General features: G+C 71.7%; 51 protein-coding genes and 1 pseudogene (1 of these 52 running past the window's edge). 25 read left to right on the forward strand and 27 right to left on the reverse strand.

Annotated elements, in window-relative coordinates:
* Positions 1 to 208 precede the first annotated feature (208 nt).
* Together tatA and ACIRVH_RS38645 are read left to right on the forward strand one after the other, a co-directional pair.
* A complete protein-coding gene (tatA, locus tag ACIRVH_RS38640; protein WP_403963836.1) occupies positions 209 to 487 on the forward strand; it encodes a Sec-independent protein translocase subunit TatA in 279 nt (92 codons plus the stop codon).
* 106 nt (positions 488 to 593) lie between these two features.
* Positions 594 to 920, forward strand: a complete 327-nt coding sequence (locus ACIRVH_RS38645; protein ID WP_403963838.1) for an SCO4225 family membrane protein — start codon at positions 594 to 596, stop codon at positions 918 to 920.
* Between the two features lie 30 nt (positions 921 to 950).
* Here ACIRVH_RS38645 and ACIRVH_RS38650 read toward each other — a convergent pair whose 3' ends face one another.
* The 4 genes from ACIRVH_RS38650 to ACIRVH_RS38665 all read right to left on the reverse strand — a co-directional run bounded on the left by ACIRVH_RS38650 (position 951) and on the right by ACIRVH_RS38665 (position 6,518).
* Complete coding sequence (locus ACIRVH_RS38650) at positions 951 to 1,721, reverse strand: CAP domain-containing protein (protein ID WP_403963841.1); 771 nt, start codon at positions 1,719 to 1,721, stop codon at positions 951 to 953.
* A gap of 294 nt (positions 1,722 to 2,015) precedes the next feature.
* A complete protein-coding gene (locus tag ACIRVH_RS38655; protein WP_403963844.1) occupies positions 2,016 to 4,496 on the reverse strand; it encodes an ATP-binding protein in 2,481 nt (826 codons plus the stop codon).
* A 42-nt stretch (positions 4,497 to 4,538) separates the two neighbouring features.
* On the reverse strand, positions 4,539 to 5,342 hold the full coding sequence (locus tag ACIRVH_RS38660; RefSeq protein ID WP_403963847.1) for an intradiol ring-cleavage dioxygenase: 804 nt from the start codon (positions 5,340 to 5,342) through the stop codon (positions 4,539 to 4,541).
* 96 nt (positions 5,343 to 5,438) lie between these two features.
* Complete coding sequence (locus tag ACIRVH_RS38665; protein WP_403963850.1) at positions 5,439 to 6,518, reverse strand: NAD(+)/NADH kinase; 1,080 nt, start codon at positions 6,516 to 6,518, stop codon at positions 5,439 to 5,441.
* A 254-nt stretch (positions 6,519 to 6,772) separates the two neighbouring features.
* On the opposite strand from ACIRVH_RS38665, the gene ACIRVH_RS38670 reads away from it, so the two are divergent.
* Positions 6,773 to 7,477, forward strand: a complete 705-nt coding sequence (locus ACIRVH_RS38670) for a DUF4232 domain-containing protein (protein WP_403963852.1) — start codon at positions 6,773 to 6,775, stop codon at positions 7,475 to 7,477.
* Positions 7,478 to 7,499: 22 nt separating this feature from the next.
* On the opposite strand, the gene ACIRVH_RS38675 is transcribed toward ACIRVH_RS38670, so the two are convergent.
* Complete coding sequence (locus ACIRVH_RS38675; RefSeq protein ID WP_403963855.1) at positions 7,500 to 8,387, reverse strand: serine hydrolase; 888 nt, start codon at positions 8,385 to 8,387, stop codon at positions 7,500 to 7,502.
* A gap of 246 nt (positions 8,388 to 8,633) precedes the next feature.
* Here ACIRVH_RS38675 and ACIRVH_RS38680 point away from each other — a divergent pair, with 246 nt between their 5' ends.
* Positions 8,634 to 10,085: a purine-cytosine permease family protein gene (locus tag ACIRVH_RS38680; protein WP_403963858.1), complete on the forward strand. Its 1,452-nt coding sequence runs from the start codon at positions 8,634 to 8,636 to the stop codon at positions 10,083 to 10,085.
* A gap of 164 nt (positions 10,086 to 10,249) precedes the next feature.
* Here the strand turns inward: ACIRVH_RS38680 and ACIRVH_RS38685 are convergent, their stop codons facing one another.
* The gene (locus tag ACIRVH_RS38685; RefSeq protein ID WP_403963861.1) at positions 10,250 to 11,137 is read right to left on the reverse strand and encodes an SDR family NAD(P)-dependent oxidoreductase; all 888 of its coding nucleotides are present in this window, start codon (positions 11,135 to 11,137) and stop codon (positions 10,250 to 10,252) included.
* A 71-nt stretch (positions 11,138 to 11,208) separates the two neighbouring features.
* On the opposite strand from ACIRVH_RS38685, the gene ACIRVH_RS38690 reads away from it, so the two are divergent.
* On the forward strand, positions 11,209 to 12,150 hold the full coding sequence (locus ACIRVH_RS38690) for a LysR family transcriptional regulator (RefSeq protein WP_403963864.1): 942 nt from the start codon (positions 11,209 to 11,211) through the stop codon (positions 12,148 to 12,150).
* Between the two features lie 17 nt (positions 12,151 to 12,167).
* Here the strand turns inward: ACIRVH_RS38690 and ACIRVH_RS38695 are convergent, their stop codons facing one another.
* The gene (locus ACIRVH_RS38695) at positions 12,168 to 13,472 is read right to left on the reverse strand and encodes an MFS transporter (protein ID WP_403963866.1); all 1,305 of its coding nucleotides are present in this window, start codon (positions 13,470 to 13,472) and stop codon (positions 12,168 to 12,170) included.
* Between the two features lie 57 nt (positions 13,473 to 13,529).
* Between ACIRVH_RS38695 and ACIRVH_RS38700 the strand changes: the two genes are divergently transcribed.
* Entirely contained in the window at positions 13,530 to 14,513 is a 984-nt protein-coding gene (locus ACIRVH_RS38700) for a helix-turn-helix domain-containing protein (RefSeq protein WP_403963869.1), read from the forward strand.
* Between the two features lie 29 nt (positions 14,514 to 14,542).
* Here ACIRVH_RS38700 and ACIRVH_RS38705 read toward each other — a convergent pair.
* Positions 14,543 to 14,965: pseudogene (locus ACIRVH_RS38705) on the reverse strand (enoyl-CoA hydratase/isomerase family protein); the annotation flags it as partial.
* 29 nt (positions 14,966 to 14,994) lie between these two features.
* Here ACIRVH_RS38705 and ACIRVH_RS38710 point away from each other — a divergent pair.
* Positions 14,995 to 15,354: an inositol monophosphatase family protein gene (locus ACIRVH_RS38710; RefSeq protein ID WP_403963871.1), complete on the forward strand. Its 360-nt coding sequence runs from the start codon at positions 14,995 to 14,997 to the stop codon at positions 15,352 to 15,354.
* Positions 15,355 to 15,360: 6 nt separating this feature from the next.
* Here the strand turns inward: ACIRVH_RS38710 and ACIRVH_RS38715 are convergent, their stop codons facing one another.
* Positions 15,361 to 16,212: a helix-turn-helix transcriptional regulator gene (locus ACIRVH_RS38715; protein ID WP_403963874.1), complete on the reverse strand. Its 852-nt coding sequence runs from the start codon at positions 16,210 to 16,212 to the stop codon at positions 15,361 to 15,363.
* An 87-nt stretch (positions 16,213 to 16,299) separates the two neighbouring features.
* Here ACIRVH_RS38715 and ACIRVH_RS38720 point away from each other — a divergent pair, with 87 nt between their 5' ends.
* The 5 genes from ACIRVH_RS38720 (at position 16,300) to ACIRVH_RS38740 (ending at position 20,340) form a co-directional block, all read left to right on the forward strand.
* The gene (locus ACIRVH_RS38720) at positions 16,300 to 17,085 is read left to right on the forward strand and encodes an SDR family NAD(P)-dependent oxidoreductase (RefSeq protein WP_403963877.1); all 786 of its coding nucleotides are present in this window, start codon (positions 16,300 to 16,302) and stop codon (positions 17,083 to 17,085) included.
* Positions 17,086 to 17,259: 174 nt separating this feature from the next.
* Entirely contained in the window at positions 17,260 to 18,891 is a 1,632-nt protein-coding gene (locus tag ACIRVH_RS38725) for a sigma-70 family RNA polymerase sigma factor (protein WP_403963880.1), read from the forward strand.
* A gap of 160 nt (positions 18,892 to 19,051) precedes the next feature.
* On the forward strand, positions 19,052 to 19,360 hold the full coding sequence (locus tag ACIRVH_RS38730) for a DUF1905 domain-containing protein (protein WP_403963883.1): 309 nt from the start codon (positions 19,052 to 19,054) through the stop codon (positions 19,358 to 19,360).
* Positions 19,361 to 19,474: 114 nt separating this feature from the next.
* On the forward strand, positions 19,475 to 19,939 hold the full coding sequence (locus ACIRVH_RS38735) for a MarR family winged helix-turn-helix transcriptional regulator (protein ID WP_403963885.1): 465 nt from the start codon (positions 19,475 to 19,477) through the stop codon (positions 19,937 to 19,939).
* Positions 19,936 to 20,340, forward strand: coding sequence for an SRPBCC family protein (locus ACIRVH_RS38740; protein ID WP_403963887.1), 405 nt, complete (start codon positions 19,936 to 19,938; stop codon positions 20,338 to 20,340). The genes ACIRVH_RS38735 and ACIRVH_RS38740 overlap by 4 nt, the downstream gene beginning before the upstream one ends.
* A 31-nt stretch (positions 20,341 to 20,371) precedes the next feature.
* Here ACIRVH_RS38740 and ACIRVH_RS38745 read toward each other — a convergent pair whose 3' ends face one another.
* Together ACIRVH_RS38745 and ACIRVH_RS38750 are read right to left on the reverse strand one after the other, a co-directional pair.
* A complete protein-coding gene (locus ACIRVH_RS38745) occupies positions 20,372 to 20,527 on the reverse strand; it encodes a DUF6131 family protein (RefSeq protein WP_389180873.1) in 156 nt (51 codons plus the stop codon).
* A 132-nt stretch (positions 20,528 to 20,659) separates the two neighbouring features.
* The gene (locus ACIRVH_RS38750) at positions 20,660 to 21,844 is read right to left on the reverse strand and encodes a PucR family transcriptional regulator (protein ID WP_403963890.1); all 1,185 of its coding nucleotides are present in this window, start codon (positions 21,842 to 21,844) and stop codon (positions 20,660 to 20,662) included.
* 149 nt (positions 21,845 to 21,993) lie between these two features.
* Between ACIRVH_RS38750 and ACIRVH_RS38755 the strand changes: the two genes are divergently transcribed.
* On the forward strand, positions 21,994 to 23,487 hold the full coding sequence (locus ACIRVH_RS38755; protein WP_403963892.1) for a long-chain fatty acid--CoA ligase: 1,494 nt from the start codon (positions 21,994 to 21,996) through the stop codon (positions 23,485 to 23,487).
* 62 nt (positions 23,488 to 23,549) lie between these two features.
* On the opposite strand, the gene ACIRVH_RS38760 is transcribed toward ACIRVH_RS38755, so the two are convergent.
* The 3 genes from ACIRVH_RS38760 to ACIRVH_RS38770 form a co-directional block, all read right to left on the reverse strand.
* Positions 23,550 to 24,497 (reverse strand): RimK family alpha-L-glutamate ligase, encoded by a 948-nt coding sequence (locus ACIRVH_RS38760; protein WP_403963894.1) that lies wholly within the window; start codon positions 24,495 to 24,497, stop codon positions 23,550 to 23,552.
* A gap of 124 nt (positions 24,498 to 24,621) precedes the next feature.
* Complete coding sequence (locus ACIRVH_RS38765; RefSeq protein WP_403963897.1) at positions 24,622 to 25,308, reverse strand: aquaporin; 687 nt, start codon at positions 25,306 to 25,308, stop codon at positions 24,622 to 24,624.
* A 138-nt stretch (positions 25,309 to 25,446) separates the two neighbouring features.
* Positions 25,447 to 27,237, reverse strand: coding sequence for an FUSC family protein (locus ACIRVH_RS38770; protein ID WP_403963900.1), 1,791 nt, complete (start codon positions 27,235 to 27,237; stop codon positions 25,447 to 25,449).
* A 126-nt stretch (positions 27,238 to 27,363) separates the two neighbouring features.
* On the opposite strand from ACIRVH_RS38770, the gene ACIRVH_RS38775 reads away from it, so the two are divergent.
* Positions 27,364 to 27,996 (forward strand): DUF1345 domain-containing protein, encoded by a 633-nt coding sequence (locus tag ACIRVH_RS38775; protein ID WP_403963902.1) that lies wholly within the window; start codon positions 27,364 to 27,366, stop codon positions 27,994 to 27,996.
* A gap of 32 nt (positions 27,997 to 28,028) precedes the next feature.
* Positions 28,029 to 28,997 carry a Dyp-type peroxidase gene (locus tag ACIRVH_RS38780; RefSeq protein WP_403963905.1) on the forward strand — a complete coding sequence of 323 codons (969 nt, stop codon included), beginning with the start codon at positions 28,029 to 28,031 and terminating at the stop codon, positions 28,995 to 28,997.
* A 17-nt stretch (positions 28,998 to 29,014) separates the two neighbouring features.
* On the opposite strand, the gene ACIRVH_RS38785 is transcribed toward ACIRVH_RS38780, so the two are convergent.
* Complete coding sequence (locus tag ACIRVH_RS38785) at positions 29,015 to 29,485, reverse strand: GreA/GreB family elongation factor (RefSeq protein WP_403963907.1); 471 nt, start codon at positions 29,483 to 29,485, stop codon at positions 29,015 to 29,017.
* Between the two features lie 80 nt (positions 29,486 to 29,565).
* On the opposite strand from ACIRVH_RS38785, the gene ACIRVH_RS38790 reads away from it, so the two are divergent.
* Positions 29,566 to 31,947, forward strand: coding sequence for an FdhF/YdeP family oxidoreductase (locus ACIRVH_RS38790; RefSeq protein ID WP_403963910.1), 2,382 nt, complete (start codon positions 29,566 to 29,568; stop codon positions 31,945 to 31,947).
* 21 nt (positions 31,948 to 31,968) lie between these two features.
* On the opposite strand, the gene ACIRVH_RS38795 is transcribed toward ACIRVH_RS38790, so the two are convergent.
* Entirely contained in the window at positions 31,969 to 32,760 is a 792-nt protein-coding gene (locus ACIRVH_RS38795) for an SDR family NAD(P)-dependent oxidoreductase (protein WP_403963913.1), read from the reverse strand.
* A gap of 88 nt (positions 32,761 to 32,848) precedes the next feature.
* On the opposite strand from ACIRVH_RS38795, the gene ACIRVH_RS38800 reads away from it, so the two are divergent.
* Positions 32,849 to 33,427, forward strand: coding sequence for a TetR/AcrR family transcriptional regulator (locus ACIRVH_RS38800; protein ID WP_403963916.1), 579 nt, complete (start codon positions 32,849 to 32,851; stop codon positions 33,425 to 33,427).
* On the opposite strand, the gene ACIRVH_RS38805 is transcribed toward ACIRVH_RS38800, so the two are convergent.
* Positions 33,421 to 34,143, reverse strand: a complete 723-nt coding sequence (locus ACIRVH_RS38805; protein WP_403963919.1) for an FAD binding domain-containing protein — start codon at positions 34,141 to 34,143, stop codon at positions 33,421 to 33,423. The two genes, ACIRVH_RS38800 and ACIRVH_RS38805, sit on opposite strands and share 7 nt — an antisense overlap.
* A 211-nt stretch (positions 34,144 to 34,354) precedes the next feature.
* On the opposite strand from ACIRVH_RS38805, the gene ACIRVH_RS38810 reads away from it, so the two are divergent.
* From ACIRVH_RS38810 to ACIRVH_RS38825, 4 genes are all read left to right on the forward strand, one after another.
* Entirely contained in the window at positions 34,355 to 36,070 is a 1,716-nt protein-coding gene (locus tag ACIRVH_RS38810) for a protein kinase (RefSeq protein WP_403963922.1), read from the forward strand.
* Between the two features lie 116 nt (positions 36,071 to 36,186).
* On the forward strand, positions 36,187 to 36,834 hold the full coding sequence (locus tag ACIRVH_RS38815) for an RNA polymerase sigma factor (RefSeq protein ID WP_403963925.1): 648 nt from the start codon (positions 36,187 to 36,189) through the stop codon (positions 36,832 to 36,834).
* Entirely contained in the window at positions 36,827 to 37,771 is a 945-nt protein-coding gene (locus ACIRVH_RS38820; RefSeq protein ID WP_403963927.1) for a CU044_5270 family protein, read from the forward strand. Before ACIRVH_RS38815 ends, ACIRVH_RS38820 begins: the two co-directional genes overlap by 8 nt.
* Before the next feature lie 35 nt (positions 37,772 to 37,806).
* Complete coding sequence (locus ACIRVH_RS38825) at positions 37,807 to 38,391, forward strand: DUF6434 domain-containing protein (protein WP_403963930.1); 585 nt, start codon at positions 37,807 to 37,809, stop codon at positions 38,389 to 38,391.
* A 119-nt stretch (positions 38,392 to 38,510) separates the two neighbouring features.
* Here the strand turns inward: ACIRVH_RS38825 and ACIRVH_RS38830 are convergent, their stop codons facing one another.
* The 10 genes from ACIRVH_RS38830 to ACIRVH_RS38875 all read right to left on the reverse strand — a co-directional run bounded on the left by ACIRVH_RS38830 (position 38,511) and on the right by ACIRVH_RS38875 (position 51,027).
* On the reverse strand, positions 38,511 to 39,452 hold the full coding sequence (locus ACIRVH_RS38830; RefSeq protein WP_403964198.1) for an Ig-like domain-containing protein: 942 nt from the start codon (positions 39,450 to 39,452) through the stop codon (positions 38,511 to 38,513).
* A 216-nt stretch (positions 39,453 to 39,668) separates the two neighbouring features.
* Positions 39,669 to 42,491, reverse strand: a complete 2,823-nt coding sequence (locus ACIRVH_RS38835) for a type 2 lanthipeptide synthetase LanM family protein (RefSeq protein ID WP_403963933.1) — start codon at positions 42,489 to 42,491, stop codon at positions 39,669 to 39,671.
* A 97-nt stretch (positions 42,492 to 42,588) separates the two neighbouring features.
* Entirely contained in the window at positions 42,589 to 42,789 is a 201-nt protein-coding gene (locus ACIRVH_RS38840; protein ID WP_145884020.1) for a DUF6229 family protein, read from the reverse strand.
* Between the two features lie 156 nt (positions 42,790 to 42,945).
* Positions 42,946 to 44,367, reverse strand: a complete 1,422-nt coding sequence (locus ACIRVH_RS38845; protein ID WP_403963936.1) for an aminobutyraldehyde dehydrogenase — start codon at positions 44,365 to 44,367, stop codon at positions 42,946 to 42,948.
* Positions 44,360 to 45,673 carry a flavin monoamine oxidase family protein gene (locus tag ACIRVH_RS38850; RefSeq protein WP_403963939.1) on the reverse strand — a complete coding sequence of 438 codons (1,314 nt, stop codon included), beginning with the start codon at positions 45,671 to 45,673 and terminating at the stop codon, positions 44,360 to 44,362. Before ACIRVH_RS38850 ends, ACIRVH_RS38845 begins: the two co-directional genes overlap by 8 nt.
* Positions 45,674 to 45,706: 33 nt before the next feature.
* Positions 45,707 to 46,777, reverse strand: a complete 1,071-nt coding sequence (locus tag ACIRVH_RS38855) for an ABC transporter ATP-binding protein (RefSeq protein WP_403963942.1) — start codon at positions 46,775 to 46,777, stop codon at positions 45,707 to 45,709.
* A gap of 3 nt (positions 46,778 to 46,780) precedes the next feature.
* A complete protein-coding gene (locus tag ACIRVH_RS38860; RefSeq protein ID WP_403963944.1) occupies positions 46,781 to 47,662 on the reverse strand; it encodes an ABC transporter permease in 882 nt (293 codons plus the stop codon).
* Positions 47,659 to 48,552: an ABC transporter permease gene (locus tag ACIRVH_RS38865; RefSeq protein ID WP_403963947.1), complete on the reverse strand. Its 894-nt coding sequence runs from the start codon at positions 48,550 to 48,552 to the stop codon at positions 47,659 to 47,661. Before ACIRVH_RS38865 ends, ACIRVH_RS38860 begins: the two co-directional genes overlap by 4 nt.
* A gap of 3 nt (positions 48,553 to 48,555) precedes the next feature.
* Positions 48,556 to 49,680, reverse strand: a complete 1,125-nt coding sequence (locus tag ACIRVH_RS38870; protein ID WP_403963950.1) for a spermidine/putrescine ABC transporter substrate-binding protein — start codon at positions 49,678 to 49,680, stop codon at positions 48,556 to 48,558.
* 168 nt (positions 49,681 to 49,848) lie between these two features.
* Entirely contained in the window at positions 49,849 to 51,027 is a 1,179-nt protein-coding gene (locus ACIRVH_RS38875; RefSeq protein ID WP_403963953.1) for an aromatic ring-hydroxylating dioxygenase subunit alpha, read from the reverse strand.
* A gap of 394 nt (positions 51,028 to 51,421) precedes the next feature.
* Between ACIRVH_RS38875 and ACIRVH_RS38880 the strand changes: the two genes are divergently transcribed.
* The 4 genes from ACIRVH_RS38880 to ACIRVH_RS38895 form a co-directional block, all read left to right on the forward strand.
* Positions 51,422 to 51,850, forward strand: a complete 429-nt coding sequence (locus ACIRVH_RS38880) for a hypothetical protein (protein ID WP_403963957.1) — start codon at positions 51,422 to 51,424, stop codon at positions 51,848 to 51,850.
* A complete protein-coding gene (locus tag ACIRVH_RS38885; RefSeq protein ID WP_403963960.1) occupies positions 51,847 to 53,100 on the forward strand; it encodes an NADH-ubiquinone oxidoreductase-F iron-sulfur binding region domain-containing protein in 1,254 nt (417 codons plus the stop codon). The genes ACIRVH_RS38880 and ACIRVH_RS38885 overlap by 4 nt, the downstream gene beginning before the upstream one ends.
* A gap of 191 nt (positions 53,101 to 53,291) precedes the next feature.
* A complete protein-coding gene (locus ACIRVH_RS38890) occupies positions 53,292 to 53,483 on the forward strand; it encodes a ferredoxin (protein ID WP_403963963.1) in 192 nt (63 codons plus the stop codon).
* Position 53,484: 1 nt separating this feature from the next.
* On the forward strand, positions 53,485 to 55,100 hold the 5' portion of the coding sequence (locus ACIRVH_RS38895) for an acetate--CoA ligase family protein (protein ID WP_403963966.1). It continues 439 nt past the right edge of the window; the window shows 1,616 of its 2,055 coding nt (coding positions 1-1,616); the start codon lies at positions 53,485 to 53,487; its stop codon lies off the right edge, out of view.

The following is a 55,100-nucleotide window of genomic DNA, read 5'->3' on the forward strand; positions in this document are numbered from 1 at the left end:
AGCCCCTACAAGACGGTCGAACTGGGCGGCGTCCCCATGACACCGGCCCAGGCCTACACGGCGGCACGCACCAAGCCCGACTCCGACGACTGACCTGAAGATCCGGTACGGATATAGCCGTTGTACAGTTGCGCAATGTAGCAATCATGGCAACAGGTGCGGCCGTCCGGCACGCACCGCTGCCCGGCGTGGAGATGGGGTGGGTGGGATGCTGCGCAACGGACTGGAACCCTGGCACCTGCTGATCGTGGCGATCGTCGTCATCGTGCTGTTCGGCTCGAAGAAGCTGCCGGAGGCGGCTCGCGGGCTCGGCAAGTCGATGCGCATCCTCAAGAGCGAGGCCAAGGCCATGAAGGACGACGGCGTCGCGCAGTCCGCGGCCCCCGCCGACGGCGCGCCCGAGCAGCAGGCCGCCAAGGGCGTCCAGACCGCCCCGGGCGAGGCGGCCGCAGCTCGCACGGTCGCCGAGGAGACCGCCGCTCGCTGACATCCTGGGTAGCTGCGCGTGCGAACGTGAGTACGGCTACTCAGGCTTGTGCCGCCGTCCTCCGGGATCGTTGAAAGCCGGAAACGATCTCGGGAGGTTCTTCGACATGGACGGTTCGCCGCGTTCCCTCACCGCGAAGGTGCGCCACTGTCTGCTCAACCCGGCGGCACTGGGCTATCTGGCGATGGTGGTCGGCGTCCTGGCCTATGTCGAGGTGGACGCGCACTTCGTCGAGCACCAGGACGCGAGCTTCGCCGGTCTGTTGCTGTTCCTGGTCACGGCGCCCACGTCCTGGCTGTTCCTGATGCTGCCCGAGCCCCTGCCGGTGACCGGGATCGTCGTGGGCGCCCTGTTCCAGGCCGTGGTGCTCGGTGTCGGGTACCGAAAGCTCTCCGGCCGCCCCCGGCACCGCACCCGCCCGAGCGGTGCGTGAGGGGGCGGCCGAAGGCCTGTCGTCCGCCGGCTAGCGGGCGGTCCCGAAGTCCTGGGTCCAGTAGCTGTTGGGCTGCGCCAGGCCGACGCCTATCTCCTTGAACGAGCAGTTGAGGATGTTGGCCCGGTGGCCGGGGCTGGACATCCAGCCCGCCATCACCTGCTCGGGAGTGGAGTAGCCGTAGGCGACGTTCTCGCCGTAGGTGCTCCAGGTGTAGCCGGCCCTCGTGATCCGGTCGCCGGGGGAGGATCCGTCGGACCCGGTGTGCGACATGTTCTGGTGCGCCGCCATGTCCTGGCTGTGGGCCTGCGCCACCTTCGTCAGGGTCGAGTTCAGGGTCAGGGCCGAGCAACCGACCTTGCTGCGCTCGGCGTTGACGAGCGCCACGATGCGAGCGACGACCCCGGAGGCCGTGGCGGTCGGCTTCGGGGTGCTCGGCGGGGTGGGAGCCGCGGAGTGGGTCGGCGTGGGCGCGCTGTGCGTCGCGGTGGGCTTGGGCTTCGGCTTGACGGTCTTGTGGGGGATCGCGGAAGCGGTCGGAGTCTTCGACGGCACCGCGGGGGGCGTGCTGCTCTCGCCGCCCTGCCAGTGGTGATTCCAGTGGCTCTTGCGGTGGTGAGCGTGGTGCGCGTGGTAGTGCCAGGTCTGGGCCGAGTGGTTCCCGGCGCCGGCGGCCTGGGGCCCGCCCTCGTTCCCCCAGTCGCTGCAGGCCATGGCGACGGACGGTACGCCCACCGCACTCAGGGCGACAGCCCCGATGACCATCCGCCGGTAGTGCTGCTTCTTACGATGCTTCGCCATGCGTGACCTCACCGGTAACTTCCTGCGGGCCGTCATTCTTAGAAAGGCCTCACAGGGAGCGCAAAGAGCCTTCGTACTACCTCGCTTCGTAGATACGGAAGGCCCTTGCCAAGTGCAGGGGAGCGTGCTGGTCGCGCGTTTGCAGTTTGCACGGAGTCCTGTTGCCCCGTCAGAAACCCAGTCTGTTTCAGAGAACGGGCGAGAACGCCGAGCCGGTGCAATGCCGTCCCGCCTGACCCGGTACGCCCCCACGCCAAGCCGGACAAATCCCATATGTCGCCAGAACGGTATCTACTATTCGGCACCCCTAGCTCTCGGGGTGGCGTGATGGATGTCACGGAACCAAAGCTTCCGGTTCTCGTCGGCCGCCCACAGGGCGATCTGTGTGCGCGAGCGAAGGCCCAACTTGTCGCGCACCTTGTCCAGGTGCGTGGCGACCGTATGCACGGAAAGTCTGAGTTGTTCGGCTATCTGCCGGTTGGTCAACCCTTCCGTCACCAGCTCGACCACCATGAACTCCCGCGCGGTCAGCCGAGACCGCTCGTCCGCACCGTTCCTCGTCCGCAGGGCGTACGCGACGAGCCGCTCCCCGTGCAGCCCCCGTGCGCCGGCGACGGCGGCCTCCCGCGCCGCCCGCGACAGGAGTTTCCCGGCCCGGTCCGCCGCCTGCTCCATCGTGCGTCGCCAGGGTGCCTCGGGCTCGGTGTCCAGCCGGCGCCGTGCCTGTGTGCTCGCCTCGTACAACCGCAGGGCGCGCTGCGGGTCCCCGCGCTCGGCGGCCACGAGGGCCAGGCCTTCGACGGGATACAGCGAGTGGAAGCTCGTCCCGGGGGTGATCCGCAGGACTTCGGTGAACAGTCGCTCGGCGCTTCCCAGCTGCCCGAGGGCCAGGCGTACGGCCCCCGCGGTGTGCAGCGCGGCCGCGGTCCGGGGCCAGGGCGCGTGCTCCCTGAGCACCGGCAGGCATCGCGCCATGAGGGCGTCCGCCTCGTGCGCCAGGCCCGCCTGGAGCAGCGCCCAGGCAAGGTGATGGGTGCACCACGCGATCTCCTCGGGTGTGCCGAGCGAGGCGAGGACGCCCCGGCACTCGCGCAGGTCAGCGACGGCCTCGGTGAACTCTTCGCGGCACAGCCGTGCCGCAGCCCGGGCGTCCAGGGCGTTGGCCAGTCCGGCGGGGTCCTGGCGCATCCGCTCCCTGGTCACGGCCTGCTCGCCCCGGCGCAGCGCTTCGTCCAGGTCGGCCTGCTGGCACGCCACCCGCGCGGCGAGCGCGGGCGCCTCTCCGCCCGGCGCCGGGCCGTCGGCTTCGCGCAGCGGTCCGGCCAGCAGCGCGCGGGCGGCCGACGGCTGCTCCTGCTGGTAGTGCACGCGGGCCAGCTCCAGCGTGAGCCGCGCCTGTGCCGCCCCGTCGTGGCCGGTGGCGCAGGCCAGTACCGAGGCGAGATTGTCCCGCTCCGCCGCCAGCGGGCTGCTCGCCTGGTCGGCGAACACGTCCCCGCGGCCCCGGTCGGCCAGCCCGGTCAGCCAGGCGAGGGCTCGTCGCAGGGTGCCCGGCAGCTCGCCGGACGCGCGCAGCCGCTGCAGGGCATAGGCACGGATGGCGCCGAGCTGCCTGAAGCGGGTCGGTGCCGAGTCTCCCGGCAGACGTACGACCAGGGACTTTGCCTCCAAGGCACACAGAATGCGGAAGACCTGCCCCGGTCCGATGCCGTCGCCCACGCACACCGACTGCGCCGCGCCCACGTCGAAGCCGCCGACCAGGACCGCAAGACGCCGGAAGACGACCTGCTCCGCCGGGTCCAGCAGCCGATGGCTCCAGTCGACGGCGGCAGCGAGCCCGCTGTGGCGCCGGGGCCCGGTTCGGCTTCCGTCGGCCAGGAGGTCCAGCTGGCACAGCTGGTCGTCCAGCCCGGCCAGGATGTCGCTCGGCGTGAGGGCGCCGACGTGCCCGGCCGCGAGTTCGACGGCCAGGGTCAGGCCGTCCAGCCGCCGGCAGATCTCGGCGACCGGGCGGCCGTTGCCCCGGTCGAGGGAGAAGCCGGGCGAGCGGCCGGCCGCACGCTCGACGAACAGCCGCACGGCATCGGCCCGAAGCAGGGCCGCCACGTCGTCCCCGGCGTCGGCCGGGGGCAGGGACAGCTCGCCGACCCGGAACACCGTCTCCCCGGGCACCCGTAAGGCCTCTCGGCTGGTGGCCAGGATCCGCAGCCGAGGGCAGCGGCCGAGCAGGGTCGCGACCAGCCGGGCGCACGGCTCGACCAGATGCTCACAGTTGTCCAGGACCAGCAGCCGGGAGGCGTCGCCGAGCGCACGGGCCAGAGCGTCGGCGCCGCTCCTGCCCGCTCGTTCGCCCACGCCCAGCGCGGCCGCCACGGACTGCGTCAGCACAGAGCCGTCCTGCAGCGAGTCCAGCTCCACGAGGTCCACCCGGGCGAAGCGGTTCGGCAACGCCCGGGCGAACTCCAGCGCCAGCCGTGTCTTGCCCACCCCGCCCGCACCGGTCAGCGTCAGCAGACGTGTGCTTCTCAGGAGGGCGCGCAGGCGGGACATCTCCTGCTGCCGGCCGACGAAGGAGTCGAGCGCCGACAGCAGGACGGGGCCGTGCTCGTGGGTGGCAGGGGTCGACGGTTCGGACGGCGAGGCCCGCCGTGCTGCCAGTCGGCGCCGGAGCGCCCGTTGCCGGCAGGCGTTGGAACAGTACCGGGCCGGCCGGCCGCCGTGCGGTCTCGTGATCAGTGCTGCGCCGCATGCCTCACACGTTCGACTCCGGGTCATCCCCGATTCCTGGCCGCCCGCTCCGGGGAGGAAACCATTGCGTCAGGGCGTGGCGGCAGGGTCTATCCCGAGTACGACGGTTCCGGTCACTCCCTTGCCGAGGTCGCTGCCCGCCTGGGTGAGGGTGAGCAGGGTCGAGGACCCGCCGTTGCGGTAGATGCCGTCCCTGGCGTTGAGCGTGCGGGTCGCCGTGTTGTTCCGGTAGGGGGACAGGGCGGCGACCCTGGTGTTGTAGGTCTCCGGGAAGTAGAGCTGGCCCGTGTGGGACACATGGCCTCCGTGGTACGTCCCGTTGGACACCGTGCCGCCCACATGCGTCTTGACGTGGATGTGCAGGGCTCGGCCGACGTACCAGCCCGGGTAGACGGTGGTGAACTCCGCGACGCCGGCGGCGTCGGTCAGCTGCACACCGCGCAGGAAGGTCGTGTCGGGGGTGGAACCGCCGGCCACGTAACCCGAGTAGATCCCGACCGCGTCGCAGTGCCAGATGTCGACCGCTGTGTTGGGCAGCGGGGCGCAGGTGGTGCTGTCCGTCACCGTGACGCGCAGGGTGAGCGGAACGCCGGCCTTGCCCTCGGTGATGTTCTTGCGGACCGTCTCCAGGTCCAGGTAGTAGGGCCCTTCGGTCTGCTCGGGCGTGAGGACGCACGCGGCGGCGAGGCGGGCCGGGGTGCGGGGAGCCGCGGCGGCCGCCGGCTGCGTGCCGGCGAGGCCCAGTGCGGCCACGCCGAGGGTGGCACCGCCCAGGGTGGCGATGACCGATCTGCGGGTGGCGCCGGCCGGGGCGTCGCCCGGCTCGGGGGCGCGCTGCGGTTCCGCGGTGTTGTGGTGGGGGGTGTCAGTCATGCTGTGACGATGGCGCGTGCGCCGGCGCCTGGGATCGTACGGACGACCGATGAAATCGGGGGCGTTACGAAACCCTCGAGACCCGTGCGGCAGACCTCAGGGGAGCGGCTGCCGCTCCGTCTCGTCGGGAGCCGGGGGCAGTGCCAGGTGCGCGAGGTCGCCCGGCGGGGGCGTCGTCACCGGCCACAGCGGAGCGGCGACCCCGTCGGCGAGTGCGGCCGGCGCGTCGGTGAGGTTCATGCGCTCGCGCAGCCGGCCGTAGAAGTCCATGGGGCCGAGCCGCACCGCCTTGAGCCGGCGCGGAGCGGCGTACACGCCGATCCAGTCCCCGGGGTTCAGCACCCCGCGCACCTGGCCGTCGATGCTGACGGCGGCCTGGCCCGACCGCTCCAGGACACGCAGCGCGATGGGCTCGTCCGGAGCGGCCACGACCGACCGGTTGAACGTCATGTGCGGGGCCACCGGCGTGAAGATGAGGCCCTCCGCGCGGGGCGAGACGACCGGACCACCGGCGGCGAAGCTGTACGCGGTCGAGCCCGTGGGCGTGGCCACCAGCAGTGCGTCGGCGGAGTACGACGCGAGGAGCCGCCCGGCGAGATAGACGCCGACCGACACCTGCCGGTCCCTGGCCAGCTTCTCCAGGACGACGTCGTTCAGCGCGGTGACGTTCAGGGCGACGCCCCAGTCGTCACCGGTCTCGCACTCCATGCGCACCGGCGGCGGAGGCAGCATCGGTCCGCGGGCGTAGTGCACCAGCGCCTCCACCTGATCGGGCACCTCCAGCCGGCAGGACGCCCGCAGGGTGAGCAGCATCCGGCTCTCGACGGTGATCCGGTCCTCCCGTACGGCGTCCAGCGCCGCGCGCACGGCCGTGGCGGGGACCTCCGTCAGGAAGCCCACCCGTCCGAGATCCACGCCGAGAACCAGAGCGTCGTTCTCGGCCGCCAGCCGGGCACCGCGCAGGAAGGTTCCGTCGCCGCCCAGGGTGACGATGAGATCCGGATCGCCCGCGGTGTCGAGCTCCTCTCGGGCGCTGTGCCGCGCGCCCTCCTGCCACACGTCGATGTCGGCACACTCCACGGAGTGCTCGGCGCTCCACTCACGCACGGCGTTCGCGGCGGCCACGGCCTCCGCCCGTCCGCCGTGCACGACCAGGCCGATACGGTTCACGGTCATACCCGCCTCCAAACCGGTGTAGCCAGGGCTCTACCCACCACGATCCCCGGCCCGCACCTGACACGCCACGCCGCTGCCGGGGCCGGGGCCTGCCCCGCCCTACCCTGTGCTTACGTGCCGATCCGGCCGGATTTCTGTCACCGCCATGTCACAGCTGATCCACAGCGGAACCCCTGGTCAGATTGGTCTGTCTCTGTCCGTGACCACCGGCACCGAGCCGGACGACCTGTTTACTTCCGAAATCGGGGGACCCCATGCAGCACCGAAACACCATCCGCGTCACCGCGTCGGCGATGGTCACGATCGCGGCCGCCCTGTCGCTGACCGCGTGCCAGTCGGGCGGTGGCGAACCCTCGGCCGAGAAGTCGTCCCAGGCGCCGTCCGGTGCGGCAGCTTCCCCCAAGGCCTCGTCTCCCACCAGCCCGGCCACCGCTGCCTCGAAGCCCTCCGGCGGCGGCACCTCCACCCCTTCGGGTGCGACTGTCACGCCGGCGTCCGACCCGTCGGGCGGCACCGCGTCGACGTGTCCCCTCACCGCCCTGGACGTGACGGCCTACCAGGCTGCCAACCGCCCGAGCGGCACCGGCACCGGAGCGGCGATCGTCGAGTTCACCAACGTCTCCGGAAAGACGTGTGTCCTGCAGGGCCACCCGACGGTGGCGGGGGCGGGCAACGGCTCGCCCGACCACAACGCTCCGCTGAAGGTCACCCCCACCGGTACCGCGTCGAGCGTGAAGGTCGCGCCGCACGGCAAGGCATGGGTGAAGCTGACCTTCGTCCAGGTGCAGGGCGAGGCCGACGGCTACTGCGTGTCCGGCGCGAAGCCCACCGTGTACCCGACGCTGGTGGTCGGCCTGCCCGGGTCGGGTGCCCACCAGGTCGCCCTGTCGGACGGTGAGATCGCCGAGTGCGACAACAAGGTCACCGCGACCGCCGTGTCGGCGGTGAAGCCTTCCTGACCTCGTCCGGAGCCGGGCGGCGTCAGTGGGCCGTCGTCGAGGAGACGGCGGCCCGGGCCGCCCGTTCCACGAGTGCGACGCCGTCCTTCATCGAGGTGTTCCCGTCCGACAGGACCGCGACGAGGTAGTGGTGTCCGCCGGTCGTGATGCGGCCGACGCTGTTCACGTCCCACAGCCCGGTCGTGTTGCGCTGCAGCCAGCCGTTCTTCAGGGCCCACCCGGAGCCGGCGGCCGCCGAGACGCCCCAGGACTGCTCGGGGGCGATGCGGCCCATCAGCGTACGGATGTAGCCGCGGGACGTGTCACTGAGTGCGGGCGCGGAGCCCGCCTTCGGGGCGGGCCCGGTGTCGAAGACCGCGCGCATCAGCCGTATCTGGTCGCTCGCCGTGGTCCGGGTGAGCCCCCACCGGACGCCGGGGCCGCCCTGGGTCGAGGTCAGTCCCAGCCGCTTGTTCGCCTCCTGAAGTCCCGGGGCGAGGCCGATGCGCCGCCACAGGGCGTTCGCCGCCGTGTTGTCGCTGTGCTCGATCATCGCCTCCGCCTGGGCGCGCTCCTTCGCGGTCAGGGCGTGCCCGGAGTCCTGCCCCTGGAGCAGCATCGTGGCGATGATGTCGACCTTGATGATGCTCGCCGTGTCGTAGGCGCTGTCGTCGCCGTACACCCTGGGCGTCCGGCCGGCGCCGTCCAGGTCGAGCACCGCGGCCGTCACCCGCGCCTTGCCCTTGGCCTTCACCGACGTGGAGAAGTCGGCCGGGGCGGAGCCGGACCCCGTCGACATGGTGGCCGCGGCCACCGGTGCCGGGGCGAGCGCGGCGGCCGCGACCAGTGTCGACGCCGCGACCGCGAGCGTGCCGCCGATCGCCGCGCGGGGGCCTCGGAGGTGCGACGAGAAGCGGAATCGGTACGCCATGGAGAGGGCCTCGGCAGTTCGGGGGGACAGGGACACAGGACTGCGAACGTAAACAAAACGCCCGCTTCGCGAAGTGACCGCTGCCACGACAGGCCCCTTTGGGCCTGAATTGTGAGCAGAGCAACAACCGGAACACGTGAACCGAACGCGACCACTGCTCACACTGCGTGAACGCCGGAACGGCTTGCCCTCCTCACCCGCGGGGAAGAAAGTGACCAGAGAGGCACACCGGGCCCGGGAGGCGTCATGAGCACATCAGCTGAGCCGAGAGTGTCGGGCCTGGAGATCCGGTCGATCGACTACGTCCCCCTGGACGAGCGGCACGGCAAGCTGTGGCATCTGGGCCCCCTGTGGTTCATGTCCAACGCCCAGATCGCCACCCTCGCGGTGGGGCTGATCAGCATCACCGGGGGCGGGAACCTCATCTGGTCGCTGCTGGCCATCGTCGCCGGTACCTTGATCGGCACCTTCTTCATGGCCTTCCACTCCGCCCAGGGCCCCCAGCTGGGCCTGCCCCAGATGATCCAGTCGCGGCCCCAGTTCGGCTACGTCGGCGCCCTCCTGGTGTGGCTCTTCGCCTACATCCAGTACGCGGGATTCAACGTCTTCAACAGCATCCTCGCCGCCGACGCCCTGCACACCACGGTGCACGCCGGCGTGAAGCTGTGGGTGGTCGTGGTCACCGTGGTCGCGCTCGTCATCGCGCTCGTGGGCTACGACGTCATCCACAAGGCCGAGCGGTTCCTGACCTACACCTTCCTCCTCATCTTCGGGATCTTCACCGTCGGCGTCCTGGTCACCCTGCACTATCCGGCGGGCTCCTTCGACCTCGGCGCCTTCAAGTGGACGCCGTTCCTGGCCCAGTTCGGCGTGGTCGCCGGCTACCAGATCAGCTGGGCGATCTACGTCTCGGACTACTCGCGCTACCTCCCGCCGGACGTGACGGTCCGCAAGACCTTCTACTGGACGTACTTCGGCTCCGCCCTGGGCGGTATCTGGCTGATGGTGCTCGGATCGCTGCTGGCCGCCTGGGCCGGCAAGGACTTCGAGACGATCGCCTCGATCAACGCCGCAGGCGACGAGGTGTTCAGCGGATTCGGCGCGATCGTGCTGCTCTTCTCCGCCCTGGGCCTGGTGTCCGTGACCGCGCTGAACATGTACGGCGGTTCACTGACCCTCATCAGCGCCATCGACTCGTTCAAGCGGGTGCAGCCCACGCTCGGCGTGCGTCTGCTGACCCTCGGCCTGACCGCGGCGCTCTCCCTGGTCGGTGCGCTCGCCGCGACCTCCAACTTCCTCACGAACTTCAACAACTTCCTGCTGCTGGTGCTCTACCTGTTCATCCCGTGGACCGCGGTGAACCTCATGGACTACTACGTCGTACGCCGCGGGCACTACGCCATCGCCGAGATCTTCAACCCGAACGGCATCTACGGGCGTTGGGGCTGGCACGGCATCATCGCGTACCTGGTCGGCTTCGCCGTCATGATCCCGTTCTTCTCCGTCGGAACCCTGTTCGTCGGCCCCGCCGCCGAAGCGCTCGGCGGAGCCGACATCTCCCTGTTCATCGGCCTGCCGGTCTCCGCAGCGCTGTACTGGTGGCTGACCCGCTCGATCGACGTGGAGGCCGAGACACGCGTGGCGGAGGCGGAGGCTGCGGCACTGGAACGGGCGGCACACGAGCACCGCGAACCCTGACGCACGGACGCCGACGCGCCCTGTGCGCCAGGCGGTACGGGCCGGCAGCTCCTCCGACAGGGCCCACGGGCGGCGTGCGTCGTCCTCACCGACCGGCGTGCGGTGGTCACCGACGCCTCCTGAACTCCCTGCCGTGTGACGAAACGCGCGAAGCGGCCCCGCCGTCAGGGCCTGAGCATGCGGTCCTGCTCCACCAGGGGCGCGCCGTCGTGCCAGGGCAAGGGCTTGCCGAAGCGGACCAGTTCGCCGTAGAGCACCGGATCGACGCCCTCGGCGAACACCAGGTCGAGCACGGCCCGGGCGGCGTCGGCGGGGGACTGGGCCCGGCTGTAGTCGCTGAACCACGGGCGGGAGGTGGCCGTGTCGACCATGCCGGGGCAGACGGAGGCGATCAGGGTGCCGGCGGCGAGGTCGTGTGCGCGGCGTTCGGCCGCGACCGCCCGGACGGCGGCGACCTGAGCCACCTTGGAGGGCACGTTGAGCCAGCGCGGCCAGCCCGCCTCCTCCGCGGTCCTGCTGTGGACCAGGCTGCGCCAGGACTCGACGGCGGACTCGACCTGGTCGAGGCTCGCGCCGTCGAAGAGGGGGTGCAGTTGCGGATCGAGGTGGCCGAGGGTGCCCAGGCTGCTGGCCACGACGAGCAGCCGGCCGCCGGGGCGCAGGACGGGACCGAAGGATCGCAGGATCGCGTGCGTGGCGGTGTTGGAGACGTCGATGAACTCGTCGGCGCGCTCGGACTGCGACTCGTCGGGCAGCACCCGGGCGACCGCGTTGGAGATCACCACGTCGACGCCGCCGTACTGCTGCTGGAGGTCACCGGCCAGGCGGTCGACGGCGTCGGTGTCGGTGACGTCCAGGACCCGGCCCTGGACCTGACCACGGGTGGTGGGCAGTTGGGCCACCTCGGCGGCGGCCTCGGCGACGCGCCGCGGATTGCGGCCGGTGAGCAGAACCAGGTCGTCGGCGCCCATGCGGGCCGCCAGCCCCTCGACGAGCGCGCGGCCGAGCCCCTGGTTGGCGCCCGTGACGAGGGCGATTCGAGAAGCGTTCATGCAGGCAACGCTAGAAACGCGTGCGCCATGAGTCCAACGAAGGTTCCGCACGGCTAGTATGCGTAAACGTCATGGACTTCACGGATGTGTCGCTCACGGCGCTGCGCGTCTTTCGCGCGGTGGCCGAGCAGGGAACCTTCACCGCGGCCGCCGCCTCGCTGGGCTACACCCAGTCGGCGGTGTCCCGGCAGATCGCCGCGATCGAACGGGCGGCGGGCGCCGAACTGCTGGAACGCAGGCGCGACGGCGTACGACTGACCGCGGCGGGCCGGGTCGTCATGCGCCGGGCGACGGTCGTGCTCGACGAGATCGACGCGGCCGCGCGCGAACTGTCCGGCCTTCCCGGGCAGGCCGGGACGGTCCGGCTCGGCTGGTTCCCCAGCGCCGGAGCGGTGCTGGTGCCCAGGGCCCTGACCGCGCTGCGCCGCACGGACCCCGGCCTGAACGTGGTCGGCCGGGAGGGCGGCACCCCGTCCCTGGTCCGTGCCCTGCGCGCGGGCAGCCTGGACCTGGCACTGCTGGCGTCGGCACCGCCGTTCCGGCCGCCGGACGCCGAGTCACCCCCACTGGTGCTGCGGACGCTCACCGAGCGCTCCCTGCGCCTCGCGGTGCCGGCCACCCACCCGCTCGCCCGCGGCGACTTCGTCGACGTGGCCGACCTGCGCGGTCAGCGCTGGATCGCCGGGTCCTCCTCCGGAGAGGACGGGCTGATGGGGGTGTGGCCGGGCCTGGACGAGCGGCCCGACATCGCCCACACCGCCCGGGACTGGCTGGCCAAGCTCCACCTGGTCGCCGCCGGCTGCGGACTGACCACCGTGCCCGCCTCGCTCGCTCCCGCCGCACCGCCGGGCGTACGCATCCTGCCGGTCCGTGGCGGCCCCCAGGAGCAGCGCCGCCTGCTCCTCGCCCGGCTGCCGCACCCGCCGGCCGAAGCGGTCACCCGCGTGGCAACAGCCCTGCGCGGTACGGCCCTTGACCTCGACACACCGGAGGGGACACAGCCGTCCCCCTGACCGACGGAGGTGCGGCGTCAGGCCGGTTCGCCCCGCCAGGCGCCGTCCCGCTGGGCCCAGCGCACGGCGGGCGCCACCGCGAACCCGGCCACGGTGAACACCACGCCGAGCACCGCCCAGCCGAGCGTGCCGTGGGCGATCGCGGTGACCGTGACCAGCGCCGGTCCCGCCATCATCCCCGCCGACATCCCGGTACCGAACACGCCCTGGTACACGCCGTGCGCCCGGGCGTCGGCGAGTTCGTACCCGAGGGTCCAGCCACCGGCCGCCGACAGCACCTCCGCGAAGACCTGCACCACCGCACCGGCGGTCAGCGACAGCACCGCCCACACGGGGGAGAGGCCCGCGGACAGGGCGTACACCGCACAGGACACCGCGAGCAGCAGTCCCGCCCAGCGCATCGCCCGTACCGCGCTGGGCACTTGGGAGGCCCGGCGGGCGGCCCGCACCTGCAGGAGCGCCACCAGCACACAGTTGACGATCATCAGCAGCGCCGCCGTCCAGCGCGGCGCCTCGGTCCGCTCCACGATCCACAGCGGCAGCCCGACCTCGGAGAGCGTGTACTGCACGACCAGTACCGCGTTGAGCACGGTCACCGCGAGGAACGGCAGGTCACGCACCGCCCGCCAGCGGTCGACGGCCGGGGCGTCGGCGTCCGGCGCCGTCCGCTCGCGCACATGCGACGCCAGCGGCATCCGCGGCACCAGCAGCGCGGGGCCCGCGAAGGACAGCGCGTTCACCAGGATCACCGTCAGATACGCGCCCCGCGTGTCCAGTTGGAGAGCGACCGCACCGAGCGCGCCGCCCAGGCCCATCGCGACGTTCGTCACCATCCGCAGATAGGCCCGTGCCTCCACCCGCGTCGCCGCAGGCAGCACGTCGGCGTAGAGCGCGCCCTGCACCCCACGGCTCGCCATCTGCAACGCCGTCGCACAGATCACCGTCAGGAGGAACCCGGCGTAGGAGTGCACCAGCGTGTACGCGGCCGTGGCGATGCCCGTACCGCCCCACAGCAGGGCCCCCATCCGCCGGGCGCCCCACCGGTCCGCGGCCTGCCCGGCGGGCACCCCGGCGGCGACACCGACCAGACCCGCGACCGTCATCCCGACCCCGACCGCCGTCGCGTCCAGGCCGACGATGCGCGTGAAGTACAGGATGCCGAGCGGGAAGTACAGCCCGTTGCCGAGGGAGTTGACGGCGGTGAGCATGGTGGCGAGGCGCAGGACCGGGTCGGCCGGCAGCAGTCCGCCGGCACGGGTCGCGCGACTCGCCTCGGGACTGCCGTGCTGGTCGGGGGCGGGTGAGACAGGTGTCGTGGTCATGCCCGACAGCCAACCCCGTCTCCACCGCAGTCCGACAATGATTTAGCCTGACGCTCAATGATCGAGTTCCGCTTCGCCGTCGGCGACCTCGCCACCACCTCCTTCGCCTACTCCCCGCTGCAGGAGACGGTGTTCTCGCTGCGCTGCCTGCACGACCCGGCCCGCTACCCACACCACCGACCCTGGCTGCGCCGCATCCGCCCGCGCCTGGAGACCCTCGACCGCGACGTGCTCACCGCCCTGATCGCCCCCTGGCTGTGGGTGCCCGACTTCCTCACGCCGCGCCCGGCCCGCGCCCGCCCCACGTTCACCGAGGAACTCGACGAGGTCCGCCGCACCCCGCCGGACGTCGTCATCGCCGACTTCCGCGCCACGTACCGCACCGACGACGCCCTCCCACCCGTCGTCGTGCGAGGCCTGGCCGACCCCGCGGGCTTCCTCGCCCGGCTCACCGACGCCGTCGACGCCTACTGGCACACCTGCCTCCACGACAGCTGGTGGCCGCGCGTGCAGAGCATCCTGGAGGCCGATCTCGCCCACCAGGCACGGGTGTTGGCGGAGCAGGGGGCGGCAGCACTCTTCGTCGGACTCGACTCGCGGCTCGTGTGGACCGGTGACCAGCTGCGGCTGACCCGCACGCGCGACACGGCCCCCTGGCCGCCGGCCGACATCCGCATCGCCGGGCGCGGCCTGGTGCTGATGCCGACGGTCTTCGCCCGCGGTGCCCAGACGGTGATCGACGCCTCGCGCCCGCCGGTGCTCATCTATCCTGCCCGCGGCCGCGCCACCCTCTCCGAGGCACCGCCACCGGTCACCGACCGCGCCCTGACACGACTGCTCGGCCGCCCCCGCGCCCGCCTGCTGAGCCTCCTCGCCGAACCCGCCTCCACGACCGAACTCGCCCACCGCCTGAACGTCACCCCCGGCGCGGTCAGCCAGCACCTGGCCGTCCTCTACGACGCGGGGCTGCTCAGCCGGACCCGCAGCGGCCGTACGGTGCGGTACGCGCGCACGGCCTTGGGCGACGAGCTGTGCCGTTAGAGGGCATCACCGCGATGGCGCCGGTCGTTTCAGGACACCTCGTCGTGCGACCGGTCAGGGGGAAGGGCGGCCAGCGCCTCGCCGAGATCGAGCTCCGTCGTGCCGCGCGTCTGGAGTCCCCGCTCCATCAGCAGAGCGGTGCGCCGGCCCACGGCCCCCTCGCGCACGAAGTGCTGAAAGACGACCGCGGCGGCGCGGAGCTCGTCGTCGGAGGGCGCGGTCGCGTGCACGACAGTGGCCTTGGTCGCGACGACGGCGTCGGCCGGGAAGCGCGCGACGCGGCGGGCGAACCGGTCCACGACGGCATCGAGTTCGGCGTCGGGAACCGCCCGGTTGATCCAGCCGTACCGCTCGGCCAGTTCCGCGTCGTAGTCTTCGGTGCCGAGGAGCACTTCAAGCGCGCGACCGGCACCCATGAGCCGGACCAGCCGTTGCACTCCGCCGGCGCCGGGCGGCGCACCGAAACCCGGCGGCCGCGCTCGTGGCCACCAGTCAGCCTCCGTTCATCGGGCGGTATCCCGGGGCGGCCGAGGAGGCGGGCCGATCCCTCGCCGCCGTACTGCCACTCGTGGGCGCCGTACGCAATCTGGGCCCCACCAGCTGGCAGATCGCCGACACCGCCGCCGGACGCCTCGACGCCTTCTGGCAGTTCGGCCGCGACCACGCCAACCTGCTGCCGGGCGCCCTGATCGCGCGGGAGGCGGGCGCCGTCGTCACGGACGCCGCGGGCCGCCCGTGGACATCCGGCTCGGACAGCTTCCTCGTCGCGGCCCCCGCACTGCACGGCCGGTTGCTGCGGGCTCTGTCGGACCGTGCCGAAGCCCGCGCCGCCACGGCCTGACGCCGCTCAGCGGAACGCGTCCATGCGCTGGGTGCCGATGACCGACAGCAGCCGCAGCGCCTCCTCGGAGGGCGAGCCGGGGGCCGCGGTGTAGATGACGACCTGCTGGTCCCGGTCGGTGATGTGGAGGACGTCGCAGTCGACGGTCACCGGGCCGACCACCGGGTGCTGGAACGTCTTGCACAACGTGGGCTCGGCGGACACGTCATGGGACGCCCACAGCCGGGCGAACTCCTCGCTTCCGGCGAGCAGTTCTCCGATCAGACCGGTCAGCTCGGGGTCGTCGGGGTAGCGGGCCGCGGCTGCGCGCAGGCGCTGGGACGAGGCACGGGCGAACGCGTCGGCGTCGGACACTCCGTACAACCGCCGCCCATGGGGGCTCGGCCCGAGGAAGGCCCGGCGGAGGAGGTTGCGCTCCCGGCGGGGCAGGGCGGAGAAATCCTCCATGAGCGCGGCCGCCAGATCGTTCCAGGCGAGCACCTCGAAGGTCGCCGACGTCACGATCGCGGCGGCCTGTGGCAGCCGGTGCAGCAGGTCGAGGATGCTCTGGCGCACCTCGCGTGGGGGACCGGGCGGCGGGCCCGGCGGCGCGCCGGCGAGGTGGTGGAGGTGGACGCGCTCCGCGTCCGACAGGCGCAGCGCCCGGGTCAGCCCGGCCAGCACCTCGCGCGAGGGGCGCGGGCCGCGCGCCTGTTCGAGCCGTGTGTAGTACTCGGTCGAGATGAACGCCAGCTGCGCCACCTCCTCACGGCGCAGCCCCGGGGTGCGGCGGCGCGGCCCGGTGGGCAGCCCCACCTCGGCGGGGGTGATCCGCTCACGCCTGCTGCGCAGGAAGGCCGCCAGTTCTTTTCTGTCCACGTCCTCAGTGTGCGCAGGGTCCGGGGAGCCGATCCAGGTACCGCCGGTGCCTGGATCGGCTTCCGGGACCGACGCAGGCTCGCTGCCATGAACAACACATCCACCACCCCTCCCTCGGGCCTGCTGGCCGGCAAGGTCGCCTTCATCACCGGTGCCGGGCGCGGCATCGGCGCCGCCGCGGCCCGCCTGTTCGCCCGGGAGGGCGCCGAGGTGATGCTCGCGGCCCGGACGGAGGCACAGCTCGAGGCGGTGACCGAGGAAGTCCGGGCGGCGGGCGGAAGCGCGGACTACGTGCTGTGCGATCTGGCCGACGCGGCCGGTGTGCGGGCGGCCGTGGACCGCGTCGTGGACCGGTACGGCCGCCTCGACATCGCCTTCAACAACGGCGCGACCATCCAGCCGCCCGGCCCCATGGACCAGCTTCCGGAGGCCGACTTCGACCACGTCTGCACCGTGAACCTCAAGAGCGTCTGGGTGGCCATGGTCGCCGAGGTCGCCGCCATCCGGGCCACCGCCAAAACCGGGGCCATCGTCAACAACTCGTCCATCGGCAGCCTGCGCGGCAACCCCGAACTGCCCGTCTACGGCGCGATGAAGCGGGCCGTCAACAGCCTCACCGAGTCGGCCGCCGTCACGTACGGCCCGGAGGGCATCCGTGTCAACGCGATCGCCCCCGGCGGCACGCTGACCGAGATGATCCGCACCTGGGAGGCCGAATCGCCCGGAGTCCTCGACCGGATCAGGGCACAGACCCCGCTGCGCCGCGCCGCCGAGCCCGACGAGATGGCCCAGGCCGCCGCCTGGCTCCTCAGCGACCGCTCCTCCTTCGTGACTGGTACGGTCCTTCGCGTCGACGGCGGGGCGCGGGCCTGAGCCCCGGAACCGCCTGGCTCGTGCCGTGTGTGATCTCTCCCATTGCGGCCGACGGGCCGATGCGGCCAACCTCTGGTCGAACGAATCTCCGAAGAACTGTTATCGGGGGCTCGCCGTGCGGTCTCCCAGGTATCGGACAGCACCGTTCGGCATTCGAGGACAGGGAAGCGATTGATGAGTACAGAGCACACTGCGGCGTCGGCGGCACTGGTGACCGCTGCCCGGGCGGGTGACGCGGCGGCCCAGGACGCCCTGGTCAGCGCGTACCTTCCGCTGGTCTACAACATCGTGGGGCGTGCTTTGAACGGCTCGGTCGACGTCGACGACGTGGTGCAGGAGACCATGCTGCGTGCCCTCGACGCGCTGGGCGGTCTGCGTACTCCCGAGAGCTTCCGCTCCTGGCTCGTGGCCATCGCGATGAACCAGGTCCGGGCGCACTGGCAGGACCGGCAGTTCGCTCCGGGCGCCGTCGAGGAAGCCGAGGAACTCGCGGATCCGGGCGCGGACTTCGTGGACCTGACGATGGTCCAGCTGCAGCTGTCCGGGCAGCGCCTGGAGACCGCGCGCGCCACCCGCTGGCTGGAGCCGGACGACCGGGGACTGCTGTCGCTGTGGTGGCTGGAGTGCGCCGGTGAGCTGACCCGCGGCGAGGTCGCGGCGGCCCTGGAGCTGTCGCCCCAGCACACCGCGGTCCGCGTGCAGCGGATGAAGGCGCAGCTGGAGGCGGCCCGCGTCGTGGTGCGGGCGCTGGACGCGCAGCCGCCGTGCGCGGAGCTGCAGGGCGTGCTGGCCTCCTGGGACGGCCGGCCCTCCGCGCTGTGGCGCAAGCGAATAGCCCGGCACGCCCGCGGCTGCGTGCACTGCTCCGGTCTGTGGAGCGGGTTGATGCCCGCCGAGGGGCTGCTGGCGGGCCTGGGGCTGGTCTCGGTGTCGACCGCGCTGCTGGCGAAGATGGGCCCCGCCGCTGGCGAGATGGGCCTGGCCGGCTCGGCGTCCCGGCTGGACGCGACCGCGGACCACGCCGCAGCGGGCCCGGCGGACGGTCGCCGTGCTGGCCGCGGCCGGTCGGCCTCCCGGGGCGAGGTCCGTCGGCGTCGGCGCATCCGGCGCCGGGCCGTCGGCGGCGCCGTCGTGGCGGCCTGCGTCGCGGGCGGTGGCCTCTGGTACTTCGGGACGGACTCCGGGTCGGGGAACGAGGGGGCGACCGCCGCGCGGGTCGCCGGCGATCCCGTGGTGGACCTCTCCGCACCCCGCGTCGTCGAGACCTCGCCGTCGGCCCCCCCGTCGCCGTCTCCGTCGACCTCGAAGAAGGCGAGCAGTTCCAAGAAGCCCCACCCGTCGAAGAAGGCCACGCCGACTCCCCGGCAGACCACCCGCCCCCCGCAGAGCACGCCCAGCACACCGCAGGCGCAGCCCGCCCCCGCGGGCGATGTGGCGCAGGTGGTGGCGCTGGTGAACAAGGAGCGCTCGGCCGCCGGCTGCGGACCGCTCACCGAGAACGCGCAACTGGACAAGGCCGCGCAGGCCCACTCCGACGACATGGCCGCCCGCAACTTCTTCGACCACACCAATCCGGACGGCGCCGACCCCGGTCAGCGCATCACCGCCGCGGGCTACCGCTGGTCCACGTACGGGGAGAACATCGCGAAGGGCCAGCAGACCCCGCAGTCCGTGATGGACTCCTGGATGAACAGCCCCGGCCACCGTGCCAACATCCTCAACTGCTCGTTCAAGGAGATCGGCGTGGGCGTCCACAAGGGTTCCGGCGGCCCTTGGTGGACACAGGACTTCGGCGCCAAGCTCTGACACCGGGCGGACGGGGAAGGGCGTCCGAGCAGGGTACGCCGCCGCACCGGCACGTGCCCTTCCCCACGGTCCGACTCAGCCGAGTTCAAGGGACGTTGAGGCCGGGGCGGCGCAGGTACGCTGAGCGCGACCTGCCCCTGCCAGCAACGGGACCGACCTCATGGAACTCACCTTCGCCGGTCGCGTGATCGAATGGCGTGGTCCGTCGCCCTACTACTTCGTCGCCGTGCCGGACGAGGAGTCGGCCGACATCCGCGAGGTGGCCGCGACGGCCACGTACGGCTGGGGCGTTATTCCGGTCGAGGCCCGGATAGGCGAGGTCACCTTCACGACGTCGCTCTTCCCGAAGGACGGCTCCTACCTGCTGCCGCTCAAGAACGCCGTGCGCAAGCCGCAGGGTCTTGCCGAGGGTGACGACGTGACGGTGGAGATGTCGGTGCGCCTCCAGCGCCGGAAGCCGCCCGTCTGACGCCGGATGCCGCCTCCCCGGCGGGCAAGCCTGCACGCAGCGCTGTGGGTCAGGCGCGTCGCACGGTCTAACGATTGCCTTGACAACAGTTGCCTCGGCAATCACGATGGGTATGTGACTACGACACACGGACTGCACGACCACCTCGGCTACTGGCTACGGCGGCTCTCGGACGAGGTTCACGCCCGCTTCGAGGCCGAGATCGGCCGGCACGGTGTCACCGTCTCCCAGTGGGGGGTGATGGCGAGCGTGTTCCACGGTCACACCACCACCAAGGCGGTGGCGCAGCACATGGCCATCGATCCCGGGGCCGTCTCGCGGCTCGTGGACCGCCTGGTCGCCAAGGACCTGATCCGCCGCGAGCCCGATCCGGCCTCCCGGCGCACCGTGCTGCTCGTCCTCACCGACGAGGGCCGTGCACTGGTCCCCGTTCTGGCCGGCCTCGCCGACCAGAACGACGCCTACTTCTTCGGCTCGCTCGAGGGCCCGCAGCGTGACCAGCTGGAGAGCTGGATCCGGCGCCTCATCGGCGAACCCCACCCCGCGCCACCGCACGACACCGCTGAGGAGTCATCATGATCGCCCGTTCCTGCACCAAGACCGTGAGCATCGAGCGTCCCGTCGCCGACGTCTTCGCCTTCCTGGCCGACCCGGCGAACTGGTCGAAGTGGGCCGTCGTCAACGTCAAGTCGATCGAGCCCACCGAGGACCCCGACTGGTGGGCCATGTCGACCCCGGTGGGTCCGGCCCGGCTCCGCCTGCGCGCCGACGCCGAGTTCGGCATCCTGGACCATGACTACCTGGACGACACCGCGTCCTGGCGGGTCCCTGCCCGCGTCGTCCCCAACGGCGACGGAGCCGAATTCATGATCACCTTCTATCGGCCGCCGGGCTTCAGCGACCAGTTCTTCGACGAACAGATCGCCCTGGTCGACACGGAACTGTCCACCCTCAAGTCGCTCCTGGAGTTCCAGGAGTGACCATGTTCGAACGAGCGGGAAGTAGCCGCGCTCACCAGTAATGTCGTCGGCCCGCGAGTGCATGGCCCATGGAGCCCATGATCCACAGGACCGCGCCGACCACCACCAGAATGATGCCGATGGTCCACAGGATCGAAATGCCGGTGAGGAAGCCGACAATGAGCAGAATGATGCCGAGGATGAGCATGATTGCCTCCTGCCGGTATCGGAAGTTTCCACCCCTGCGAGTGCCCCGAAATTCCGGATAATCTCATTTGCGGCTCCGAAATCTTCGAGCTGGTGAATTGGCGCCGCGACCGAACGCGCCGACCCGGCACTTTCAGTGGCGGCTGCTGCCCGGCCGCGGAACGAGTCGCAGCGCGTGCAGGGCGGTGCCGAGGTCGACGAGGGCGGCGGGGTCGGAGAGCGAACGGCCCGTCAGCTTCTCTATCCGCCGCAGTCGATAGCGCACCGTGTTCGGGTGGATGAAGAGCCGGTTCGCCGTCTCGGCGGCGACGCCCCCGGCCGTGAACCAGTGCCCGAGCGTCTCCAGGAGGCGTGCCCGCTCAGGCGCCGGCAGCTCAAGCGCCGGGCCCAGGACGACCTCGACCAGGCGCGCCGCCTCGGCAGGCGCGGCGGCGACCAGCATGGCGAGCGGACTGTCGTCGAAGCGGGCCACGCCCGGCCCGTCGCCCGGCAGCCCGGCCAGCGCCAGCCGGGCGAAGCGCAGCGCCTGCGGTGTGTCGCGCAGCGAGTCGAACCGGGGGCTGACCCCCACCCGTGCCTCACGGTGCCGCAGCGCCCCACGGCTCACCGTCTCGGCGTCCGGATGAGCCAGCGAGAGCAGTCCGATCTGCTCGCCCGGCAGCAGCCGCCACGCCGACTGCACACCGGTCTGGCGCAGGGCCGCCTCGATACCGGGCAGTGGCTCCCCGCCCGGATCCGGCACGGAGGCGGCCACGACCGCGTAGGGTCCCCGCTCCGGCAGACCGAGTTGCCGTGCCGTCTCCCACAGCGTGGTCCGGTCCGCGAGCGCGCCCGTGAACAGCGCCTCGACCAGCGCCGATCGGCGTGCCTCGCGCTGCAGCGCCAACTCGGCACTGGCCTCCCGGTAAGCCGCCGCGACAGCCTCCGCGTAACGGCCGAACTGCGCCCAGATATCCGACGAACCCGCCACCAGCTGGGCATCCGTGACGTCCGGATGCCGCTGCGCCTCGTGGACCATCTGCGACCAGAGAAACTCGAACCCGATCCGATAGGCGTGCAGCGTGTCCGCGAGCGGCACTCCCTGCTCGGCGCGGAGACGGCCGGTCTGCTCCGCCGGCCGCACATCGGGTTCCGCGTCGAGCGCGAAACGCCCCAGCAACTGATCGGCGTTGGCCGTGCAGGACTCCCGCAGCGATGCGAAGGGGATCAGCGACTCGTCGGCGTAGGACTCGACCTCGGCGCAGATGCGCCGCGCCATCCGCTCACCCAGTTCCGGCAGCCGTCCCAGTAGGGCGGCACTCACGTCCGAGAGACTCATTCCTGCAGCGTACGGCGTGCTCTTTGTTCCCCGGAACAATCCACGGGCACGTGAGCTGTCCGCCCGGCCATGGACCGCTTCCGGACACGGACGCCACGATGCCGTGAGCGCCGGCGGGGACCCGGCGCGCATGCGTGCGAGGAGGCATCATGGCCAATCTGGCGGAATTCCTGGCGGAGACGGCGGGCCGGCACCCCGAGAGCGCCGCCCTGCGGCTGGGGACGGCGACCACCACCTACGCCGAGCTGGACCGGCTGAGTGCCCAGGCCGCCGCCCTGCTGCGCACCGAGGGACTGCGCCCGGGCGACCGCGTCGCGCTGATGCTGCCGAACGTGCCCGAGTTCGCCGTCCTGTACTACGGCATCCTGCGCGCCGGCGGCATCGTCGTACCGATGAACCCGCTGCTCAAGACCCGGGAGACCGAGTACCACCTGCGCGACTCCGGCGCCGTGCTGCTCTTCGAGTGGCACCAGGCACCCGGTGAGGGCGCCCAGGGCGCGGCCGCGGCCTCCGTGCGCCACATGTTCGTCGAACCCGCCGCCTTCGCCGCCGAGCTGGCACGGCTGGAGCCGCAGTACGAGATCGCCACCGTCGCCGGGGACGACATCGCCGTGCTGCTCTACACCTCCGGCACCACCGGCCGTCCCAAGGGCGCGGCGCTCACCCACGCGGGACTTCGCCACAACACCCAGGTCAACGTCGTCAACGTGCAGCAGATGACCACCGACGACGTCATCGTGGGCTGTCTGCCGCTGTTCCACATCTTCGGGCAGACCTGCACGATGAACGTCGCCGTACGCAGCGGCGCCGCGCTCGTCCTCGTTCCCCGGTTCGACCCGCAGACCGTCCTCGACGCCATCGCCCGTCACCGCGCGACCGTCTTCGAGGGCGTGCCCACCATGTACGCGGCGCTGCTCCAGCACCCGGGCGCCGGCGAGGCCGACGTGTCCACCCTGCGCCTGTGCGTCTCGGGCGGCGCGTCCCTGCCGGTGGAGATCCTGCACGGCTTCGAGCGGCGCTTCGGCTGCATGGTGCTGGAAGGCTTCGGCATGTCCGAGACCAGCCCGGTCGTCTCCTTCAACCACCCCGACCGCCCGCGCAAGGCCGGATCCATCGGGACCCCCATCCAGGACGTCGAGGTGCGGCTGGTGGACGACGACGGCCGGGACGTGAACCCGGGCGAGGTCGGCGAACTCGCGGTGCGCGGACCGAACCTGATGAAGGGTTACTGGAACCGCCCCGAGGAGACCGCCGCCGCCATACCCGACGGCTGGCTGCGCACCGGCGACCTGGCCCGGCAGGACGAGGACGGCTACCTGTACATCGTCGACCGCAAGAAGGACCTGATCATCCGGGGCGGCTACAACGTCTACCCGCGCGAGATCGAGGAGGTCCTGCACGAGCACCCCGCCGTCGCCCTCGCGGCGGTCCTCGGCGTGCCGGACGAGCGGCTCGGCGAGGAGATCGCGGCAGCGGTCGTCCTGCGCCCGGGAGCCGAGGCGAGCCCCGAGGAACTCCAGGAGTACGTGCGGGATCGGATGGCGGCCTACAAGTATCCCCGCCAGGTGTGGCTGGTGGACGCACTGCCCATGGGCCCGAGCGGCAAGATCCTGAAGCGGGAGATCTCGGCTCCGGTGCACTGAGGGCGCCATGTGAACCGACCGGCCCAGGGGCTGATTCTCAGGCTGGGCACCCAGCTCGAGAATCAGCCCGCGCAGCCGCGGGTGGACAGGCGATCGGCGATGCAGGCTGCGATGGCGGGGGTGACCGCGGTCATCTCCGGGCGCCAGCCAGGTACGGCGTTCACCTCGCAGATGGTGTAGGTGTCCTCGGAGGTGAACAGCAGGTCCACCCCGGCGATGTCCAGTCCCAGGGCACGGGCCGCGCCCACCGCCAGCTTCTCCGCCTGCGGATAGCGGCCCGCGCACGGCGTGGCGGAGCCGCCCTTGGCGATGTTGGACGCGAGGGTGCCGTTACAGGAGGTGTGCAGTACGGCGCCCACCGGTTCGCCGTCGACCACGACCACGCGCAGGGAACGGCCGTGCGAGTGGGCCACATGCTCCTGGAAGAGAAACGGTGCCTCCTGGGTGAGACTGCCGGCCACCTCGCGCAGCAGGTGCGGGTCGGGGGCGAGGAAGACCTGCCCACCCTTGGCGCCGTTGACGGACTTCACCACGCACGGCGTCCTCAGCCGCGGGCTGCGCACGACGCCTTCGAGCGGAGCGGTGGCGTAGGAGAGTGTGTCGGGCACCGGCAGCCCGGCCAGGGCGAGCTCCTGCAACTGCCACACCTTGTTACGGCACTTGAGCTGGGCGGTGACCGTGTTGACCAGGGTGCTGCCCATGCGCTCCAGGTGCCGTAGCAAGGTCACCTCGCGGTCGCTGTGCATGGGACCGGCGACCTGGCGTACGCACACCACCCCAGGAGCGGGCAGATCCGCGCCGCCCAGGGTACGCAGCACCAACCGCCCGCCCTGGACGCCGAAGAGCAGCTCGTCGGTGTGCCAGACCGCGAAGCGAGGGCCGTGGGCGGCTGCCAGCGCTGCCGCCAGTTCGTGAGTGGACCGGCGCAGCACGGCCGGCCGCTGCCGCACCAGCAACCACACGTCGGCGGGTGCCGGAACCGTCACCAGAGCACGGTGCTGTACGACCACTCGGACTCCTCACCTCTTCGTCACCCGAGCCCGCGGGCCGTCGACGCGGCCAGTCTCGCAGTTCCGTGATCGTGCTGTCACGGACCGTGGAACGCGGCGGGGGGAACGCATCTCTGACGTGGTGTCAGGGGTGCGTGGATCGCCCGAACAGCGCCGTCGCTGCGCCCATTCCGAGTCCGGCCCCGAGCAGTTGGGCGGCGACGAACGGAACCACGGAGGCGGGGGCGATCCCGGCGGCCGTGTCGGTGACGACACGGCCGATGGTCATCGCGGGGTTGGCGAAGGCGGTCGAGGAGGTGAACCAGTACGCGGACCCGATGTAGGCGCCCACCGCGGCCGGTACCAGCCGGGCACGGCCGGTGTGCTGCAGGCCGAGGACGAGCAGGATCAGCCCGGCGGTGGCGACGACCTCGCCCAGCCACAGGTGTCCGGCGGACCGCTCGTGGGTCGAGAGCTTCAGCAGTGGCCTCGCGAACATGGCGTCGGCCAGGATCGCGCCGCCGACCGCCCCGGCCACCTGCGCCGGTATGTACGCGGCGACCTCCCGCAGGGTCGGTCCGGTGCTCCGGCGGCGGCCGACGTACCAGGCGGACAGTGTGACCGCGGGGTTGAGGTGCCCGCCGGACACCGGCCCCAGCAGCGTGATGAGCACGCCCAGGCCGAAGACCGCGGCCAGCGAGCAGGCCAGCAACTGCACACCGGCGTCCTGCGACAGCCGGGTGGCCTGGATCCCGGAACCGACGGCCACGACCACGAGCAGCCCGGTACCGACCGCCTCGGCGGCGACGCGGCGGGCGAGGGAACGGGTCATGCCGTGCACGGCGATCGATGGGTCATGGGAGGCAGTCTGGGTGTGCACCCGAGCCCGGGCACAGTGGAGGAAAATCCCATCTCGCCCGGCATTTCTCGTCGGTTGCACGGTGCTCGACGGCGCGGCCGGCGCAGCGCCCTAGCGGTGGTGATGCAGCCGGTCGAGCAGAACGTAGGCACGATTCTCCGCGGCCGCGAGTTCGGCGGGGTCGATCCCGGCCGGCCACAGCTCACCGGCGGCGGCGTCGTCCGCGTCACGCAGCTCCACGACCGCCACCGCGAGGCGGACCTGGACGAGCGGGGGCGGCGGCCCGACGGCGCGGCCCAGTGACCGTTCGGCCCGGTCCGCGGCCGCCACGCACGCGGCCAGCGCACGCTCCACCCGCACCGCGGCCCGGTCGTGCACCACCAGCAGCGCGCACAGCAGCCCCGTGCCGATCCCCAGGATGCTGCCCAGCACCCGATCGAGGACCAGCGCACCGGCCGGTGCGGGCGCCGCCAGGTCGCTCAGCAGCAGCGCCATCGGCGTCAGGAAGACGACGCCCAGGCCATAGTTGCGGACCACCAGGAACTCCAGCAGGAACTCCAGGGCCACGATCACCAGAGCGAGCGTCATGGGTTCCGGTCGCGCGGCCAGCACACCGAGCGCGATCAGCAGTCCGACGCACGTGCCCAGGGTGCGCTGCACGGCACGCTGGGCCGTCGTGCGCAGGTTGACCGAATGCAGGACGGCGGCGGCCGAGATCGCCGCCCAGTAGCCGTGCTCCAGGTGCAGCAGGACGGCCAACACGCCCGCCACACCGGTGCCGAGGGCCATCCGCAGCGCGGGAACAGCCAGGACGGCGAGGCGGTCGGGGCCACCCGGGCGCCCGATCAGCAGCTCCGTGGCACGCAGCGCGGCGGCATCGCCCCGCGCCGCGGCCGACTCGATCGTGCGTCCGGCCCCGTCGTCCCGGTTCTCCGGCGACGGCGACGCCGTGGGAAGGAACGGCAGCTCCCGCAGCACGGCGGGGGTCCGGCGGCGCCGGTCGGTGAGGAGGGTGGCCTGCCGGCGCCGGTGCACGGCCGTCGTCGCGGGGTCGCCGGGGGCACACCGGGGGGAGCCGACCAGCAGGGTCCAGGACAGGTCGGTCAGGCGCAGGAAGACCGCGTCGGGGCCCGGCCCGGCGCGCCGCGTCCGGGCCGGTGGCGGAGAGCCGAGGCACTGGTACGCGTGCAGGACGGCAACAGTGGCCCCGTGCCGGGTCCGCCGCGGTATGTTCCCCGATGCGGCGGACGCCTCCAGCACCTCGGCGAGCCGGCGCAGAGCCATGGCCACCGCCAGACGCTGCGGTCGTTCGGGATGCACGAACCGGCCTGAGACCGCCAACAGCCACGCGAGCGCGGCTCCGGCCGCCGCCAGCGCCGTGTAGGGAAGCACGTCGGCCCACGTGGGGGAGGCGTTGGCCGCCACGGCGAACGAGAACAGGAGCAGCACCGCGCCGAGCCCGCCGAGCCGCGTGGCATCGCAGACGTACTTGGCCGCGCCCGCGACCAGGGCCGTCGCCACCGCCACCACGGCGGCACCGGCCGTCGACTCCCCGGGGCGGGCCCACACCGCGAGCGCCGACCCACAGCCCACGCACGCCGTCATGGCCGCGGCCACCACCGCGAGGACCCGGGCGCGCCGGGCGTAGGGCAGATTGCGGCCGAACGTGGTGGTGAAGGACCCCAGCATGGCGTAGACCGCGAGATCGGGCCGTCCCGCCATCACGATCGGTACGGCGACCAGGCCCATGGCCAGGGCGGCCCGCACGGCGAACAGAAGCGCTCCGTCCACCTCGTGCAGGGTCAGCGCGCCGCGCGGGGAGAGCGCACGCCCCGCGCCGGCGACCGGGCTCCACCGGCCGTGCCCGCGCACGGGAAGGGAGAATCGGCGCAAACCCGGCATGCTCGGTGTATACCCCGTGCTCCGGCCGGGTGCGCGGCCGGCATGCGGCCCGGACCCGCCACGGCCTGCCCGAGGCGGCGCACTCCGGCGGGCCGGCCGGCGGCGACGGAACTACCCTGGTGGCGCATGAGCAACTGGTTGCCGCTGGACGCCGTGCCCCGGCTGGCCGGTTCGGTGGCGCTCGGAGCCCTGGCCGGCGCCGTCGTCGGGCTGACGGCCAGGGCGCTGCTGGGTGCGCTGGCCGGGATCGCCGCGACGGAGCTGGCCTTCGTGGTGGCGGGCTGGGCGGTGCTGTGGCCCATGGACGCCGCGGCCACCCACCGCAACGCCCGACGTGAGAACATCCGGCCCCTCGGGGAGGAACTCGCGGTCGTGGCGGTCGCTTCGTGCGGACTGGTCGCGATCGTGCTGCTGCTCCTGCTCGGCGCCTCCGACACCGGCCATGTCGGCGCCGCGCTCGCACTCTTCGGGGTGTTCATGGCCTGGGCCGCACTGCACCTGATGTACGCCACCCGCTACGCCTACGTCTACTACACCGCCGACAGCGGGATCGACTTCAACTCCGACCAGCGGCCCGCGTACCGCGACTTCTTCTACTTCAGCTACAACCTCGGCATGACCTACCAGGTGTCCGACACCTCCGTCTCGAGTACGAACATCCGCGCGATCGTGCTGCGGCACACCCTCCTGTCGTACGTCTTCGGCACCAGCATTCTCGCCACCGCCATCAACCTCGTCGCGGGACTCGTCACCGGCTGACGTCCTCGCGCTTTCACGTCGGACACAGCAGGATGGGACGAGCAGCCAACTCAGGAGGAGGCCGGTTCGTGCCCGAGTCACAGGCCGTGATCGTCGAACCCGCCAGAGCCACCGTCTTCCTCGTGGTCACGATCGAGCCGGGCCACGAGGAGGCCGTCCGCGACCTGCTGCAGGACGTCTCGGGCCTGCGCCGCTCGGTCGCCTTCCGCGCACCCGACGACCGGCTCACCTGTGTCGTCGGCATCGGATCGGAGGCCTGGGACCGGCTCTTCGGCGGACCGCGCCCACGGGAACTGCACCCGTTCGTGGAACTGCGCGGCGCCCGCCACCGTGCCCCGGCCACCCCGGGAGACCTCCTCTTCCATGTGCGAGCCCGCCGCATGGACCTGTGTTTCGAACTGGCCCGGCTGATCCTGGAGCGGCTGAGCGACGCGGTCACGGTGGTGGACGAGGTCCAGGCCTTCAAGTACTTCGACGAGCGCGACCTGCTCGGGTTCGTCGACGGAAGCGAGAACGCCGAAGGGGCGGTCGCGGCCGACGAGGTGTTCGTCGGCGACGAGGACCCCGACTTCACCGGGGGCAGCTATGTGATCGTGCAGAAGTACCTGCACGACATGACGGCATGGAACGCCCTGTCCTCGGACGAACAGGAGAAGGTCATCGGGCGGACGAAACTCGCCAACGTCGAACTCCCCGACGACATCAAGCCCGCCGACTCCCACGTGGCGCTCAACACCATCACCGACGAGCACGGCGACGAGCGCAAGATCATCCGGGAGAACATGCCGTTCGGCAACCTCGGCAAGGGCGAGTTCGGCACGTACTTCATCGGCTACGCACGTACCCCGGACGTCACCGAACAGATGCTGAGGCACATGTTCCTCGGCGACGGCCGAGCCGCGCACGACCGCATCCTCGACTACTCGACCGCGATGACCGGGTGCCTGTTCCACGTACCGACCGTCACGTTCCTCGACGACCCGCCCGCCGCTCCCGGCTGAGCCCGAACGGCTCCGGGTCAGCCTTGTGCCCCGCCGAGGGACACCACCACTGCGGTCAGCTGTCCCTCGGGCGCGCGGTAGCTCACCGAGTCTCCGGCCCGGTGGCCGAGCAGCGCGTGCCCGAGCGGACTGTCGGCCGTGATCAGCGCGGGGTCCAGCACGTCCGCCATCGCGCCGATCTGGAACGTGTCCTCCGTGCCGTCCTCGAAGCGCACGGTGACCGTGCTGCCGACCCCGACCACATCGGCGGGGGGCGGGCCCGCGTCGGCCGCCTGCCGCAGTCGCGTGGTGATCTCGGAGATACGGGCGTCCAGGCGATCCAGCTCGCCGGCGCGCTGCAGTTCGTCGGCCCCGTCGGCGAGGTCGCCGACCGTGTCACTGTCCCGCAGAGTCGCCGCCACGGCATCGCGTTCGCTGCGGACTTCGGCGAGTTCCTCTTCGAGTGCCTGACGGGCCGCCTCATTGATCGGCTCGGGTTCGCTGGCCATGTGTGCTCCTCGGACGTGGTGGAGAGGAATGAACTGACCGAAAATGTGAATTTTCGGTCATGTTAGTCGAGGTGCTGCGGATGATCCCCCGGCATAGCCTCGGGAACAGCGACGACCGCCGGCCTCCGTGTGCCGAAGGGGTGAGAGCCGTGGCCATCTCCGAGCACGACCAGAAGCGCCGGGAGTCCCGGGTGGGTCCCGCCCCCAAGGAGGAGCCGGAGTTCCACCCGTACCACCACCCGGCCGCCGGCTGGGGCGCCGCCAAGAGCGTGAGCCGGGTGCTGATGCGCGAGGGCGCGCTGGTGGACGGGCCGCGGGCGATCATGCGGATGAACCACGAGGGCGACGGGTTCGACTGCCCGGGGTGCGCGTGGCCCGACGACACCAAAGGGCTCCATCTGGACATCTGCGAGAACGGCATCAAGCACGTCACCTGGGAGATGACCGGCAAGCGGGTCGGCCGCGACTTCTTCGCCGCACACTCGGTCACGGAGCTGTTCGGCTGGAGCGACTTCGACCTGGAGGACCAGGGGCGGCTGACCGAGCCGATGGTCTACGACCCCGAGTCGGACCACTACGTCCCGATCCGCTGGCGCGACGCCTTCGAGCTGGTCGGCCGCGTCCTGCGCGAGCTGGACGACCCGAACCAGGCGTCGTTCTACACCTCCGGCCGCCTCGGCAACGAGGCCACCTTCCTGTACCAGTTGATGGCCCGCGAACTGGGCACGAACAACCTGCCCGACTGCTCCAACATGTGCCACGAGGCCAGTGGCCGCGCGCTGCAGGCGTCCCTGGGCACCGGCAAGGGGACCGTCGACCTCAAGGACTGGGAGACCACCGACGCCCTGTTCATCATGGGCGTCAACGCGGCCTCCAACGCGCCCAGGATGCTCACCGCCCTCTCCGAGGCATACCGCCGCGGCGCCCAGATCGTGCACGTCAATCCGCTGGTCGAAGCCGCCGCCACGCGCACCATCGTGCCGCACGACTTCACGGACATGGCCCTCTTCAAGACGACCCGGACCAGCACCCTGAACCTGCAGCCGCGCGTCGGCGGCGACATGGCGCTGCTGCGCGGCATGGCCAAGGCGGTCCTGGAGCAGGCCAGGACCGACCCCAAGGCGGTGGACCAGGACTTCGTCGACCGTCACACGGCCTACTTCGACGAGTACCGGGACCTGTGCGAGGCGACCCCCTGGGCGGAGATCGAGCACCAGTCCGGGCTCAGCCGCGACGACATCCTCAAGGCCGTGCTCGTGCTGGCTGACGCCGACCGCTCCATCTTCAGCTGGTGCCTCGGCGTCAGCCAGCACGAGCACGGCGTCGACACCGTCCGCGAGATCGTCAACCTCCTTCTGCTGCGCGGCAATCTGGGCCGCGAGGGCGCCGGTCCGTCACCGGTGCGCGGACACAGCAACGTCCAGGGCAACCGGACCTGCGGCATCGACCACCGGCCCACCGAGGAGTTCCTGGACCGTCTGGCCGGGATCTGCGGGATCGACCCGCCCCGCGAGCACGGCCTGGACACGGTGGGCACCATCCAGGCCATGCACCGCGGTGACGTGAAGGTGTTCGTGGGCATGGGCGGCAACTTCGCCCTCGCCGCGCCCGACACCCCGTACACCTACGAGGCGCTGCGCTCCTGCGACCTCACGGCCCAGGTGAGCACCAAGCTGAACCGCAGCCACCTGGTCCACGGCCGGCAGGCGCTGATCCTGCCGTGCCTGGGCCGGACCGAGAAGGACCAGCAGCGGGGCGGCCTCCAGGCCATGTCGGTCGAGGACTCGATGAGCATGGTCCACCTCTCGGTCGGCATGAAGCGCCCCGCCTCGAAGCACCTGCTGTCCGAGCCCGCCGTCATCGCGGGAATGGCCCGCGCCGCCCTCCCGGACAGCGACACCCCCTGGGAGTGGTACGTCGAGGACTACGACCGCATCCGCGACACCATGGCCCAGGTGCTCGACGGGTTCGAGGACTGCAACCGGCGCGTGCGCCTGCCGCTCGGCTTCCGCAGCAAGCAGCCCGCCCGTGAACTGGTCTTCCTCACTCCTTCGGGACGCGCCGAGTTCTCCGCCGCCCCGCTGCCCGACGTCGTCCCCGCCCCGGGCACCCTGGCCCTGGGCACCATGCGCTCGCACGACCAGTGGAACACGACCATCTACTCCGACAACGACCGCTACCGGGGCGTCAAGAACCTGCGCACGCTCGTCTTCATGAACGAGGACGACATGCGCGAACGCGGCATCTCCGAGTTCGACCCGGTCGACATCACCAGCACCGCCAAGGACGGCAGCCACCGTCACCTCGACGGATTCCTCGCCATCCCCTACGACATCCCCCGTGGCTGCGCGGCCGGCTGCATGCCGGAGATGAACGTGCTGTGCGCGCTCGGCGACTACAGCACGCAGAGCGACCAGCCCCTGATGAAACACGTCAAGGTCACGATCACACCCGCGGCCTGAGCGCGCGGCAGCCTCAGCGGCTCACCGGCTCGACTTCTGGGACGCCACGATCGTGTCGACGGTCTGCTCCGCCCCGGCCAGCCGCTGCACCCGCTCCGCGAAGCCCGGGAACTGCGAGGCGATCTTGGTGAGGAACTTCAACTCGAGCGGTGCCACGTTGACTTCGGCGACATTGCGCTCGATCGCGCGGGTCACGCCCTTGACGACCTGCTCCGGCGCGACGGTCCGCACCCCGCCGGGCGTCGGCGAGCCCGTGCTCGCGAACATCCCCAAGTCGCGTACGAATCCGGGCTGGACGATCGAGACACCGACGCCCGTGCCGTGCAGATCCTGGCGGAAGGCCAGCGAGAAGCCGCGGAGCCCGAACTTCGTCGCGTTGTACATGGACGACGACTTGGTGGCCGCCATTCCCGACAGCGACCCGACGAAGCAGATGTGCCCGCGCCCGGCGGTCACCATGGCGGGAGCGAGCAACCGCGCGAGCATCGCGGGCGCGCGCAGGTTCACCGCGAGCGCCCGGTCGATCTGCTCCGGCGTGTAGTCGAGCACGTCACCGCTGGAGGGCAGCGCGGCGTTGGCGATGAGGATGTCGGTACCGGCAGCCTCCTCGGCGAGGCGCACCACATCGTCGGCGTCACCGAGATCGGCCAGGATCGTACGCGCGCCGTAGCGTTCGGCGAGGGGCTCCAGCGCCTCGCGCCGTCGGCCGGTGAGTATGAGATCCGCACCGCGAGCGGACACCTCCGCAGCGATCGCGCCGCCGATGCCGCCCGTGACCCCGGTCAGCAGAACAGTTGCCCCAGCAATGTGCACGACTACCCTCCCGTACTGTTCGTTCGAACGAACAATAGAGAGGGTGTGAGGGACTGTCCACCCGGACGTGGATGGAAGAATGCAGGACATGCCGAACGACGCTCCCGCCGCCACGACGCGCCAGCGCATCATCACAGCCGTCCTGCAGATCATCGGCGAAGGCGGGGTCGCGGCGGTCACCAACCGGCGGATCGCCAAGGAAGCCGGAGTGTCACTCGGCTCGGTCACGTACCACTTCGAGACCCAGCACGATCTGCTGCGGGAGAGCCTGCTGTACTTCGTGCGCGAGGAGGCCCGGTACTTCACCGAACTGGCCGACCAGTGCCAGACCGAGGGCATCGACATCGAGGACGCGGCGTCCCTGGCCGGGCAGGTCGCGTGCGGCACGGCACTGGACAGCGCCCATCTCGCGCCGTTCGAGCTGTACATCCAGGCCGGGCGCGACGAGCGACTGCGCGAGGCGGCGGCGGAGGCGTTCCGCGCCTACGACCGGCTCGCCACCCAGATCCTCACCGCCCTGGGTGTGCCGGACGCGGAACGCCTCGCGGCCACCACGGTCGCCGTGGTGATGGGGCTGCAACTACGGCGTCTGGCCACCGGCAGCCCCGCCGAGGACCTGGTCGACGCCCTCCTGCTGCTCGCGCGAGGCTGTCCGCCCGCTCAGTGACCGGCGGCAGGCCCCATCAGTTGCGTGGCCTGTTCGCCGATGATGTCCCAAGCGGTGGGCGGGAGATCACCCAGCGCTGTCCACCGCAGCGCGCCGAGCGCGTCCTCGCTGCCGGTGTCGCCCGTGGCACTGGCGCTGACCACGTCGTATCCGTCGCGCACGGCGACTCGCAGGAGCTTCTGCCCGCCGACGTCGGTGTGCAGGGCCGTGGCGACGACGAGCGGCGGCGCTCCGCCCGCTTCGGCCGGCAGTTTGCGGTAGGCGGTGGCGACGGGCTCACGCCAGTGGATGCTCAGCAGCAGCGGACGCTTGGCCGTCGCCTCGGACAGGTCGATCTCCTGAACACCCTCGGGTCCCAGCACGGACGCCCGCGCGTCCAGGACGAGCGCCGCCGGCAGCAGGCAACGCAGTGTGCTGCCCACGAGATTGCCGCCGACCGTCGCCGTCCGGCGTACGGCGCCGGTCCCCACCGAGGCGGCGGCCAGGCGTATGACGTCCGGGACCCGGTCGTCGATCCGGTTCAGCACGACGGCGGCGCCCAGCGACTCACGCCCGATGACGTTGGCCTCCGGGAGGCTGCGCAGCGACATGGCCAGTTCGGGGAAGCCGTCCCGCTGCCAGTCGGCCCACAGCAGCGTCGCCCCGCCGATCGGCACGGCCCCCTCGGCCAGACACTCCCGCGCATCGGACACGGAGCTGGGCAGTCGCAACAGCATCGCAGCCGACCTGCCTTTCTGGGTAGTTGAGCAGCGGGGCCGTGAACCGGTCACCCGCCCACAGGCATGGCGCATTCTTGTCGCACGATGCGGGGCGCACACAGGGCTCACACGAGCATGCCGGGCGTCGTCGAAACCCCCGCCGCACAGGCACCGGTGAGTGCCCCCCTGCGGCGAAGGAGGCATCCCGGCTCCCGCTAAGCTCGCGCGCATGAACGGTGAGGGCAGCGACAACAGCGGTAGACGGGTTGTCGACGGGCGGTTCGAGCTGGAAACACGGCTCGGCGGTGGCGGTATGGGCATGGTCTGGCGTGCGACGGACCTGGTGCTGCATCGGAGCGTGGCCGTCAAGGAGGTCCGGCCGCCCGATCCCGACCTCGCCGAGTACGATCCGGAAGCCGCCGGGATGCTGCGCGAGCGGGTCCTGCGGGAAGCACGCGCGCTGGCGCGTATCGATCACCCCAATGTGGTGACCATCCATCATGTGGTCGACGGAGGTCCGGGTACCTACCCCTGGATCGTCATGGAACTCGTCACCGGCGGCTCCCTGGCCGACCGTCTGGCCCGCGGGACGATGTCCCCCCAGGAAGCGGCACGGATCGGACGTGAGGTGCTGGCCGCGCTGCGCGCCGCGCACCAGGTGGGCATCCAGCACCGCGACGTGAAACCGGCCAACGTCCTGCTGCGTCCCGACGGCCGTCCGGTGCTGACGGACTTCGGCATCGCGGCGATCCGTGAGGCGACCTCCCTCACGGCCACCGGGTCGGTCATCGGCACCCCCGACTACATGGCGCCCGAACGTGTCTCCGGCAAGGACGGCGGTCCCGCCTCGGACCTGTGGTCGCTGGCGATGATGCTCTACACGGCCGTGGAGGGCCACCACCCGCTGCGCCGCGGCACGACACTCGCCACTCTGGCAGCCGTCCTCAGCGAGGAGATCCCGCCGCCGGTCAACGCCGGTCCGCTGCAGGACGTCCTGACGCGGGTCCTCGTCCGGGACCCCGCGGCGCGGCCCGATGCCGAGCAACTCGACCGGATGCTGACCGACGTCGCCCGCGAGCCCGAGTCGCCCACCTCCTACCAACTGCACCCCCCGTCGGCACCGTACGTTCCCGGGCCCGCCACGGCACCCACGGGCTTCGGCCCCGCGCCCGCGATGTCCGGGGGGCCGTACGCCGCTCCTGCGGCCCCGACGACGTTCCAGGGCCCGCAGGACGCGCGTCCGGCGTCCCCCACCGTCCTGGTGCGGCCGGACCGTGGCAGGCGCTGGAAGGTGGTGGGCCTGCCCGTCGCCGGAGTGGCGCTCGCCGGGGTCCTCGTCTGGGCGGGGCTCCCCGACGGAGACTCGAAGGCATCCGGTTCCACCCCGTCCGGCAACTCCACCAGCAAGCCGCCGACGGGCGGCGGCTCGAGCGCCACGGACGTCACGCCGTCGGCGAAGGAGTCGACCGGCGGGACGGCGAGCACGAAGGGGAACCTGCTGACTCCGGCCGGCATCCGCACCGCCATCAGCGCGTTCAAGCAGCAGACCGGACGGACCCGGTTCGGGTCCTTCGTCGTGTATCCGGAGTACGTCTCCGCCGACCTGATGGTGAAGGGCAGCGACACCAAGAAGGACTCGTACACCTATCGCCCCGGCCAGGGCGTCCAGAAGGGCATCATCAGCGACACGCTGGACGGCGAAGAGAAGCCCGTCAGCCTGGACGACTTCGACTGGGACAAGGTCCCGGCCCTGCTGGCCGAAGCCGAGCGGAAACTGAAGGTCGATCACGTCACGACCCGCTACCTGACGGTGATCCTTCCGGGCAACCCCTTCGGCGACCCCGCCGGGATGTCCGTCTACCTCACCAACGCCTACGGCCAGACCGGCTACCTCCAGGCGAACACCCAGGGCAAGGTCACCAAGGTGATGCCCAACGACGGCTGACGCGGCATGTGAGTCAGGTCACCTGGCAGGGTGGAACTCGAAAGCCGGCATCGACGAACAGGAGGTGACCACGACACGGCTTTCGAGGGATACGAGATGAACCACAGAGGTGAGACGTGACGCTCCTGCCGGGCACCGCTGCCGCACTCACCACGGCGACGGACGCGGTCGGGGACTCCGACGGCTCGGTGATCGAACGGTCCTGGCGGACGCCCGACGCGTTCGCCCTGATCTTCGACCGCCACGCCGACGACATCCACCGCTACATCGCACGACGTCTGGGCTCCGACACCGCCGACGACCTGATGGCGGAGACGTTCGTGATCGCGTTCCAGCGCCGTCGGCGCTACGACCTGTCGCACGCGCACGCTCGGCCCTGGCTGTACGGGATAGCCACCAACCTGATCGGCCGTCACCGCAGGGACGAGGCGCGCCGACTGCGGGCACTGTCGCGCATGGCGTCACTGTCCGCGGACCGGGGTCTCGAAGGTCCCGAGGACGGGATCACCGAGAAGCTCAGCGCCGGCGGGACGCACGGCACGCTGGCCGGCGCTCTCGCCGCGCTGCCCGCCCGGTACCGGGACGTGCTGCTGGTGATCGCCTGGGGAGAACTCGACTACACGGAGGCCGCGCAGGCCCTGGGCGTGCCCGTCGGCACCGTGCGCTCCCGCCTGCACAGGGCCCGCACCAAGCTGCGGCGGGCACTGGGCGCAGCGGATCTCACCACCTCGACCGCGCCTCAGAAGGAGACGGATCATGGATGAACTGACGATGGTGCGCGGATGGGAAGCCGACGAGCGCGGGCTGTCCGACGCCGCCCGAGTCGCCGCCCGGGCCCGCCTCGGAGCCGCCATGGTCGAGGAGTCCCGCAGTGGCGCATCCCGTGGACGCGCACCGAGCCGGCGACTCGTGTTCCGTACCGCGCTCGTCGGCGTGACCGCGGCGGCGGTGGGCGTCACCGTCGTGGTGGCCCAGGACGCCAAGGACGACCACAAGCCCCGTCTGGGCGCGATCGGCGCAACGGAGGTGCTGCAGAAGGCCGCTGACAGGTCACGCGCCGCTGGGAACGATCTGCCCGTTCCGCGCAACGACCAGTACTTCTACACCAGGACCTACATCACGCAGACGCCGGTCGAGGGCGGGAAGACCAGGACGTGGACCGACGAGAGCTGGATGTCGGTGGACGGATCCAAGCCCTCCCTGCGTCAGGAGCACGGGAAGATCCACCACGATCCGCCGCTCGGCAAGCACGAAGTGCGCTGGCCCCCCACCATCTACTCCAAGCTCAAGGCCATACCGACGGACCCCGACAACCTCCTCGCCCGGTTCAGGATGGGCCAGCCGAGCTCGCCCGACAACGACAAGTACGCGTTCTTCGAAGGATGCATGCTGCTCATGGGGCCGCGTGTGATGCCCCCCGGCCTGCAGGCCGCCGCCTTCGAAGCGCTGGCGAAGCTTCCCCGGATCCGCCTGGACTACGACGACGTGGACGTGGCCGGCCGGACCGCCGTCGGAGTGTCGTACCCCACGATGGAGTGGACCTTCCTCTTCGACCGCAAGACGTACGACTACTTGGGCCTGCGTACGAGGGGGAGCAGCCCGAAGAAGGTGCACGGCGAGTGGAAGCAGGTCAACTACTACTACGAGACCAGGAGTCTGCAGGACATCCAGGTGGTCGACCGTATCGGTCAGCACGGCTGAGCACCCGTGGGACTCGGTCCGGCAGAATGACGGGCATGAACGGGAACGGGAACACCAGTACGACAGCTGTCGAGTCCAGGCCGCCGCTGACGGCCGGCCTCACCGGTGCCGAGCTGCTGCGCTGGTACTGGACGCTGGACGAGCTCACCGGTCTCGCCCGCACGATGGGCGTCGCACGGCAGGGCGGCAAGGCGGCGCTCACCGCCCGGCTCGCCGCGGCGCTGGACGGCCGGCCGCTGCCGGCCGCTCCGGCCCGCCGTCGCCCGGCGACCGCGCAGTTGGCCGAGCCCGTCGACGGCGACACCGTGATCCCGACCGGCCAGCGGTGCAGCCAGGTTCTGCGGAGGTACTTCGTCGAGGCGATCGGCCCCGGCTTCCACTTCGACGCCTTCATGCGCGACTTCATCGCTCAGAGTCCTGGCCGGACCCTGGCGGACGCGGTCACCCACTGGCACGCCACCCGCCCGGACGCGGCCCGGCCCCGCGAGATCGAGGAGCAGTTCGAGTTCAACCGCTTCACCAGCGCCTGGCACCGCGAGAACCCGGCCGGCACCCGCGCCCAGGCTCTCGAAGCCTGGTACGCCCACCGCGCACTCCCCAAGCCCCCCAGCGGCGGCTGACGGCACACGCACGTCGGGCGAGGACGGATTCAGCCGTTGCCGGTCGCCCGAAGGGCACGTACGGCAGTGGCGTCGCGGTCGGCATCATCGAGTGCCGATCGCGACGCCACCGCAGCGCGTCACAGGGTCGCGGTCGACCCTTCGCCGGACGCGCTGCCCGCGAGCCACTCGTCCCATCCCAGGTTGAAGTCCGCGTAGCCGTTGTCGGGCGAGGCCTTGGCACGGGTCGAGCCGGTGATGGTGACGGGGTCGCCCTGCTTGACCTGGCCGTAGAACCACTTGGCGTCCGACATGGACAGGTGGACGCAGCCGTGCGAGCCGCGGGCGCTGCCGCTGCCCGGGTTGGGGTCGCCGGTCGAGAAGTGCACGTACGTGCCGGACTGGGTCAGGTGGACGTCCCAGGGCAGCGTCAGGTCGTAGTAGTTCGGGCTGCCCTTGTCGCAGCTGATGCCGACGCTGCAGGAGGTCATGTGGACCTTCTCCTGCTTGTCGATGACGGCCATGGTGCCGTTCCACGTCGGGTACTGAGGGCTGCCCGCGTTGATCGACAGGGTGCGCACCGCCTTGCCGTTGCGGCTCACCTTCATGGTGTGGCCGGTCACCGAGACGTCCGCGCGCACGTCGTCGCCGACCTTGAAGGTGTGCGTGTAGGCGCGCACGCCGTAGCGTCCGTTGCCGTTGCTGACGCCCTGCATGTCGGCGTCGACCTTCACCGTCGTGCCGGAGGGCCAGTACGACTTCGGGCGCCAGTCCGCGCGCCTGTCACCGAACCAGTGCCAGGCGCCGGCCACCGGCTGCGAGGCGCTCACCTTCATGTGCTTCTCGACCGCGGCCCGTGCCTTCGCCGCCACCGGGTTCGTGAACACCACCGAGATCGGCATGGCCACACCGACCGTGGTGCCCGTCTGCGGGGTGATCGTCTCCAGCAGCATCGGCGGGCCCGCGGGCTTCTTCGGCGACGGAGAGGCGCTCGCGCTCGGCTTGCCCGACGCCTTCGCGTCGTCCCCACCGGCCTTGTCGCTGCCGCCCCCGCCGCCGCAGGCAGTCACGCCCACCAGCATCGCACCCGTGACAAGTGCGATCCCTATGCTGCCCTTGCGCCGTCCCACGCCCCGCCCCGCTCTCTCGCTCTTCGGCCCTGACGGGCCCGACTCCCTGTCAGACAGAGTAGACCTGGGCCTCAGTTGCACGTGTCGTGTAAAGCGTGTCCCAAAACTCGACGCGCACCGCCGGGTCGGGGAGGAAGGCGCCGGCCCTGGTCCATGCCTGCCCCCGGGTCAGTCGAGGACCAGGGGATCCGGCAAGGACACCGAACCGTGCATCCGCAGGAGCGTGTGGACGACTCCTGAGAGACCCGACATGAGGCTGGGGGAGAACGCCTCCCGGGCCAGGCCGCCGACCGGGCCGCGTTGTTCGAGGCCGGTGAGGATCTCGCCGTCCAGGTCGGAGGGGTCGCCGACGTTCATGGACGTGAGGAACTGCCAGAGGCCGAGGTCGCCGTGGCACAGCGTGTGGCTCCAGCCGAAGCCCTCGGCCGCGCAGGCCTGTGCGGCGCGGCGGGCCATGTCGAGGTGCGCCGGATCGCCGGTGCGCCGGTGCAGGTCGAGCATGCCGATCCCGACCCCCGCGCTGCCGTGACACCAGCTGGTGAAGAAGTCCTCCTCGGCGCCGATGCGGACGTCGAGCCAGTTGCCGTGGTCCGGTTGGTAGAGGGACTCCTGGTAGGCGAAGGCCAGACCGGCGAGGTGGGCCCAGTCGCGGCGCTCGGCCGCGGAACCGGCGTCGCTCAGGGCGAGCCGGGCCAGCGCCCAGCCGATGCCGGTGGCGCCGTGGGCGAAGCCGCCGATGCCCTCCGGATTGAGCCGGGTCGTCCAGCGGGCACCGCTCGCGTCCACCGTGGCCAGCCCGGTCAGCCGGCGGCCGATGTGCGCCGCCGCGGCGAGCCAGCGGTCCTGCCCGGTCGCCGCGGCCAGGTTGAGCAGCGGGACGATGCCGCCGGCCGCTCCGTTGAGGAGATCCACCTCGACGTCGTCCTCGACCAGTCGGCCCTCCAGCAGCACCGCCCTCGCGGCGGCCCGCTCCAGCAGCCGGCTCTCACCGAGCACCCGGTGCAACGCCAGCCACGTCCACACCTGCGACGCAGCGCCGCTGAACGCCCCGGGTGACGGTGTCGGCGTCCGGTCCTCGGTGCTCATCAGCACGCGCAGCGCGCCGTCGAACGTCGCGTTGACGCCGGGCACCTCGTCCGCCCGCCCGGCCCGCACCTCGGCCGCGTACTCCGCGAGCGTCAGCACCACCCCGCCCTGCCCGGTGTAGAGGTCGGCGGGCAGCACCCTGATGGACCATCCCGCGGGGGTGAAGACCGGGCTGATCCAGGTCGCCGTACCGTCCTCGCCGGGCACCGCCCCGTCGCACAGCCGCCGCACCATCCGCGCGGCCAGCTCCCGACGGCGCCGCTCCCGGTCACGGGCGTGCGGCTCGTGGGCGGCGGCCTGCACCCGTGCCGGCAGCGAACGCTCGTTCAGGTACGCGCCCACCAGCGCGTCCTGGATCACCGACTCCTCCAGCGCGAAGTCGGCCGTGCGCCAGTCCTCGACCGTGTTCCGTACGGCGGCCGTGTCCACGGTGAAGCCGAACATCGGCACGTCGCCGGCCAGGAGGTCCGTGATCTCGCCGTCGACAGCCTTGCGCTCGGTCGGCGCACCGGGCAGCACCTCGGCGTTGCGCCGCAGGATGTCCCGGGCCCGCTCCACGGCCGACGCCTCGTCGTGCAACGACGCGGGATGCCACAGCATGCGGCCGATGTCGACGTACGCCTGGGTCGGCCGCAGGATCCGGCGTGCCCGGGCGCCTTCGAAGCGGGCCAGCAGACGGTACGGATCCATGCCGGGCCGGCGCAGATGCGCGGTCATCTCGCGGAAACCGGCCAGGATCCGGTCCCAGTACGCGCTCAGCACGGGGGTCGGGCTCGGGTGGTTGCCCGCGGTGGGCATCGCCACCAGGTCCACCTGGAAGCGGGCCGCCGCGGTGCCGCCGTCCGCGATCACCGGGTTCGGGATCAGCGGCTGCTGCCCGGGCAGGGCCCCCACCCCGGAGATGTCCACTCCGCCGAGCGCGAACCCGGTGCCCCGCACGGGCAGCAGCCCGGTGCGCAGTACCGTCCGGCGGATGGCCGCAGCTGCCACGTCCACCGCGTCACCCCGGCCACTCGGCGGGAACGGCGCGGGGGAGTCGAAGAGCGTCTCGGCGTCCACGATCACCGGCACCGGGCCGGCGGCGATCATGTTCTCGGCATGCATGTCGGTGCCGCCGGTGAAGCGCAGCACGGCCAGCCAGTGCCCCATGTTGCGGTAGAACGCGGCCAGTTCGGCGTCGTTCGCGCAGTACCGGTGGTGGACGAACTCGGCCCAGCCGTAGCCCTCGCGCGCCAACGTCCGCGGCACGCGGATCCGTTCGTCCGGCGTCGGGGCGCCGGGGAAGTCCGAGAACAGCTCGTCCAGAAGTGCGCCCAGAGCCACGTCGGCCTCGGACGGCCGGGGCTTGTACATGACGCTCCCGCCTGCGAAGTCGACCCGGCTCACCGTCAGACCGCCCCGGTGGCTGTCGCCCGCCCCGAACGTCAGGGCGTGCACCGGCCCCGCGGGTGCCCCGAGCAGCGGGTGCAGCAGGGCCCGGTCCGCGGCGAGCCGCTCCGCGAACCCGGCCGTGGCCGCGACCGACATCCGCGCCACGGCAGCGATCCGCCGGCCGACACACGGGTACCGGTCGGCCAGCTTGTCGAGATAGCCCTCCGCACTGGCCTGCTCGACGAACGCGGCCCACGTCCTTGTGTCCGCCGGGCCCTCGGCGTCCGGACCGCCGCCCCCGGCCAGGCGCAGCGCGTGCAGTTCGACCAGGAAGAGACGGGAGAGTTTGGCGTGCAACGACCTGAGCAGGGTGGTGTGACCGGCCTCCAGCACCACGTCCCGCTCGTTCCGGTCCAGGGCGGTCACGGCCGCAAGGCGCCCTGCCAACTCGTCCCGCCACGGCCGCGCGATGCTCCGTACGGGCCCGGCGAACCACTCGGACTCGTCCACGCCGTCCGGCGCCGATCCGCTCACCTTCCACCCTCCCTCTTCCAGCTCACCGAACGAGACGCGGGGAACCGCGCGAGCAGCGCGCAGTTCCCCGGTCGGGGCCCGAAGGCACCGTGGACGATCAGCAGCACCAGCTGCCGTGCGACCCGCTCGGGCTGGAACAGAAGCCGTACAGGGAGTCGCTCGGGTCGGTGAGCGCGGCCTCCGCGGCGGCGCCGCCGACGTAGAGCGGCCCGGCGGGGTTGAGCTGGCCGTAGGCGCTCTCGGCACCCGACAGCCAGGCTTCGAGCACGGCCGCGGTCTGAACACTGGTCTGGGGCATCGGTGGCCTCCGAAGGCGGGAGTTTGGGGCGGATTGCCCAGCCCTGAGTATCGCCACGTTCGAACACCCGTCAGATGCGCAATCCGGCCACAGTCGTGCGGGAATCCTGATGCCTCCTGTAGGAAACTGAGGCGTTCGGCAGGCGCCGGTCCGCCCTCACAACATGACGTGCTTGACCTGTGTGTAGTCGAGCAGGCCGGTCAGAGAGAGGTCGCTGCCGTAACCGGAGTGGCGCACACCGCCGTGCGGCATCTCCGAGACTGTCGTGCCATGGGTGTTGACCCAGACGATACCGGTGTGCAGTGCGCGGCTCGCGCGCATGGCCCGGTCGTGGTCGCGGGTCCAGACACTCGCGGCCAGCCCCTGCGGAACGGCGTTCGCCATATGCAAGGCCTCGGACTCCTCGCTGAAGGGCTGGACGGTGACGACCGGGCCGAACACCTCGCTCCGCACGATCTCGTCCTCCTGCCGGACTCCGGCGACCACCGTGGCCTGGTGGAAGTAGCCCGGGCGGTCCAGGGCCCGGCCACCGGTGACGACCTCGGCATGCTCCGGGAGCCGCTCCAGCAGGCCGCGCACGGAGGCGAGTTGGGCGGCGTTCGCGAGCGGACCGAAGTCGGCGCGCTCGTCGTCCGGGCCGCCGGGCAGCAGCCGTGCGGCCCGGTCGGCGAAGGCGTCCACGAAGGTCTCGTACACACGATGGTGGACGAGGATCCGGGTGGCGGCCGTGCAGTCCTGCCCCGCGTTGTAGAAGGCCAGCGACGACAACTGCTCGACCGCGTCGCCGAGATCGGCGTCGTCGTGCACCAATACCGGTGCGTTGCCGCCGAGTTCGAGATGCAGCCGCTTGAGGTCGGCGGCCGCCGCCGCGGCGATCTCCTGTCCGGCGCGGACGCTGCCGGTGACGGCGACGAGCCGCACGTCCGGGTGGGCCACGAGGGCGCGCCCGGTGTCGCGGTCGCCGCACACCACGTTGAGCACCCCGGGCGGCAGATGCGCGGCGGCCAGCCGGGCGAGGAGCGTGGCCGACGACGGCGTGGTGTCGGACGGTTTCAGGACGACGGTGTTGCCGGCGGCCAGCGCGGGGGCGACCTTCCAGACGGCCATCATCAGCGGGTAGTTCCACGGGGTGATCTGCGCGCACACGCCGACCGGTTCGCGGCGCAGGACGGAGGTACGGCCCGGCGTGTACTCGGCCGCGGCGGCGCCCGGCAGATTCCGGGCGGCCCCGGCGAAGTACCGCAACACGTCGACGATCGCGGGCAGTTCGTCCGCCAGGAACAGAGCGCGCGGCTTGCCGGTGTCGGTCACCTCGGCGCTCGCCAGCGCGTCCGCCTCCCGTTCCAGGGCGTCGGCGATGCGCAGCAGTGCGCTCTGCCGCTGCGCCGGAGTCGTGGCCGACCAGCCGGGAAGGGCCTGCTCGGCCGCCCGGCAGGCCGCGTCCACGTCCTCGGGGCCGGAGAGCGGGGCCGTGCCGTGGGGGAGTCCGGTGGCCGGGTCGATCAGCGGCAGGGTGGCACCGGAGGCGGCCGGTACCTCCTTGCCGTCGATGTGGTTGAGACGGGCGTTGTCAGCCACGGCGCAGCGCCTCCTCCGCGGCGTTGCGCCCGGTGCGGACGGCGCCCTCCATGTATCCGGCGACCCACTGGTCGGAGCCGCAGACGTAGAACGGCGGCTCGTGTGTGCCGTGCAGCGGGCCGACCGCCATGACCTCGCCCGGCGGCCACTGGGTGACGTAGCCCTGGGTCCACGGGTCGGTGCCCCACAGCCGCAGATGGCAGGCGGTCGGCCGCAGCGCCTCGTCGCCGAACATCGCGGCCATCTCGGCGAGCAACTCGGGCGTGCGCAGATGAGGTGGGGTGCCGAGCAGGACGCCGTAGCGCTCGGGCGGGATCAGCGCCGACAGCACGCCCTCGTTCTGCGGCCAGGTGCTGCCCAGGACCCCCTCGCTCTCGGACAGGCCGTTGAGCCCGTCGGCGCGCCAGAAGGGACGGTCGTACACGGCGGCGAACTTCGCGGCCATCGCGTGTCGTTGCCGGTGCAGCGAGGCCAGGCGGGCGTCGCTCACACCGGTGACGGCGACCGACCGGAGGGGGCCCACCGGCAGGGCACTCACCACGGCCGCCGCGGTGAGGACTTCGCCGGTGACGAGGCGTACGGCACAGTGGCCGGGGCGTATGTCCAGCGCGGCGACGGGCGAGCCGAGGCGGATGCGCGGCCCCAGCTCGCGGCCCATGACCTCGGCCAGAGTGGCCGACCCTTCCGCCAGTCGCAGTCCCTCCCAGTTCTCGTAGTCGTAGTCGCCCGTACCGGGGACGGCAGCGCACTTGCGCAGCGCCGCCAGCAGCGAGATGCGCTCGTACGATCCTCCCGCCAGGGCCAGTTGGCCTATGTCCCACAGCCGCACCACGGCGGGTGCGGCGTGGCGGGAGCGCAGCCAGTCGGCCACGGACAGCCGGTCGAGGGCGGTCGCCTCCGGGTGCGACCAGGGGTCGTCGGGGTCGACCGTGGCGGCGAGTTCGCTGAACTCCTTCCCGAGTTGCTCGTGTTGGGCCATGTCACCGGGGCCGAACAGGTGCGGTGGGTCGCCGGCCGACAGACCCTCGGGTGTGGAACGGGTGATACGGCCGGGTTCGGCGACGTAGCTGGCGACCAGCTCCAGGCCGAGTTCCTTGGCGAGTTGCAGGTACCCGGTGTGGGCATGGCCGACCACTTCGCCGCCCAGCTGGACGGTACGGCCGTCGGGCGTGCGGGTCTGCTCGACCCGGCCGCCGACGCGGTCCCGGGCCTCCAGGACGAGCACGTCGGTGCCGGCGGCCGCCAGGTCCCGGGCGGCGGCGAGCCCGGCCAGACCCGCACCGAGCACGATCACGTCGTGATGCATCAGCTTCGCTTTCGTGAGTGAGGCGGGCGGGGATCAGGCCAGGACCAGGCAGTGTTCGGGCCGCCAGCCGAACTCGACCGTCTCGCCGCCGCTCCAGCGGTCCTCCATGCGCGCGCGGGCCGTGTTCTGCTCCAGCACGGACAGAGTGACGCCCGGGGCGAGTTCGATCAGGTAGGTCGTGGTGGGGCCGCTGTAGACGGTTTCGCGGATGACGCCGGTCTGCATCGACATGCCCGGTTCGAAGTCCGACAGCCAGATCTTCTCGGGGCGCACGGACACGCTCACGGCGGTGCCGTCCGTGATGCCGCTCCGGGCGCCGACCGCCAGGGCGGGCCCCTGCTCCAGGGCGACCTCACCACCTCGGTAGGTGCCGGTCATCAGGTTGGAGGTGCCCATGAAGGAGGCGACGAAGCGGGTGGCGGGATGCTCGTAGACGTCCTCGGGGGTGCCGCACTGTTCGATGCGGCCCTCGTTCATGACCGCGATCCGGTCGGACATGGTCAGCGCCTCGTCCTGGTCGTGGGTGACGAAGACGAAGGTGATGCCGACCTCGCGCTGGATCTGCTTCAGCTCGACCTGCATCTGCCGGCGCAGCTTCAGGTCGAGGGCGGCCAGCGGCTCGTCGAGGAGCAGGACGGCCGGACGGTTGACGAGCGCGCGGGCGAGCGCGACGCGCTGCCGCTGGCCGCCGGAGAGGGTACGCGGCTTGCGGTCGGCGAGGCCGGCGAGCTGGACCAGGTCCAGCATCTCGCCGACACGCTGCCGTGTCTCGGCCTTGGCGACGCCCTTGCGCTTCAGCCCGAAGGCGATGTTGTCGGCGACGCTGAGGTGGTCGAACAGCGCGTAGCTCTGGAAGACCGTGTTGACGTTGCGCCGGTTCGGCGGCAACGCGGTCACGTCCTCACCGGCGAGCAGCACCGAGCCCTCGGTGGGGTCGCTGAACCCGCCGATCATGCGCAGCGAGGTGGTCTTGCCGCAGCCGGAAGGGCCCAGCAGGGAGAAGAAGTGGCCGGACTCGATGTCGAGGTCGAGCCGGTGGACGGCGTAGGAGTCGGCGAACTGCTTGGAGACGCCGTCGAGCCGGACGGCAGGGGTCGCGTCCATGGATCACTCTCCGGAGAAGATGTCGAGGCCGCCACGGCGGCCGAAGAGGCGCGGGATGAACAGGGCCAGGGCGATGAGGGCGATGGATCCGGCGAGCATGAGCGTGCCGACCGCGTTGATCGTGGGCTGCACGCCGAAGCGGATCGCCGAGTAGATCCGCACCGACAGCGGCTGGGGGTCGACGCCGGTGGTGAAGTAGGCGAGGACGAAGTCGTCGAAGACGAGCGCGAAGATCAGCACGGCGGAGGCGAGCACCGCGGGCAGCAGGGCAGGCAGGGTGACGAGTCGGACCGCCTGCCACCGGGTGGCGCCGAGGTCCATCGCGGCCTCCTCCACCTCCGGGTTCAGCGCGGCGACCCGGGACCGGAGGATGACCGTGACGTACGAGATGGAGAAGGTGATCTCGGCGAGCATCACCGTGCCGGTGGACAGGGCCACGCCCAGGCCCTTGAACAGCAGCATGGACGCCACGCCCGTGACGATCTCCGGCGTGATCAGCGGCACCAGCATGATCAGTCCCGCCAGCGAGCCGAGCCGGGTGCGGCAGCGGACCAGACCGAGCGCGAGCGCCACGCCGAGGACGACCGAGCCGGCCATCGCCACCAGGGAGATCCGCAGGCTGGTGCCCAACGACGAGATGAGGACGTCGTCGTGGACGAAGGCCCGGTACCAGCGCAGGCTGAACCCGCCGAACACGGTCAGGGACTTCTTGGAGTTGAACGAGAACAGGGCCACGACGGCGATGGGCAGGTAGAGCAGTGCGAAGAAGAGCCCGGTGACGGCGATGAGGATGCGGGGCCTGCGGTCGGCGCGACCGCGCCGCGTGCGGGTACGGGCGGTCGGACGGGCCGGGGCGGTGGTGGAGGGCAGCTTGAGCAGGGTCATCGGCGGGCCTCCGCCTCGTCCTTGCGGGTGCGCCGCAGGTAGCCGAACATCCCGACCAGCAGGACCAGCATCAGCAGCATGGTGAGCGCGGAGCCGAGCGGCCAGTTCTGGCCCTGGAAGAACTTGTCCTGGATCAGGTTGCCGATCATGATCTGGTCCGGTCCTCCCATGAGCTGTGCGCTGACGAAGTCGCCCATGGCGGGCAGGAAGACCAGGACGAGTCCGGCCGCCGCGCCCTGCCGGGTGGCCGGCAGGGTGACGTAGAAGAAGGTGCGGACCGGGCCGCCGTACAGGTCGCGGCCGGCCTCGATGAGGGAGACGTCGAGCCGCTCCAGGGCCGCGTACAACGGGATGATCATGAAGACGACGAAGCCGTAGACGAGTCCCGCGACCACGCCGACGCCGGTGTTGAGGATCTTCGTGTTCTCGTCGGCGAGCCCCACCGCGCGCAGGGCGCGCAGTACCGGCCCGTCGTCGGAGAGGACCACCGACCAGCCGTACATCCGCACCAGGTAGTTGGCGAAGAACGGCACGACGATCGCGGCGATCAGCGCGTGCTTGTACCGGCCGCCGTGCAGGGCGATGGTGTACGCCACCGGGTAGGCGATCAGCAGGCAGATCGCGCAGGTCAGCAGGGCGTAGCCGAGCGAGCGGGCCAGGACCTCGCTGTAGGCGGGGTCGGCGAGGGCGCGTACGCCGGCCAGGTCGAAGCCGAAGCGCGGATTGCCGAGGTCGTCGGTGGTGCCGACCGCGAGGACGGCGACCAGGACCAGCGAGGCGATCAGGAATCCGGTCATCCAGAGGGTGCCGGGCATCATGAACCAGACCCACATCCGGTTTCCGCCGGTGTCCCGGCGGCGGGTGCGTGAGGAGTGGCGGAGCAGTGCCATGGGTCAGCCCGCCTTCACATGGGTCCAGGCGGTGTCGCGGGCGTCCTCCGCCGCGCGGCCGCCGTTGCGGAAGAACAGGTCCGCCTTGAGGTCGTCCTCGGTGACGAGGCACTCGGGGAACGGTTTGACCAGCTCGGCGTAGGTCTTCTCGGAGCCGGCCACCGGCATCGGGTAGCCGATGTACTCGATGTTCTTCTTCACGTTCTCCGGCCGGAGCATGTAGTCGATGAACAGCATCGCGGTGCCGGGGTGAGGGGCGTTCCAGGGGATGGCGTAGCAGTCGGAGTTGATCGGCGTGCCCTCCCTCGGCGCCTCGAAGCCGAACACGGAGGGGTCCTTGGCCTGGTTCAGCATGGCAGCCATGTCACCGCTCCAGGCCTGGGTCATGACCGCGTTGCCGTTCAGGAGGTTGTTGTAGCTGTCGCTGGAGAAGCCGCGCAGTCGCGGGCGGAGCGTGCTCAGCAGGGAGGTGATGCGGTCGAGGTCACCGGTGTCTCCGGTACTGACGCCTAGGCCGAGTTCGAGGGCGCCCATACCGAGGACCTCGTCGCGGTCGTCCAGCAGGAAGACCTTGCCTCTGGCCTTGTCGCTCCACAGGTCCTTCCAGGACCCGGTCAGGTCGCCGATCTTGTCGCGGCGCCAGCCGATGCCGGTCTTGTACGCGGTAAAGGGGACCGTGTGCGCGGAGCCGGGGTCGTACCAGGGGTCGGCGAAGTACGCGTGCGTGCCGAATATGGCGTGCGAGTTGGTGAGCTGGGAGTGGTCGATCCGGCGCAGCCGGCCGCCGCGGACCAGGCGCTGGGCCCATTTGGCCGTGGGGAAGATGATGTCGTAGCGGTTGCCGGCGTTGAGCTTGGCGACCATGCCTTCCATCGAGTCGAAGTTCGACTGGATGACCTTGACGCCGTACTCCTTCTCGAACCCCTTGAACACGGACGGGTCGACGAAGTCGGCCCAGTTGAAGTAGACGAGATCGCCGTCGACGCGCGCCCGGACCGGGGCGAGCTGTCTGGCGTCGGGCGTTTTGGCGGGCATGAACCCGCAGCCGCCGGCCGCGGCGCCCAGCAGGCCGCAGGCGCCCGCCCGCAGCACGGCGCGTCGGGTCGGCGGTGGTATCTCGGGGGACATGGAACGTCCTCTCCGTCGAGGAACGGCACAAGTCCAGGGCGGGACCGGCTGGTCGGCTCACGGAGGCCCTGACTCCGTAGGGAGGACCGGTCTGGGGAGGGTGCGTGCGTCAGCGGAGGTGGGGTAACTCCGACGGGAGGCGTACGGCGTAGAGCGCGCGGGAGGACGTCATGGGGTGTCCCCCTCCAGGTCGTCCCGGACCCGGCGGGCGAACCAGCCGACGGCAGCCTCGCGCTGCGACAGCGGCCCCGGCTCGAAACCGGGCGTCCGCAGGCCGGCCTGCACGCGTTCCACCAGCTCGGCGTCCTCGTCGTTGGTGATCCAGCCGATGTGGATGTTCAGCCGCCGGGCCAGCCGGGTGCGGACGCTCTCCCCGTGCCGGGTGTAGAAGCCGCCAGGTATTGCCGCCCGGTCCTGGGCTGTGGGCAGGGCGGTCCACGCGAGCACGTGGTCAGGGTAGAAGTCGATGAGCGTGTTCGGATAGATCACGGCGTAGCGCCACACGCGCCGGTCGGCCTCGGTCAGTCCCGGCATCGGGGTCGCGAGGCGCTGGTAGAGCCGCTCGGTCCAGTTCGAGGAGGGCTTGTCGCGCAGCGGGGACTCGAACAGGACGTAGTTCTCCTGCACGTCCACCGTGTACGCCTGGTAGTCCAGCAGCCGCATGAGTGCGGGGTGGGCCACGGGGACGTGGTAGCCCTCGAGGTAGTTGTCGACGATCACCTTCCAGTTGGCGTTCTGCTCCTCGCTGCCCGCCAGGTCGTGGATGCGGTGCCTGCCGACGGGGATCAGGCCGGGGTCGGCGTAGCGGCCGACGGCCTCGGCGAGCCCGGCGCAGCTCTCCGCGAGCGGGGTCGCTTCCATGTCGAGGTTGACGAAGACGAATCCGAGGAAGGACTCCACGTTGACCGGGTGCAGTCCGAGCCGGGGCTTGTCCAGGCAGGGGATCCGGCGCGCCTCGGGGGCACCGACGAGCCGCCCGTCGAGCTTGTAGGTCCAGCCGTGGTACGGGCAGCGGATCGCCTTGCCGGACGGCTCCGGGGCGGTGACCAGGCGGGTGCCGCGGTGCCTGCAGACGTTGAGGTGGGCGGCGAGGCCGCCGTCCTCCGTGCGGACGATCAGCACCTCCCGGCCGGCGGCGGTGGCGGTGAGGCGCGCGCCGGGTCCGGGGAGGTCGGACTCGTGGCAGACGAGCTGCCAGGACTTGGCGAAGATGCGTTCGGTCTCGGCCTCGGCGATGGCCGGATGCGTGTAGTAGCGGGCCGGCAGGGCTTCCCCGGGGTGCTTGGGGGGCGGCTCCGGCGGGGCAGGGGAGACAGCATCGGCTGCCCGGGTGGTCGGGGGGTGCATGGGGTCCTCCTCCGCGCCGCGACGGCGGCGATGGGCGGTGAGGCTGTGCCCGGAACGTACGGCAGGCGGGGCGTCACGTACGACGTCACGTGAGGCGGCCGGACCTGCCGGGATCCGGCTGACTAATTGGTTAGTCAGAGTGCGGCGACGGCGGGATCAAGTCAAGACTTGTGAGCTGACTAATTAGTTAGTTAGTGTCGTGGTGGACGGACGACCGGGCACCCCGCACCGGTCCGGACACCCCCTGTCACCGTCCACGCCGTGCCCGGTCCCGGCCGGGCACCCCGCACAGCTCCCCACCCCTCTCCTCGCGGTGCCGGAGCTCCCCGTCCACGCCATCGCCGCGCCACCCGGCTCCGGACCACCCGGACACGGTGCGCCCCCGGAGGCACGCATGAGCGCTCGCCGAAGTCTCGTCTGGCTCGGTCTCACGCCGGAGCCCGAACAGGAACTGCCCGCCGCGGTGGCCGCCCTGCGAGCCCCGGCGGACGACCGCCCGCCGGCGGCCCTCGTCGCCGCCGAGCGGCACCGCGTCGAGCGGCTGGTGCTGCGCGGCACGCAAGCCGGCTGGCTCCGCTACCTCCGCGAAGTCACCGACCTGGTCGTCGACGCAGCGGCGGGCACCGCCCCCGCCGACCCACGTCCGGCGCTGGTGGCATGTGAGGTCGTCCTCGACCACCACCACATGCTGATCGGCCTGCCCGGGGCCGGATACGTACGTACGGCCACCCAGCGACGGGACCTGGAACGGGCGCTGGTGCGGCTGCGAGCCCGCGACGACACCGGCCCCGAGGGCCACCCTGACTCCAGGAGCACCGCATGACCGGCGTCTTCTCCCTCCTCCCCGACGGCCGGCCCGGCCTCCTCACCCCGCTGCTGTCCGGCGCCTGGCTGTCCGGCGGCAGCGAGGACGGCTCCCGGTACCTGGCCGCGGGCGGCTACGCACCGCTCACCTCGCCCGACCGGTTGCTCGACCGGATCGCCGCCGTGGGGCTGCGCGGCCGCGGCGGGGCCGGCTTTCCCGCCGCGGTCAAGATCCAGGCCGTCCGCGATGCACCGGGCCCGGCCGTCGTCGTCGCCAACGGTGAGGAAGGTGAGCCGGGCTCGGTGAAGGACCGCTGGCTGCTGCGGCACCGGCCCCACCTGGTCCTGGACGGCATCCGCCTGGTCGCGGCCATGACAGGCGCCGAGCGCGGCTGCGTGTACCTCTCCGACGCCCCCGCCGAGCAGGCCGTGCGCCGGGCACTCGCCGAGTGTCCCCCCACGCTGCGCATCGACGTCGTACGCACGGAGCACACCTACGTCGCGGGGGAGGAGACCGCGGTCGTCCGGCGCATCGACGGTGGTCCGGCGCTGCCCACGGCGAAACCCCCGCGCCCCTTCGAGAGCGGTGTCGGCGGCGCGCCCACCCTCGTCGCCAACGTGGAGACGCTGGCCCGCATCGCGCTGATCTACTCGCGCCCCGAAGCCGCGGACGCCGTCGCCGGGGCCCATCTGGTGACCCTCTCGGGCGGCAGCGGTACGTCCGCGCTGGCCGAGGTGCCCGCCGGTACGCACCTGAAGGTGCTCGCCGACCTGTGCCGGCACGGCACAGCACGGGCGGTCCTGCTGGGCGGCCTCTTCGGCGGCTTGCACGGCACCGGCTGGACGGACCTGCCCCTCGACCACGACCGCCTGCGCGCGGCCGGTGGAGCCCTGGGCTGCGGGGCGCTGCACTTCCTGCACCCCGAGGACTGCCCGGTCGCCGTCGCCAACGAGGCAACCGCCTACCTCGCGGCGCAGAGCGCCCGGCAGTGCGGGGTGTGCGTCTCCGGGACGGGGGCGATGGCCCGCACCCTCACGGCCGTCGCGCGCGGCGAGTCCGGCGACGACGCGGCCGACAAGCTGCACCGCTGGTCGCGGCAGCTGCCCGGCCGCGGGGCCTGCGGGCTGCTCGACGCCGCCGCCCGTGTCGTCGCCACCCTGCTCGCCCACTTCCCCGAACGCGTCGACGCCCACCGCCGCTCCGCCTGCCCCGCGTGCGAAGGCGCGACACCCGAAGACGGGCGCCGGTTCACGGTGCCGGTGCCCTGAGCCACATCCGGACTCCCGAGCCCCGTCCGGCCCCCGGAGCCGCATCCGCACTCCTGAGCCGCATCGGGAGACCTGAGCCCCGTCCAGTCCCCTGAGTCGCATCCGAACCCGGAGCCCCGATCCGGCCTCCCGACCCGCAAACCGGACCCCCGCCACGCACCCTCACCCCGCCGCACCGAAAGGACCGCACCATGAAGCTCCTGCTGGACTCCACCCGCTGCCAGGGCTACGGCCTCTGCCAGGAACCCGCGCCCGAGCTGATCGACCTCGACGAGTGGGGCTACGCGCAGGTGCGCGCGCACGAGGTCCCGCAGGGCGGCGGGGCCGCCGCCGGAGCAGCCGTCGCCGCCTGCCCCAACTCCGCCCTGCGGCTGGTGAAGTGACATGGGACGTGACCTGTCGGCCCTCTTCGACCCCGTCTCCGTCGCCGTCGTCGGAGCCAGCGACGACCCGGCCAAGTACGGCCATGCCATCGCCGCCCAGGCCGTCCGCGCGAACGGCCGCCGCCCCGTCCACCTGGTCAACCGCCGTGGCGGCACGGTGCTCGGCCGGACCACAGCCCCCAGCCTGAGCGCGATCGGCGAGCCCGTCGACCTGGCGGTGGTCTCCGTGCCCGCCGCCGGCTTCGAGGACGCGGTCGACGAGGCGCTGCGGTGCGGGGCCCGGGCGATCGTCGCGATCACCGCAGGGTTCGCCGAGACCGGCGAGGCGGGGCGCAGCCGCCAGCGTGCCGTCGCCGAACGCGTCCGCGCCGCCGGAGCCGTGATGATCGGCCCCAACTGCCTGGGCCTGGCCGACAACACCACCGACCTCTTCCTGGCCTCCGACACCTTCACACCCGGCGGCATCGCACTGCTCAGCCAGAGCGGCAACCTCGCCCTCGAACTCCAGCTCCGCTTCGGCCCGCACGGCCTCGGCTTCTCCCGCTTCGTCTCGCTCGGCAACCAGGCCGACGTCACCCTCGTCGACCTGCTCGCCGACTGTGCCCGGCACGAGGGCACGAACGCCATCGCGGTCTACGCGGAGGACTTCGCCGACGGACGCGCCTTCGCCGAGGCGTCCGCCGACGCCGGGAAACCCGTGGTGCTGCTCACCGCCGGACGCGGTGACGCCTCCGCACGCAGCGCCCAGTCGCACACCGGCGCGCTGACCACGTCCGCCGACGTCGTGACCGCTGCCTGCCGCGACGCCGGTGTGGAACTGGTCGCCACGCCCCGTGAACTCACCGTCGTCCTCGCCGCGTTGAACAACGCACGACGGTCGGTGGGCCGCCGGGTCGCCGTGCTCACGGACGGCGGTGGCCACGGGGTGGTGGCCGCCGACGCCGTCGAGACGGCCGGCCTGACGGTGCCCGAACTCCCGGAACCGACGCGGCAACAGCTGCGCGAGGCCCTGTGGGCGCAGTCGGCCGTCGCCAATCCGGTGGACCTCGCCGGAATGGGGGAGCAGGACCCCGGCTCGTACGCGGAGACCGTCACCGCGCTGCTGGCGGCCGAGGAGGTCGACGCCGTCCTGATGACCGGCTACTTCGGCGGCTACGCGGCCTCCGACGGCGGGCTCGGCGGCGGCGGCACCGTGCTCGCGGACGGGGAACGGGAGGCCGCGCGTCTCATCGCCGCCCGGCACCGCGCCACCGCGAAACCCCTCGTGGTGCAGTCGATGTACCCCGAGTCCCCCAGCTGCCGCACCCTCACCAGGGCCGGTATCCCGGTCTTCGCCGCCACCGAGGACGCCGCACGCGCCCTCGCCGCGACGGCACCCCGCGCGCTCCGCACCGGCGTCACACCTCTTCCCCCTCCAGCGTCACCACTGCGCGAGAGCGGCTATCTGCAGACCCGGCGAGCCCTCGAAGCGGTCGGACTCGTCTTCCCCGCCGCCCGGGAGATCCACGACGAGGCCGAACTACTGGCCGCGACCGAGGAGTTCACCGGCCCCTACGTCCTCAAGGCCCTCCACCTGCTGCACAAGTCCGACGCGGGCGGCGTGGCACTGGGCCTGGC

This window comes from Streptomyces sp. NPDC101165 (genome assembly GCF_044768135.1).
GTDB lineage: Bacteria > Actinomycetota > Actinomycetes > Streptomycetales > Streptomycetaceae > Streptomyces.

Excerpts from the sequence above, each read along its gene's own strand:
- tatA (WP_403963836.1), top strand. The coding sequence starts at position 209 with ATGCTGCGCAACGGACTGGAACCCTGGCACCTGCTGATCGTGGCGATC.
- ACIRVH_RS38645 (WP_403963838.1), top strand. The coding sequence starts at position 594 with ATGGACGGTTCGCCGCGTTCCCTCACCGCGAAGGTGCGCCACTGTCTG.
- ACIRVH_RS38650 (WP_403963841.1), bottom strand. The coding sequence starts at position 1,721 with ATGGCGAAGCATCGTAAGAAGCAGCACTACCGGCGGATGGTCATCGGG.
- ACIRVH_RS38655 (WP_403963844.1), bottom strand. The coding sequence starts at position 4,496 with ATGACCCGGAGTCGAACGTGTGAGGCATGCGGCGCAGCACTGATCACG.
- ACIRVH_RS38660 (WP_403963847.1), bottom strand. The coding sequence starts at position 5,342 with ATGACTGACACCCCCCACCACAACACCGCGGAACCGCAGCGCGCCCCC.
- ACIRVH_RS38665 (WP_403963850.1), bottom strand. The coding sequence starts at position 6,518 with ATGACCGTGAACCGTATCGGCCTGGTCGTGCACGGCGGACGGGCGGAG.
- ACIRVH_RS38670 (WP_403963852.1), top strand. The coding sequence starts at position 6,773 with ATGCAGCACCGAAACACCATCCGCGTCACCGCGTCGGCGATGGTCACG.
- ACIRVH_RS38675 (WP_403963855.1), bottom strand. The coding sequence starts at position 8,387 with ATGGCGTACCGATTCCGCTTCTCGTCGCACCTCCGAGGCCCCCGCGCG.
- ACIRVH_RS38680 (WP_403963858.1), top strand. The coding sequence starts at position 8,634 with ATGAGCACATCAGCTGAGCCGAGAGTGTCGGGCCTGGAGATCCGGTCG.
- ACIRVH_RS38685 (WP_403963861.1), bottom strand. The coding sequence starts at position 11,137 with ATGAACGCTTCTCGAATCGCCCTCGTCACGGGCGCCAACCAGGGGCTC.
- ACIRVH_RS38690 (WP_403963864.1), top strand. The coding sequence starts at position 11,209 with ATGGACTTCACGGATGTGTCGCTCACGGCGCTGCGCGTCTTTCGCGCG.
- ACIRVH_RS38695 (WP_403963866.1), bottom strand. The coding sequence starts at position 13,472 with ATGACCACGACACCTGTCTCACCCGCCCCCGACCAGCACGGCAGTCCC.
- ACIRVH_RS38700 (WP_403963869.1), top strand. The coding sequence starts at position 13,530 with ATGATCGAGTTCCGCTTCGCCGTCGGCGACCTCGCCACCACCTCCTTC.
- ACIRVH_RS38720 (WP_403963877.1), top strand. The coding sequence starts at position 16,300 with ATGAACAACACATCCACCACCCCTCCCTCGGGCCTGCTGGCCGGCAAG.
- ACIRVH_RS38725 (WP_403963880.1), top strand. The coding sequence starts at position 17,260 with ATGAGTACAGAGCACACTGCGGCGTCGGCGGCACTGGTGACCGCTGCC.
- ACIRVH_RS38730 (WP_403963883.1), top strand. The coding sequence starts at position 19,052 with ATGGAACTCACCTTCGCCGGTCGCGTGATCGAATGGCGTGGTCCGTCG.
- ACIRVH_RS38740 (WP_403963887.1), top strand. The coding sequence starts at position 19,936 with ATGATCGCCCGTTCCTGCACCAAGACCGTGAGCATCGAGCGTCCCGTC.
- ACIRVH_RS38745 (WP_389180873.1), bottom strand. The coding sequence starts at position 20,527 with ATGCTCATCCTCGGCATCATTCTGCTCATTGTCGGCTTCCTCACCGGC.
- ACIRVH_RS38750 (WP_403963890.1), bottom strand. The coding sequence starts at position 21,844 with ATGAGTCTCTCGGACGTGAGTGCCGCCCTACTGGGACGGCTGCCGGAA.
- ACIRVH_RS38755 (WP_403963892.1), top strand. The coding sequence starts at position 21,994 with ATGGCCAATCTGGCGGAATTCCTGGCGGAGACGGCGGGCCGGCACCCC.
- ACIRVH_RS38765 (WP_403963897.1), bottom strand. The coding sequence starts at position 25,308 with ATGACCCGTTCCCTCGCCCGCCGCGTCGCCGCCGAGGCGGTCGGTACC.
- ACIRVH_RS38770 (WP_403963900.1), bottom strand. The coding sequence starts at position 27,237 with ATGCCGGGTTTGCGCCGATTCTCCCTTCCCGTGCGCGGGCACGGCCGG.
- ACIRVH_RS38775 (WP_403963902.1), top strand. The coding sequence starts at position 27,364 with ATGAGCAACTGGTTGCCGCTGGACGCCGTGCCCCGGCTGGCCGGTTCG.
- ACIRVH_RS38780 (WP_403963905.1), top strand. The coding sequence starts at position 28,029 with ATGGGACGAGCAGCCAACTCAGGAGGAGGCCGGTTCGTGCCCGAGTCA.
- ACIRVH_RS38785 (WP_403963907.1), bottom strand. The coding sequence starts at position 29,485 with ATGGCCAGCGAACCCGAGCCGATCAATGAGGCGGCCCGTCAGGCACTC.
- ACIRVH_RS38790 (WP_403963910.1), top strand. The coding sequence starts at position 29,566 with ATGATCCCCCGGCATAGCCTCGGGAACAGCGACGACCGCCGGCCTCCG.
- ACIRVH_RS38800 (WP_403963916.1), top strand. The coding sequence starts at position 32,849 with ATGCCGAACGACGCTCCCGCCGCCACGACGCGCCAGCGCATCATCACA.
- ACIRVH_RS38805 (WP_403963919.1), bottom strand. The coding sequence starts at position 34,143 with ATGCTGTTGCGACTGCCCAGCTCCGTGTCCGATGCGCGGGAGTGTCTG.
- ACIRVH_RS38810 (WP_403963922.1), top strand. The coding sequence starts at position 34,355 with ATGAACGGTGAGGGCAGCGACAACAGCGGTAGACGGGTTGTCGACGGG.
- ACIRVH_RS38820 (WP_403963927.1), top strand. The coding sequence starts at position 36,827 with ATGGATGAACTGACGATGGTGCGCGGATGGGAAGCCGACGAGCGCGGG.
- ACIRVH_RS38825 (WP_403963930.1), top strand. The coding sequence starts at position 37,807 with ATGAACGGGAACGGGAACACCAGTACGACAGCTGTCGAGTCCAGGCCG.
- ACIRVH_RS38830 (WP_403964198.1), bottom strand. The coding sequence starts at position 39,452 with ATGCTGGTGGGCGTGACTGCCTGCGGCGGCGGGGGCGGCAGCGACAAG.
- ACIRVH_RS38840 (WP_145884020.1), bottom strand. The coding sequence starts at position 42,789 with ATGCCCCAGACCAGTGTTCAGACCGCGGCCGTGCTCGAAGCCTGGCTG.
- ACIRVH_RS38850 (WP_403963939.1), bottom strand. The coding sequence starts at position 45,673 with ATGCATCACGACGTGATCGTGCTCGGTGCGGGTCTGGCCGGGCTCGCC.
- ACIRVH_RS38855 (WP_403963942.1), bottom strand. The coding sequence starts at position 46,777 with ATGGACGCGACCCCTGCCGTCCGGCTCGACGGCGTCTCCAAGCAGTTC.
- ACIRVH_RS38860 (WP_403963944.1), bottom strand. The coding sequence starts at position 47,662 with ATGACCCTGCTCAAGCTGCCCTCCACCACCGCCCCGGCCCGTCCGACC.
- ACIRVH_RS38865 (WP_403963947.1), bottom strand. The coding sequence starts at position 48,552 with ATGGCACTGCTCCGCCACTCCTCACGCACCCGCCGCCGGGACACCGGC.
- ACIRVH_RS38870 (WP_403963950.1), bottom strand. The coding sequence starts at position 49,680 with ATGTCCCCCGAGATACCACCGCCGACCCGACGCGCCGTGCTGCGGGCG.
- ACIRVH_RS38875 (WP_403963953.1), bottom strand. The coding sequence starts at position 51,027 with ATGCACCCCCCGACCACCCGGGCAGCCGATGCTGTCTCCCCTGCCCCG.
- ACIRVH_RS38880 (WP_403963957.1), top strand. The coding sequence starts at position 51,422 with ATGAGCGCTCGCCGAAGTCTCGTCTGGCTCGGTCTCACGCCGGAGCCC.
- ACIRVH_RS38885 (WP_403963960.1), top strand. The coding sequence starts at position 51,847 with ATGACCGGCGTCTTCTCCCTCCTCCCCGACGGCCGGCCCGGCCTCCTC.
- ACIRVH_RS38890 (WP_403963963.1), top strand. The coding sequence starts at position 53,292 with ATGAAGCTCCTGCTGGACTCCACCCGCTGCCAGGGCTACGGCCTCTGC.